59 protein-coding genes and 1 pseudogene (2 of these 60 cut by a window edge) are annotated in these 57,671 nt (G+C 52.7%); 28 read left to right on the forward strand and 32 right to left on the reverse strand.

The window, feature by feature from the left end; genetic code table 11:
• From ubiB to P0D43_RS15275, 5 genes are all read right to left on the reverse strand, one after another.
• On the reverse strand, positions 1–1,251 hold the 5' portion of the coding sequence (gene ubiB / locus P0D43_RS15255) for a ubiquinone biosynthesis regulatory protein kinase UbiB (protein WP_394672881.1). 345 nt of this gene lie to the left of the window's left edge; the window shows 1,251 of its 1,596 coding nt (coding positions 1–1,251); it begins with the start codon at positions 1,249–1,251; the stop codon falls past the left edge of the window.
• Complete coding sequence (locus P0D43_RS15260; RefSeq protein ID WP_394672882.1) at positions 1,248–1,955, reverse strand: SCP2 domain-containing protein; 708 nt, start codon at positions 1,953–1,955, stop codon at positions 1,248–1,250. The genes ubiB and P0D43_RS15260 overlap by 4 nt, the downstream gene beginning before the upstream one ends.
• A gap of 79 nt (positions 1,956–2,034) precedes the next feature.
• Positions 2,035–3,027, reverse strand: coding sequence for a Tim44 domain-containing protein (locus P0D43_RS15265; RefSeq protein WP_394672883.1), 993 nt, complete (start codon positions 3,025–3,027; stop codon positions 2,035–2,037).
• A gap of 50 nt (positions 3,028–3,077) precedes the next feature.
• Entirely contained in the window at positions 3,078–3,818 is a 741-nt protein-coding gene (gene ubiE / locus P0D43_RS15270; protein ID WP_394672884.1) for a bifunctional demethylmenaquinone methyltransferase/2-methoxy-6-polyprenyl-1,4-benzoquinol methylase UbiE, read from the reverse strand.
• Positions 3,819–3,824: 6 nt separating this feature from the next.
• Positions 3,825–4,250, reverse strand: coding sequence for a gamma-butyrobetaine hydroxylase-like domain-containing protein (locus tag P0D43_RS15275; protein ID WP_159572058.1), 426 nt, complete (start codon positions 4,248–4,250; stop codon positions 3,825–3,827).
• A gap of 184 nt (positions 4,251–4,434) precedes the next feature.
• On the opposite strand from P0D43_RS15275, the gene phoB reads away from it, so the two are divergent.
• Both phoB and phoR read left to right on the forward strand, forming a co-directional pair.
• Positions 4,435–5,142 carry a phosphate regulon transcriptional regulator PhoB gene (gene phoB / locus P0D43_RS15280; RefSeq protein ID WP_008250307.1) on the forward strand — a complete coding sequence of 236 codons (708 nt, stop codon included), beginning with the start codon at positions 4,435–4,437 and terminating at the stop codon, positions 5,140–5,142.
• Between the two features lie 40 nt (positions 5,143–5,182).
• A complete protein-coding gene (gene phoR / locus P0D43_RS15285) occupies positions 5,183–6,529 on the forward strand; it encodes a phosphate regulon sensor histidine kinase PhoR (protein ID WP_341236799.1) in 1,347 nt (448 codons plus the stop codon).
• A gap of 116 nt (positions 6,530–6,645) precedes the next feature.
• On the opposite strand, the gene P0D43_RS15290 is transcribed toward phoR, so the two are convergent.
• The 15 genes and pseudogenes from P0D43_RS15290 to P0D43_RS15360 form a co-directional block, all read right to left on the reverse strand.
• Complete coding sequence (locus P0D43_RS15290) at positions 6,646–7,095, reverse strand: HIT family protein (protein ID WP_341236798.1); 450 nt, start codon at positions 7,093–7,095, stop codon at positions 6,646–6,648.
• A complete protein-coding gene (locus P0D43_RS15295; RefSeq protein WP_341236797.1) occupies positions 7,088–11,068 on the reverse strand; it encodes an FAD/FMN-binding oxidoreductase in 3,981 nt (1,326 codons plus the stop codon). Before P0D43_RS15295 ends, P0D43_RS15290 begins: the two co-directional genes overlap by 8 nt.
• 132 nt (positions 11,069–11,200) lie before the next feature.
• Positions 11,201–12,940 (reverse strand): arginine--tRNA ligase, encoded by a 1,740-nt coding sequence (argS, locus tag P0D43_RS15300; RefSeq protein WP_394672885.1) that lies wholly within the window; start codon positions 12,938–12,940, stop codon positions 11,201–11,203.
• Between the two features lie 96 nt (positions 12,941–13,036).
• Entirely contained in the window at positions 13,037–14,830 is a 1,794-nt protein-coding gene (locus P0D43_RS15305; protein WP_341236795.1) for a PAS domain-containing protein, read from the reverse strand.
• Positions 14,831–15,292 (reverse strand): annotated as a pseudogene (locus tag P0D43_RS15310) (GAF domain-containing protein); the annotation flags it as partial.
• A gap of 204 nt (positions 15,293–15,496) precedes the next feature.
• Complete coding sequence (locus tag P0D43_RS15315; protein ID WP_394672886.1) at positions 15,497–16,747, reverse strand: DUF2254 domain-containing protein; 1,251 nt, start codon at positions 16,745–16,747, stop codon at positions 15,497–15,499.
• A 296-nt stretch (positions 16,748–17,043) separates the two neighbouring features.
• Positions 17,044–17,433, reverse strand: coding sequence for a hypothetical protein (locus tag P0D43_RS15320; RefSeq protein WP_394672887.1), 390 nt, complete (start codon positions 17,431–17,433; stop codon positions 17,044–17,046).
• A gap of 43 nt (positions 17,434–17,476) precedes the next feature.
• Positions 17,477–18,217, reverse strand: coding sequence for a sulfite exporter TauE/SafE family protein (locus P0D43_RS15325; RefSeq protein ID WP_394672888.1), 741 nt, complete (start codon positions 18,215–18,217; stop codon positions 17,477–17,479).
• Between the two features lie 16 nt (positions 18,218–18,233).
• Positions 18,234–18,761: a GNAT family N-acetyltransferase gene (locus P0D43_RS15330; RefSeq protein ID WP_159572025.1), complete on the reverse strand. Its 528-nt coding sequence runs from the start codon at positions 18,759–18,761 to the stop codon at positions 18,234–18,236.
• A 5-nt stretch (positions 18,762–18,766) separates the two neighbouring features.
• Positions 18,767–19,333, reverse strand: coding sequence for a TIGR00730 family Rossman fold protein (locus P0D43_RS15335; RefSeq protein ID WP_341236789.1), 567 nt, complete (start codon positions 19,331–19,333; stop codon positions 18,767–18,769).
• 42 nt (positions 19,334–19,375) lie between these two features.
• Complete coding sequence (locus P0D43_RS15340; RefSeq protein ID WP_394672889.1) at positions 19,376–20,548, reverse strand: hypothetical protein; 1,173 nt, start codon at positions 20,546–20,548, stop codon at positions 19,376–19,378.
• A 41-nt stretch (positions 20,549–20,589) separates the two neighbouring features.
• Positions 20,590–21,585, reverse strand: coding sequence for a glutathione S-transferase family protein (locus P0D43_RS15345; RefSeq protein ID WP_394672890.1), 996 nt, complete (start codon positions 21,583–21,585; stop codon positions 20,590–20,592).
• 53 nt (positions 21,586–21,638) lie between these two features.
• A complete protein-coding gene (locus tag P0D43_RS15350) occupies positions 21,639–23,180 on the reverse strand; it encodes a cryptochrome/photolyase family protein (RefSeq protein ID WP_394672891.1) in 1,542 nt (513 codons plus the stop codon).
• An 8-nt stretch (positions 23,181–23,188) separates the two neighbouring features.
• Positions 23,189–23,356, reverse strand: a complete 168-nt coding sequence (locus P0D43_RS15355; protein WP_159572013.1) for a DUF2256 domain-containing protein — start codon at positions 23,354–23,356, stop codon at positions 23,189–23,191.
• A gap of 5 nt (positions 23,357–23,361) precedes the next feature.
• On the reverse strand, positions 23,362–24,303 hold the full coding sequence (locus tag P0D43_RS15360; protein ID WP_159572010.1) for a MerR family transcriptional regulator: 942 nt from the start codon (positions 24,301–24,303) through the stop codon (positions 23,362–23,364).
• Positions 24,304–24,533: 230 nt separating this feature from the next.
• Between P0D43_RS15360 and P0D43_RS15365 the strand changes: the two genes are divergently transcribed.
• From P0D43_RS15365 to rfaE2, 12 genes are all read left to right on the forward strand, one after another.
• Positions 24,534–25,094 carry a glutathione peroxidase gene (locus P0D43_RS15365; protein WP_394672892.1) on the forward strand — a complete coding sequence of 187 codons (561 nt, stop codon included), beginning with the start codon at positions 24,534–24,536 and terminating at the stop codon, positions 25,092–25,094.
• A gap of 21 nt (positions 25,095–25,115) precedes the next feature.
• Positions 25,116–25,919 carry a GTP cyclohydrolase FolE2 gene (folE2, locus tag P0D43_RS15370; protein WP_394672893.1) on the forward strand — a complete coding sequence of 268 codons (804 nt, stop codon included), beginning with the start codon at positions 25,116–25,118 and terminating at the stop codon, positions 25,917–25,919.
• 117 nt (positions 25,920–26,036) lie between these two features.
• Positions 26,037–27,350 (forward strand): NAD(P)/FAD-dependent oxidoreductase, encoded by a 1,314-nt coding sequence (locus P0D43_RS15375; RefSeq protein WP_159572005.1) that lies wholly within the window; start codon positions 26,037–26,039, stop codon positions 27,348–27,350.
• On the forward strand, positions 27,350–28,168 hold the full coding sequence (locus tag P0D43_RS15380) for a DUF1365 domain-containing protein (RefSeq protein WP_394672894.1): 819 nt from the start codon (positions 27,350–27,352) through the stop codon (positions 28,166–28,168). Before P0D43_RS15375 ends, P0D43_RS15380 begins: the two co-directional genes overlap by 1 nt.
• On the forward strand, positions 28,165–29,391 hold the full coding sequence (locus P0D43_RS15385; RefSeq protein WP_394672895.1) for a class I SAM-dependent methyltransferase: 1,227 nt from the start codon (positions 28,165–28,167) through the stop codon (positions 29,389–29,391). The genes P0D43_RS15380 and P0D43_RS15385 overlap by 4 nt, the downstream gene beginning before the upstream one ends.
• Positions 29,388–29,957: a chalcone isomerase family protein gene (locus tag P0D43_RS15390; RefSeq protein WP_394672896.1), complete on the forward strand. Its 570-nt coding sequence runs from the start codon at positions 29,388–29,390 to the stop codon at positions 29,955–29,957. The genes P0D43_RS15385 and P0D43_RS15390 overlap by 4 nt, the downstream gene beginning before the upstream one ends.
• A 16-nt stretch (positions 29,958–29,973) precedes the next feature.
• Entirely contained in the window at positions 29,974–31,359 is a 1,386-nt protein-coding gene (locus tag P0D43_RS15395; RefSeq protein ID WP_159571994.1) for an MFS transporter, read from the forward strand.
• Positions 31,356–31,910: a DUF3833 domain-containing protein gene (locus P0D43_RS15400; RefSeq protein WP_159571991.1), complete on the forward strand. Its 555-nt coding sequence runs from the start codon at positions 31,356–31,358 to the stop codon at positions 31,908–31,910. Before P0D43_RS15395 ends, P0D43_RS15400 begins: the two co-directional genes overlap by 4 nt.
• 36 nt (positions 31,911–31,946) lie before the next feature.
• Positions 31,947–32,756, forward strand: a complete 810-nt coding sequence (locus P0D43_RS15405) for an SDR family NAD(P)-dependent oxidoreductase (RefSeq protein WP_341236780.1) — start codon at positions 31,947–31,949, stop codon at positions 32,754–32,756.
• Positions 32,740–33,228, forward strand: coding sequence for a nuclear transport factor 2 family protein (locus P0D43_RS15410; protein ID WP_394672897.1), 489 nt, complete (start codon positions 32,740–32,742; stop codon positions 33,226–33,228). Before P0D43_RS15405 ends, P0D43_RS15410 begins: the two co-directional genes overlap by 17 nt.
• A 131-nt stretch (positions 33,229–33,359) precedes the next feature.
• Positions 33,360–34,223: a ferritin-like domain-containing protein gene (locus P0D43_RS15415; RefSeq protein WP_394672898.1), complete on the forward strand. Its 864-nt coding sequence runs from the start codon at positions 33,360–33,362 to the stop codon at positions 34,221–34,223.
• A gap of 12 nt (positions 34,224–34,235) precedes the next feature.
• The gene (rfaE2, locus tag P0D43_RS15420) at positions 34,236–34,730 is read left to right on the forward strand and encodes a D-glycero-beta-D-manno-heptose 1-phosphate adenylyltransferase (protein ID WP_159571979.1); all 495 of its coding nucleotides are present in this window, start codon (positions 34,236–34,238) and stop codon (positions 34,728–34,730) included.
• Here rfaE2 and P0D43_RS15425 read toward each other — a convergent pair.
• From P0D43_RS15425 to P0D43_RS15445, 5 genes are all read right to left on the reverse strand, one after another.
• The gene (locus tag P0D43_RS15425) at positions 34,727–35,863 is read right to left on the reverse strand and encodes a mechanosensitive ion channel family protein (RefSeq protein ID WP_159571976.1); all 1,137 of its coding nucleotides are present in this window, start codon (positions 35,861–35,863) and stop codon (positions 34,727–34,729) included. The two genes, rfaE2 and P0D43_RS15425, sit on opposite strands and share 4 nt — an antisense overlap.
• Positions 35,864–35,961: 98 nt before the next feature.
• Positions 35,962–36,360 carry a hypothetical protein gene (locus P0D43_RS15430; RefSeq protein WP_159571973.1) on the reverse strand — a complete coding sequence of 133 codons (399 nt, stop codon included), beginning with the start codon at positions 36,358–36,360 and terminating at the stop codon, positions 35,962–35,964.
• Between the two features lie 44 nt (positions 36,361–36,404).
• Entirely contained in the window at positions 36,405–37,340 is a 936-nt protein-coding gene (locus P0D43_RS15435; protein ID WP_394672899.1) for a PPK2 family polyphosphate kinase, read from the reverse strand.
• Positions 37,315–40,905 (reverse strand): indolepyruvate ferredoxin oxidoreductase family protein, encoded by a 3,591-nt coding sequence (locus P0D43_RS15440; RefSeq protein WP_394672900.1) that lies wholly within the window; start codon positions 40,903–40,905, stop codon positions 37,315–37,317. Before P0D43_RS15440 ends, P0D43_RS15435 begins: the two co-directional genes overlap by 26 nt.
• A gap of 111 nt (positions 40,906–41,016) precedes the next feature.
• A complete protein-coding gene (locus P0D43_RS15445) occupies positions 41,017–41,661 on the reverse strand; it encodes an EcsC family protein (RefSeq protein ID WP_159571964.1) in 645 nt (214 codons plus the stop codon).
• A 322-nt stretch (positions 41,662–41,983) separates the two neighbouring features.
• Between P0D43_RS15445 and P0D43_RS15450 the strand changes: the two genes are divergently transcribed.
• The 12 genes from P0D43_RS15450 (at position 41,984) to P0D43_RS15505 (ending at position 51,602) form a co-directional block, all read left to right on the forward strand.
• Positions 41,984–42,166 carry a Flp family type IVb pilin gene (locus tag P0D43_RS15450; protein ID WP_159571961.1) on the forward strand — a complete coding sequence of 61 codons (183 nt, stop codon included), beginning with the start codon at positions 41,984–41,986 and terminating at the stop codon, positions 42,164–42,166.
• Between the two features lie 21 nt (positions 42,167–42,187).
• Positions 42,188–42,682 carry a TadE family protein gene (locus P0D43_RS15455; RefSeq protein ID WP_341236776.1) on the forward strand — a complete coding sequence of 165 codons (495 nt, stop codon included), beginning with the start codon at positions 42,188–42,190 and terminating at the stop codon, positions 42,680–42,682.
• A gap of 24 nt (positions 42,683–42,706) precedes the next feature.
• Positions 42,707–43,672 carry a Flp pilus assembly protein CpaB gene (gene cpaB / locus P0D43_RS15460; protein WP_341236775.1) on the forward strand — a complete coding sequence of 322 codons (966 nt, stop codon included), beginning with the start codon at positions 42,707–42,709 and terminating at the stop codon, positions 43,670–43,672.
• Positions 43,669–45,027 (forward strand): type II and III secretion system protein family protein, encoded by a 1,359-nt coding sequence (locus P0D43_RS15465; protein ID WP_341236774.1) that lies wholly within the window; start codon positions 43,669–43,671, stop codon positions 45,025–45,027. Before cpaB ends, P0D43_RS15465 begins: the two co-directional genes overlap by 4 nt.
• A gap of 24 nt (positions 45,028–45,051) precedes the next feature.
• Entirely contained in the window at positions 45,052–46,077 is a 1,026-nt protein-coding gene (locus P0D43_RS15470; RefSeq protein ID WP_394672901.1) for a CpaE family protein, read from the forward strand.
• A 26-nt stretch (positions 46,078–46,103) separates the two neighbouring features.
• On the forward strand, positions 46,104–46,238 hold the full coding sequence (locus tag P0D43_RS15475) for a hypothetical protein (protein ID WP_394672902.1): 135 nt from the start codon (positions 46,104–46,106) through the stop codon (positions 46,236–46,238).
• Between the two features lie 128 nt (positions 46,239–46,366).
• A complete protein-coding gene (locus P0D43_RS15480) occupies positions 46,367–47,608 on the forward strand; it encodes a CpaF family protein (protein WP_236550905.1) in 1,242 nt (413 codons plus the stop codon).
• A complete protein-coding gene (locus P0D43_RS15485; protein ID WP_341236772.1) occupies positions 47,605–48,513 on the forward strand; it encodes a type II secretion system F family protein in 909 nt (302 codons plus the stop codon). Before P0D43_RS15480 ends, P0D43_RS15485 begins: the two co-directional genes overlap by 4 nt.
• Before the next feature lie 10 nt (positions 48,514–48,523).
• The gene (locus tag P0D43_RS15490; RefSeq protein WP_341236771.1) at positions 48,524–49,477 is read left to right on the forward strand and encodes a type II secretion system F family protein; all 954 of its coding nucleotides are present in this window, start codon (positions 48,524–48,526) and stop codon (positions 49,475–49,477) included.
• Between the two features lie 6 nt (positions 49,478–49,483).
• Complete coding sequence (locus P0D43_RS15495) at positions 49,484–50,311, forward strand: hypothetical protein (protein WP_394672903.1); 828 nt, start codon at positions 49,484–49,486, stop codon at positions 50,309–50,311.
• Positions 50,308–50,610 (forward strand): hypothetical protein, encoded by a 303-nt coding sequence (locus P0D43_RS15500; RefSeq protein WP_159571936.1) that lies wholly within the window; start codon positions 50,308–50,310, stop codon positions 50,608–50,610. The genes P0D43_RS15495 and P0D43_RS15500 overlap by 4 nt, the downstream gene beginning before the upstream one ends.
• Positions 50,611–50,618: 8 nt before the next feature.
• Complete coding sequence (locus P0D43_RS15505; RefSeq protein ID WP_394672904.1) at positions 50,619–51,602, forward strand: ATP-binding protein; 984 nt, start codon at positions 50,619–50,621, stop codon at positions 51,600–51,602.
• On the opposite strand, the gene P0D43_RS15510 is transcribed toward P0D43_RS15505, so the two are convergent.
• Complete coding sequence (locus P0D43_RS15510; protein WP_159571930.1) at positions 51,599–52,684, reverse strand: HD-GYP domain-containing protein; 1,086 nt, start codon at positions 52,682–52,684, stop codon at positions 51,599–51,601. The genes P0D43_RS15505 and P0D43_RS15510 overlap by 4 nt on opposite strands.
• Positions 52,685–52,863: 179 nt before the next feature.
• On the opposite strand from P0D43_RS15510, the gene P0D43_RS15515 reads away from it, so the two are divergent.
• The gene (locus P0D43_RS15515; RefSeq protein ID WP_394672905.1) at positions 52,864–53,142 is read left to right on the forward strand and encodes a hypothetical protein; all 279 of its coding nucleotides are present in this window, start codon (positions 52,864–52,866) and stop codon (positions 53,140–53,142) included.
• Here the strand turns inward: P0D43_RS15515 and P0D43_RS15520 are convergent.
• Positions 53,126–53,632 (reverse strand): disulfide bond formation protein B, encoded by a 507-nt coding sequence (locus tag P0D43_RS15520; RefSeq protein WP_341236766.1) that lies wholly within the window; start codon positions 53,630–53,632, stop codon positions 53,126–53,128. The genes P0D43_RS15515 and P0D43_RS15520 overlap by 17 nt on opposite strands.
• Before the next feature lie 3 nt (positions 53,633–53,635).
• Positions 53,636–53,986: a hypothetical protein gene (locus P0D43_RS15525; protein WP_341236765.1), complete on the reverse strand. Its 351-nt coding sequence runs from the start codon at positions 53,984–53,986 to the stop codon at positions 53,636–53,638.
• Positions 53,987–54,114: 128 nt separating this feature from the next.
• On the opposite strand from P0D43_RS15525, the gene tal reads away from it, so the two are divergent.
• Positions 54,115–55,065 carry a transaldolase gene (tal, locus tag P0D43_RS15530; protein WP_394672906.1) on the forward strand — a complete coding sequence of 317 codons (951 nt, stop codon included), beginning with the start codon at positions 54,115–54,117 and terminating at the stop codon, positions 55,063–55,065.
• Here the strand turns inward: tal and P0D43_RS15535 are convergent.
• The 4 genes in view from P0D43_RS15535 to dnaX are tightly spaced (at most 22 nt apart) and all read right to left on the reverse strand, a layout consistent with a single transcriptional unit that may run on beyond the window.
• Positions 55,058–56,278, reverse strand: coding sequence for a CaiB/BaiF CoA transferase family protein (locus P0D43_RS15535; protein ID WP_394672907.1), 1,221 nt, complete (start codon positions 56,276–56,278; stop codon positions 55,058–55,060). The genes tal and P0D43_RS15535 overlap by 8 nt on opposite strands.
• A gap of 11 nt (positions 56,279–56,289) precedes the next feature.
• Complete coding sequence (gene recR / locus P0D43_RS15540) at positions 56,290–56,925, reverse strand: recombination mediator RecR (RefSeq protein ID WP_394672908.1); 636 nt, start codon at positions 56,923–56,925, stop codon at positions 56,290–56,292.
• A gap of 9 nt (positions 56,926–56,934) precedes the next feature.
• Entirely contained in the window at positions 56,935–57,261 is a 327-nt protein-coding gene (locus P0D43_RS15545; RefSeq protein WP_040512993.1) for a YbaB/EbfC family nucleoid-associated protein, read from the reverse strand.
• Positions 57,262–57,283: 22 nt separating this feature from the next.
• Positions 57,284–57,671, reverse strand: partial view of a DNA polymerase III subunit gamma/tau gene (gene dnaX / locus P0D43_RS15550; protein ID WP_394672909.1) — the end only. It continues 1,400 nt past the right edge of the window; the window shows 388 of its 1,788 coding nt (coding positions 1,401–1,788); the start codon falls outside the window, past its right edge; its stop codon occupies positions 57,284–57,286.

The following is a 57,671-nucleotide window of genomic DNA, read 5'->3' on the forward strand; positions in this document are numbered from 1 at the left end:
GCCCAAACCTTCGACGTTCAGCAGGGTTTTTTGCAACAAAACCAACTGGGGCTGAATTTCCACATTGAAGCGACGGGATGTTTGAAACAGCCGCATCAAGGCCTGTCCCAGTGAAATTTCTTTCAAGGGCTTCCCAAAAAATGGCTCAATGCACGCACGAATGGCGGATTCCAGTTCATCAATCCGTGTGCCCTTGGGCACCCAGCCCGACTGAACGTGTAGCTCGGCCACTCGCTTGTAGTCTTGTCGGAAAAAAGCCAGAAAGTTTTGCGCCAGGTATTGTTTGTCCACATCGCTGAGCGTGCCGACAATACCAAAATCCAACGCAATGTAACGGCCAAAATCCTCGGGTTGATCACCCACATAAATATTGCCGGGGTGCATGTCTGCATGGAAAAAACCATCACGAAACACCTGGGTGAAAAAGATTTCCACACCTTCACGGGACAATTTTTTCAGGTCAATGTTGTTCTCGCGTAGCCGCTCGATCTGCGAAATTGGAATGCCGTGCATGCGCTCCATGGTGATCACCGTGCTACAGCAATAGTCCCAGTACATTTCTGGAACACGCAACAAATGCCCGCTGCCCGAAGTTGGTGAGAAATTGCGGCGAAGCTGCGAAGCATTGGCTGCTTCTTGCATCAAGTCCAGTTCATCGTGCAGGTACTTGTTGAACTCGGCCACCACCTCGCGAGGCTTTAAGCGTTTGCCGTCTGAGGAAATTTTCTCAATCCACTGGGCCGCAGTTTTCATCAAGGCCAGGTCTTTGTCGATCACCTCGATCATGCCGGGGCGCAACACTTTTACCGCAACTTTTTTGCCCTCATGTTCACCCGAGCGAATTACCGCGAAATGAACCTGCGCAATTGAAGCACTGGCCACAGGCATGTTCTGGAAATCCAGAAACATGTCATCGATTTGACGACCCAAACTGGCCTCAATCAATTCACGGGCTTTTTCAGAGGAAAACGCGGGCACCTGGTCTTGCAACCGGGCCAGTTCATCTGCCACATCTTCTGGCAGCAAATCCCGGCGGGTTGATAACAGCTGCCCGAACTTGACAAACAGGGGACCAAGATCTTCAAGCGCACGGCGCATGCGCTCACCGCGTGGCGCCTGAACGTGGGACCGCGAGGAAATCAACGTCAGGAACCACTTGGCAAAACCGTTGTTGATTGAATCCGCTGCAATCAGGAAGAGGCCATATTTTCTGGCCACCAATGCGATGCGTGCCAGGCGGCGTAACTTCATTTGGGTGCACCCAGCTTGGCCAGGCGTTTTTCAAGACGCGCCAGTTCGTCTCGCATTTGATTGACTTCACCGCGAAACGCATCAAACTCCGAGGCTGTTGGAGTCATGGATTTTTCATGCACCACGTACTCGCGCAAATTACTTTTGAATCGCTGCACCACATCCCGGGCATTCGTTCCCAAAGCGGCAAGCGTATTCATGACCCACACGGCCTGCGCATCGCCTACCACACGCGCCAGATCACGTTCGGGATCCCAGCTTAAATCGTTGATGACAGTGGATACGGTTTGGGCGAAATCCATATCACCCTCGATTGCGGCCTTGCGCGACATGCTGTTGGGGTTACTGACAGAGCCGATCAAATCAGCCCATTGCATCGAAATTTTGGTATCTGCCGATGCGGCAACGCCGTTGCTGGTTGAGCTGGCCTGAAAGTAACCCTGATCGTTCACCCGTAATTTTAGTTGCACCGGCAAAATATTCAGATCAAGGACTTTGCCAGACTCTTTCTGCAATTTTGATTTGCTGCTGCGTTGCTGGTCCAGCAAGTGATTGAGCACAAGGCAAGCCATCTGCGTCACCGTTGCAGACATCAAGGCCAAAGGGGCTGAGAGCAAACCACCTGCCGCAGCCACACCTTTGGCCTGGCCAGATGACAGTAGTTTGGAGGCAAACTGAAAAAACAAAACGGGGGGACTGGCCAAGGCACACTTCCAACAGTCAAAAAATTTGTTTGAGTGTAACCCAGCCGGGCAGGCCAAGCCCGGCGGGTAGGGTCAAAAATTACAGATTGTGAATGCCCGAAAGCACCCAGCCGCCGCCTGAAACAGGGCGGGACATAATCCAAAGCTCATTGATTTCGGCTGCAGGCCCGTCTTGCTCCTCGCGCAGCATGCCGGTGAAGGCCACAGTCGCGATTTGCTCATCCACATCGGTCTCGAATCCAATCAACTGCGCATCGAGTGTGACCACATCGGTGCGGTTCACTGCACCGCCCCGCGCATCAATCTCGTCTTTGAGATGCTCCACCACGTCGTCGCTGCAATATTCACGCAGGCTATCAATGTCGCCCTTGTCGTATACGCCTTGCATCGTGACAAAAAACTTCTTGGCACTGTTCACAAAGTTCGCCTCATCGAAACCGGCAGGCAGGTCTTTCGTGGGTGTGGCGGCTGGCACGGGTGCGTCAAAGGCAGAAGCACCGCCAAACTGACCAAAGCTTTGATCAGCACGTGGGGCGCCCATGCCGGGCACGGGATCGTTTATGGTGTTTGCCGGGCCTTGACGATAACTGTTTGCAGAATCACCCGCGTTCATGCCGGGGGCGCTGTAAGCCGGGCGAGGCTTTGTGGCCTGTTGACCGCGCAACATGCGCACCAGGAACATGACCGCAAACACGGCCAAGCCGATCATCAGGATTGTTCCGAGAAACTCAGCCATGCCCGCGCCAAAGCCCAGGTAGCCAAACAAGGCCGCCAAACCCAAACCTGCCGCCAAACCACCCAAGGGACCCAGAAAACGGTTGCGTGGTGCAGCCGCTGTACCTGCCGTAGTACCGGCAGGATTGGTGGCCTGCTGCTTGCTGGGCGCAGTTGACGTGGTGCCGGAAGGCGAAGTCGGCGCGGTTTTCTGGAACTGCGAAGGCGCCGAACGGCCAAAACTGCCACCGCCACCCATGCGACGCGCTTCCGCGTCAGTTGGCAACACACTCAGACTCAAAAAAGCGGCCACAACCGCCAACACAGACAATCGAACAGACCAAACACGGGTTTTCACAGCAACAGCCTCCAGAATATTAATTTTTCGCGTGTAGCCAATAGACACATTCAGGCGAATTTGGTTCCTTGGTGCAGGGCCACTACGCCTGCGGTAAAGTTGGTGTACTTCACCTGGTCGAAACCACTCTCAAGCATGATGCTTTTCAGGGTTTCCTGATCAGGATGCATGCGAATGCTTTCGGCCAAATATTGGTAGCTAGCGCTATCTTGGGCTACCACTTGACCAATTTTTGGCAGCACCTGGAACGAATAAAGGTCGTAAGCGGGTGCCAACAAGGGATTTACCTTCGAAAACTCGAGCACAAGCACCTTGCCGCCCGGTTTGATCACCCGGCGCATTTCGCTCAAAGCGATGTCTTTGTGGGTCATGTTGCGCAAACCAAACGCCACGGTGACCACATCGAAGTAATTGTCGGGAAACGGCAGCTTTTCCGCATCGCACAGGGCCATTTTTGGCAAATACCCGCGATCAATCATGCGATTGCGTCCCACCCGAAGCATGCTCTCATTGATGTCAGTCAACCACACTTCCCCACTGGGGCCTGCTTTGTCCAGAAAAGCCTTGCTGAGATCGCCTGTACCGCCGGCGATATCAAGCACTTTCATCCCGGGGCGCACACCAGCAGCCCGCACAGTGCTGGCCTTCCACAATCGATGCATGCCGCCCGACATCAAGTCGTTCATGATGTCGTATTTGGCGGCCACGGAATCAAATACCTCGGCTACTTTCTTGGCTTTTTGGTCCTCGGGAACCTTTTCGAAGCCGAAATCGGTAATTTTATCGTTCATGATTTTTCAGTGGCTCGCGCAAGCGCCGCCTTTCTTTTGTTCGAATGGAATGTTTTCTGGTGCGTTGGGTTCACGACTGGCACCCGCAGCTTTCATGCGTTCCAGGTAGTCTTCCCACAAACCCTCTTGGTTTTCGCCCATCCACAGCAGGTATTGCCAGCTGAACAGGCCAGAATCGTGGCCATCTGAGAAAAACGGCTTGATTGCGTACATCCCCACAGGTTCCAGGTTGTTGACCATGACTTCCTTTTTACCAACCTGAAGGGTTTCCTGGCCGGGACCATGGCCACGAACCTCGGCCGAGGGGGAATACACCCGCAATAGCTCGAAAGGCAGGTTAAAACAGGCGCCAGTGTCGAATTCAATTTCGAGCACCTTGGACTTTTGGTGCACCACAATGCGTGTGGGGGTGGGAATATTGGTGGTTTCCATGCTGCTTAGGGTCTTTGGAATGCGTAATCCTCAAGTGTATCTCATCAAGGCCGACAGCGGTTTACACCATGGCCCGGGATTAATTTGATGACGATTCATTCAAGTGTCATATTACTGTCATGGAAATCCACTACTTTAGGTGACGTTGCACCAAACAAATATGCCAGAGAAGAGGAAAAACGAGATGTCCAGCACCATCCTAGTTGTTGAAGATGAACCCGCGATTGCAGAACTGATTGCCGTCAACCTGAGCTTTGCTGGGCACAAAGTGCTGCGGGCCGCCGATGCGGACCAGGCAAAAACCCTGATTACAGCTGAATTGCCTGACTTGGTGTTGCTAGACTGGATGTTGCCAGGCAAAACCGGCATTCAGTTTGCACACGAGTTGCGCGGCCACGAGCGCACACGCCACGTGCCGGTCATTATGCTAACTGCCCGCACAGAAGAACAGGACAAAGTAGACGGCCTGGAAGCAGGTGCAGACGATTACATTACCAAGCCTTTCTCGCCCAAGGAGTTGCTGGCCCGGATTAAGGCAGTATTGCGCCGCCGTGCGCCCCAGCTGACCGACGATATTGTGGAAGTACATGGCCTGAAGCTGGACCCGGTGACGCACCGCATCATGGGCCATGACAAAATTATCGACATGGGCCCCACCGAATTCCGCTTGCTGCACTTTTTCATGACCCACCCCGAGCGCGTACACAGCCGTACCCAACTGCTCGACCAGGTGTGGGGCGACCATGTGTTTGTAGAAGAGCGCACGGTAGATGTACACATTCGACGCTTGCGCCAGGCATTGACTATTTCCGGGCATGACCGCCTGATTGAAACAGTTCGTGGTGCAGGCTACCGCTTTACCGCAACGCAAAATGAAGGTGCACTAAACTAAGGGCTCCCCCCGACGGGATATTCCCCTAGAATACGCACCTATGACGTTCATCTTTTTTCGACTCATACTATTGGCCATGGTGCTGGGTGCAGCTGCCATCGTGGGCCAAATGGTTGCCGGGCCCACGGGCGCGGTGGCTGGTTCTATTTTGGCCTCGCTACTGGTCTATGCGCTCCACGTGCGCTCGGGCCTGCGCATTATTGCCTGGCTGGATGACTTCAAAGTCGAAAACGTGCCCGAGGTTTCCAGTTGGTGGGACGACCTCGCGGCGAAACTGTTCCGCTACCTGCGCTTGCACCAGCGCCAGCAACAGGCACTGACCAATGCCTTGGTCTCTTTCAGAACCGCCGCACAGGCCTTGCCCGATGGCGTTGTTACGCTCGATTCCGAAGGTCACATTTCCTGGTGTAACGACACAGCGCAAGACCACCTGGGATTGAAACTGGGCAGCGACATTGGCCAGCCCCTGATTAACCTGGTTCGAAATCCCAATTTCTCGAAATACATACGCAGCCGCTCTTGGGAACAACCCCTGATCATGACCGCCCCACGCAGCCGCAGCAAAGTATTGTCGGTACAGTTGGTCAGCTATGGTGACCAGCAAATGCTGGTACTTTCCCGCGATGTAACCCAGGTTGAAAAACTGGAACGCATGCGTCGGGACTTCATTGCCAATGTGTCGCATGAACTGAAAACGCCACTGACCGTGCTCAGCGGTTTTCTGGAAACATTTCGTGATTTGCCATTGAGCAAAGAACAACAAACCGAATACCTGAATTTGATGTACACCCAGGCCAACCGCATGCAGAACCTGGTGGAAGACCTGCTGGCTTTGTCGGCGCTTGAATCATCGCCCAATGCGGGTGAAGGTGGCGAACCAGTTGATTTGAGTGGAATTGCCCAGAAAACAGGTGATGAAGCCCAACAACTTTCCGCCGGAAAGCACGATATTTCGGTGGATGTTGACAAGGGTTTAATGGGTTTCGGCAATTCAGCCGAGATTTTCAGCGCCTTCTCGAATATCGTGACCAATGCTGTGCGTTACACACCCGCGCATGGAAAAATTTCCATCAGTTTGCGCAAGACAGAAAACGAGATTGGAAAACCCTGTGCAACGTTTGTTGTGAAAGACACTGGCATTGGTGTATCGGCAGAACACATTCCACGACTGACTGAGCGCTTTTACCGTGTGGACCGCAGCCGTTCACGCGAAAGCGGTGGTACTGGCTTGGGCTTGGCGATTGTGAAGCATGTGGTGCAACGCCACGATGGTGAACTGGACATTCAAAGCCGGCCGAATGCGGGCAGTACATTTACGATTCTGCTGCCACTGGCGAAGGCTGGTGCGGCTTCAAAACCTGCCGTTTCCGAAGCGACGACTGTTTGAGCGAAGCGACGTGTAGCTTTACCGCAAACCACCAATTCGGTTGCTGAGCGCGCAATCAACAGGGCTGGCTAGGTTAGGCTCACGTTGTGCGTGAGCCTAACCTAGCCAGGCCTTAATTACATGTTCGCTACGCCAGGAAACGCCGCCAGCAACTCAGCCCGCAATGCCAGCATCCACTTGGGCTTTGAATCAAGCACCAACTGCTGCCGGGGCGACAAGGAAACACCCTGCTTGGCCACAGCCCACACCGGAGCAGGAAAGTGTTTGTCGTCGGTAAAACGCGGAATGACATGCCAATGCAAATGGGGCACCACATTGCCAAGCGTAGCAATATTGGCTTTGTCGGCCTTGAATACGCGCAACACGAATTGCTCAAGCAATACCACCGCGTCCATACACAGCATCCGATCTTCCCGACTCAGGTCAGAAAACTCGCGAACATGGTCGTTCCAGATCAAGCGCAGAAAGCCGGGGTAATCGGCATCCACGGCCTCGATCACCCGAAATTTGCTGCAATTGAACACCCAATCGCCGCCCGGTGTGGCACACAGGGGGCAATTAGACAAGGATGCGCTCAATGCCGCCGTCGTTGGCGTCTTTCACGTAGTTTTGCAACCAGTCCTGACCCAGCACATGCTTGGCAACTTCAACCACAATGTAATCTGCTTGCAAATTGGCATCGTCGCTGTAGCGGCTCAAACCCTGCAAGCAGGATGGGCAGCTGGTCAGAATTTTCACATCGGCCTGTGGTGCGTTTTCTCGCACCTTTTCCGCACCCTTGCGCATTTCCTCTTCCTTGCGGAAGCGGACCTGCGTGGCCACGTCGGGGCGCGAAACACCAAAGGTGCCCGATTCGCCACAGCAGCGATCATTCTTGGTGATGTTCTGGCCCTGCAACTCGCTGTTCATCAACTGGTTCACAACCTTCAGCGGGTCGTAGGTTTTCATGGGTGTGTGGCAAGGGTCGTGGTACATGTACTTCGTACCCGTCACATTGTCCAGCGTCACGCCTTTTTCCATCAGGAATTCGTGGATGTCGATGATGCGGCAGCCAGGGAAAATTTTCTCGAACTCATAACCCTGCAACTGGTCGTAACAGGTGCCACAGCTCACCACCACGGTTTTAATGTCAAGATAGTTCAAGGTGTTGGCAACGCGGTGAAACAGCACGCGGTTGTCGGTGATCATTTTCTCGGCTTTGTCGTACTGCCCTGCCCCACGCTGCGGGTAACCACAGCACAGGTAACCAGGAGGCAGCACAGTTTGCACGCCCACATTCCACAACATGGCCTGCGTGGCCAAACCCACCTGGCTGTACAAACGTTCAGAACCGCAACCAGGGAAATAGAACACCGCTTCAGTGTCAGCCTGCGTGGTTTTCGGGTTGCGAATCACCGGCACGTAATCGCTGTTCTCAATATCAAGCAAGGCACGTGCGGTTTTCTTGGGCAAACCACCAGGCATGGGCTTGTTGATGAAGTGAATCACCTGCTCACGAAGTGGTGCCTTGCCCACCGTGGCAGGCGGCTTGGCGATTTGCTTGTTCAACATACCCAGCGACTTCGCCACTTTGTAGGCGCCACGCTGCAGCTTGTAACCAATGCCTGTCATGCCCACACGCATGGCTTTGATGGTGGCCGGGTCTTTCGCATTCAGGAAAGTCATGGCCAAGGCAGTGCCGGGGTTGAAGCTTTTCTTGTCCAGCTTGCGCAAAAGGGCGCGCATGTTCATGGACACATCGCCAAAATCGATATCGACCGGGCATGGCGTTAAACACTTGTGGCACACCGTGCAGTGGTCGGCCACGTCTTCGAATTCTTCCCAATGCTTGATGGACACACCACGGCGGGTTTGTTCTTCATACAAGAAGGCTTCGACCAGCAAAGAGGTGGCCAGAATTTTGTTGCGTGGGCTGTACAGCAAATTGGCACGCGGCACGTGGGTAGAACACACGGGCTTGCACTTGCCGCAACGCAGACAATCTTTCACGGAATCTGCAATTGAGCCAATGTCGCTTTGGCTCATGATCAGGCTTTCATGGCCCATCAAGTTGAAGCTGGGCGTGTAGGCATTGGCCAAATCACCGCCGGGCAACAGCTTGCCCTTGTTGAAACGACCTTCCGGGTCGATGCGCTGCTTGTAATCCTGGAACGGCTGCAATTCCTCTTTGGTGAGGTACTGGTACTTGGTAATGCCAATACCGTGCTCACCGGAAATAACACCGTCCAGATTCCGGGCAATTTGCATGATGCGGTCAACGGTGTGTTCCGCTTCACGCAACATTTCGTAGTCGTCAGAATTCACCGGAATGTTCGTGTGCACATTGCCGTCGCCAGCATGCATGTGCAGCGCCACGAACAAACGACCGCGCAGTACCTGCTTGTGAATGGCTTTGCATTCTTCCATCACGGGCACAAACACACCGCCTTCAAAAATGCGGTTCAGGTTGTGGCGCAGTTCGGTTTTCCAGCTAACCCGAATGGTGCGATCTTGCAACACATCGAACACGGTCGCTTCAGGTTGATCTGCCAAACGCTTTTCAAGCGCGGCATCCAGATGACCCAAACCAATTGTTTTCAACACTGCATTGGCTTGTGCCAAAGGCATGTTCATATTGCCCAGCAGCCAGCTCCAGCGCTCATGCACGCCTTCAAGCAACTCAACGGCGCGGCCAACACGGTCGCCCACCAGGTCTTCAGTCGACAACTTGGTGGAATCCACTTCGTCGGTTTTGCCCAGGGTCAAGGGCTTCTCAAAAAAGGCTCGAAGCGCTGCAACCAGTTTCAGTTTGTTGCGAATCGACAATTCAATGTTGATTCGCTCGATTTCATCGGTGTATTCGCCCATGCGCGGCAGGGGAATAACCACGTCTTCGTTGATTTTGAAGGCGTTGGTGTGGCGCGCAATGGCGGCGGTGCGGGCGCGGTCAAGCCAGAACTTCTTGCGGGCTTCGGGGCTAACTGCCACAAAACCTTCACCTGCGCGGCCGTTGGACAGGCGAACCACTTCAGAAGCCGCTTGGGCCACTGCATTTTCATCGTCGCCCACAATGTCGCCAAACAACACCATTTTCGGGAAAGCGCCACGCTTGGACTTGGGGCTGTATTTCACCGCGCGCAAATAGCGCTCGTCGAGGTGCTCAAGGCCCGCCAAAATGGCGCCCATGGCTTTGCCCTCGGTATCGAGGTAGTTCTTGATTTCGACAATTGAAGGCACTGCGTCGCGGGCCTGGCCGTAAAACTCCAGACACACCGTGCGGGTGTGTTTGGGCATGCGGTGCAAAATCCACTTGGCCGATGTGATCAAGCCATCGCAGCCTTCTTTCTGGATACCGGGCAATCCGGCCAGAAACTTGTCGGTCACGTCTTTGCCCAAACCCACTTTGCGGAAGCGTGCGCCCTCAACGGTAAGGCGTTCGGTTTTCAGAATTTTGGCATTCGGTGCCAGGCGGCCATCGGACCACACCAGGTCAAAATCGGCCTGGGGTGCGTCGTGAATTTTGCTCAGGTTGTGGTTGACTCGAGTCACCTCAAGCCAGTCGCCCTGTGGGTCGACCATTCTCCACCACGCCAGGTTATCGAGCGCAGTACCCCACAACACGGCTTTTTTGCCGCCCGCATTCATGGCCACGTTGCCGCCAATACAGCTGGCTTCGGCCGATGTGGGGTCAACTGCAAACACACGACCAGCGGCTTCAGCCGCTTCCGATACGCGCTTGGTGACCACACCCGCACCCGAAAACACGGTTGCGTATTCCTCAGAAAGACCAGGCAACACTTCCATTTTGACTTGGCCAAGTTCTTCCAGCTTTTCGGTGTTGATGATGGCCGACAAGGCCGTGAGTGGCACCGCGCCACCGGTGTAACCCGTGCCGCCTCCACGTGGAATAATGGTGAGGCCCAAGTCGATACAGGCTTTGACCAAACCAGGAATTTCAGATTCGCGGTCGGGGGTGAGCACCACAAACGGGTACTCTACGCGCCAGTCGGTGGCGTCAGTTACGTGGGAAACACGCGACAGACCGTCGTACTTGATGTTGTCTTTCGCTGTGTGTTCACCCAACACCTTGCGGGCACGACCACGCAAAATGGCCATGGCTTCCAGCTCACGCTGAAACTCGAATACTGCTTTTTCGGCCACGGTGAGTAATTCACGAACCTTGGCACTGCGATTGTCTGTATCCGTTTCGACCGCGGCTTCTTTCACTTCCACCCGACGGGCGTCAATTTCGCCCAGGCGGTGAAACAAAGCTTCGATCAGCGCAGTCAGGCGCTTGGGATTGTCGAGCAGGTCGTCTTGCAAATACGGGTTGCGGCGCACCACCCAGATGTCGCCCAATACCTCAAACAGCATGCGTGCTGAACGGCCAGTTTTTCTTTCCTGGCGCAACTCTTGAAGAATGTTCCAGGCCGACTCGCCCAGTAAACGGATCACGATTTCACGGTCCGAAAACGAGGTGTAGTTGTATGGAATTTCCCGCAGGCGAGCGGTTTCGCCGGCAGAGGGTTTCAATGTGTTTAATTCGACGGGTGCGTTCATGCAAAACCTTTAGACTGCTTAGCCTTTTATGGTACCAAAAACCAGGCACCTGCGCCTAGAGTGAGGACTCCTCAAACTCAGCTCAAAACCCTTATTCGACAAGGGTTTTGAGCCAAAATCGCCAGAACCCGGTTACATCCGTTTGGGCGCGGAAACACCCAAAACCGCCAGGCCGTTCGCCAACACGGTCGCCACAGCCACGAGCAAGGCTACACGCGCGGTTTTCAAGGCCAGGTCGTCGATGCGCACTCGCTCGGCATTGTAGAAAGCATGGAATGCGCCAGCCAGCTCACGAAGGTAAAAAGCGATGTGGTGTGGCGCCAACTCATCGGCAGCCTTGGACAAAATGTCCGGGTAAGAAACCAACGTTCTGAGCAAAGCAAGTTCAGATGGCGCACCCAGAAGGGCCAAATTGGCGCTGTGAACCGTTGCCAAATCCACTTCGGCCTGATCGAGAATGGAATGAATCCGGGCATGGGCATACTGCACGTAATACACCGGGTTTTCATCGGATTGGGCCAAGGCCAGATCAACATCGAACACGAACTCGGTGTCGGCTTTGCGGCTGACCAGGAAAAAACGCACGGCGTCGCGGCCTTTGACGAGCGCCTCTGGCTGTTCCAGCATAGGCTGGCTTTCATCCACCCCGCCCGACCAGCAAATCAGGTCGCGCACGGTGACATAACTGCCGGCACGCTTGGAAATTTTCACTTCCTGACCGCCCTTCATGACAGTGACCATTTTGTGCAGTACGTAATCGGGGTAGCCCTGCGGAACACCCACATTGCATGCCTGCAAGCCAGCGCGCACGCGGGCAATGGTGCCGTGGTGGTCGGTGCCCTGCACATTGATTACCTTGCCAAAGCCGCGCTTGAATTTCTGGATGTGATAGGCCACATCGGGCACAAAGTAGGTGTAACCACCTTCGGATTTGCGCATGACCCTGTCTTTGTCATCGCCGTAATCAGTCGAGTGCAACCACAGTGCCCCGCCTTCTTCAAAGGTTTTACCAGAAGCAACCATCAGCGCCACTGCGTCTTCTACCTTGCCCTCGGAGTAAAGCGAGCTTTCAAGGTAAAACTGATCGAATTTCACACCAAAGGCTTGCAAATCCAGGTCTTGCTCGGCGCGCAAGTACGCCACAGCAAAGGCGCGAATTGACTCCAGGTCTTCCACATTGCCATTGCCTTTCACTGGTTCACCGTCAGCGGCCTGCACTTCCCGGCCAGCCAGAAAATCAGTAGCGATATCGGCAATGTAATCGCCGTTGTAGGCACTTTCGGGCCATTCAGCATCGCCGGGTTTAAACCCTTTGGCACGGGCTTGAACTGAAATCGCCAAGGTTTGAATTTGCACCCCGGCATCGTTGTAATAGAACTCTTTGTGAACCTTCCAGCCCTGCGTTTGCATGGCTGCCGCCATGGCGTCGCCCAATGCAGCCTGGCGACCATGGCCTACGTGCAGCGGGCCGGTGGGGTTGGCCGAGACAAACTCGATGAGTACAGTTTCGTCAGCATGGGCCTGTGATTTACCAAATTCCGGACCTTGCTTCAGTACCTCGGCCACCACAGCAACCCGGGCTTGCTGGCTTAACCGAATATTGATAAAGCCTGGGCCTGCCACCTCAACAGCGTCGACCAGCCCCGCACATGACGGATTGGCCTTCACATGGTCGGCCAGCAATTGCGCGAGTTCGCGTGGGTTGCGGCGCGCGGGCTTGGCCAACTGCATGGCCAAATTGCAGGCTGCATCGCCGTGGCTGGCGTCTTTGGGCTTTTCCAGCGCCGCCACGCCCTCGAAGGGCTGATTAAGGGCAGCAGCAGCGGCCGCTTCGAATGCGGCGATCAGTGTGTTTCGTTGTTGGGCAAGCATGTGGAGGCGTCGGGGCAGTGTTGATGAGCTAAGCCCCTGATTGTACCAAGGATTCCACGCAAGGTACTTGAACCAACAACATGCCCAGCCTTTGAATTATTGGTAAGCGCCGGGTTCCCGCAACACCAACAGCACATGGCGCGTCGAACTGCGTACCTCCGTCGAAGGGCGAACCTCAACAACACACGAGCGGCTCACCCCGTTGGGGTCGAGGTACTGGAGTTGAACCGAAGCATTTTGCCACTTCATAATGGCCTGGGTTAACTTGCGCACGCCACTTGATCCAAATGTCGCGACAGCAAACCATTCGGGATCTGCATTCAATATTGAATCCGGATCTCTATTGAACCTGTTCCCGAATGCATCATTGACATACACAACACTACACGTGTCAGTGGATTCTGCATTTAATTCAAGCAAAACAACGGGTGATTCACTAAGCGCAAGTGCCTGCTCGGCAAAGGACAGTTGCTGCTGGTTTCTGTGTTGACTTGTAACGTCATTAATTACGCAGTAAGACGCGTTGTGCCCACGAATAAACTTTGTTTTGATTAGTTTACCGGTGGTGGGCACATACAGTTCATACGACTCGGACGCACCTTGATATCTCATTTCCGAAAGCGCCTTCGACAGCGCTGCCGGGGTCAGCCCGGGAAGCAATGTTTGTATTGATGTGCCAGCAACAAAACCACTTACAGCACCCAAAATACATTTGCGGGCTGCTGAATTGGCAAAAACCACCAAGTTCGAGTTGTCGAATTCAAGCAAGCCATCGCTCATATTCTGGAGAATCAAATCTCGAGTGAAAGAATTGGTTTCAGCGTCCAACCTGGCGGCTCTTGGCTCGGTCACGTCAATCAGAAAAACACTTAGATTAGGCTTCTCGCCAAGTACGGTGTCGACATTTAACAGGATCTGATACCAGTGTGTAAGCCCAAATTGTTCCCGTTTAAATTCAAGTCGCTCTGATGAACAGCTTTCCAGGCATCGCGAAAGAACGGCCTTCAACTCACGCCCAGAGAATATTTCCAGCGCGACAAGCACCTCATCCAGAGGTGGTGCGTGGCCCAAAAGGCCAATCGTTTTACGAAGCTCGGGCGCTATGTATATTTGACCAGTTGCTCCGTGACAAAAGAAACCGGGAGCGCACAAGGCTTTTGACATCGATGCGTTGTAAGCAGCGGCCAGATCCATACTCTGGGACTGCAAGTTAACAGTTAATGCTGCCAGGAACACACCAGCTGTGGATGAATCTGCACCGCCGTCCCAACTTAGTTGAACAGTGTATGTACGAAAGTAACCACCATGATTCTTGAGCTGAAGCGTTAAACTGCGCCGCCCACCATTGTCGCGTACTGCCTTGCAAGCCTGAATAAAGCTGGCGATATTGGCTGGGTGAAGAAAATCCAGCAGCCGGAAGGCCAAACTGTGGGTATCACCAACCACTTTTGCCGTGTAATCGGGGCAGATGTGAAATTCGCAGTGATCAGGAATAATCAACACCGACGATTTTGGTGCATCACGCTGCACGATGTGAATTTGCATCTCGCCACGTTTGTATAACGATGCCCCCTGCCCAGCTATTTTTACCTGTTCGCACACTTTAAGCACTGTGCCATCGGCCAGACCCATTTGATAGCTGAAAGGCTCACCAGAAGCCCTACACCTCTCTTCCAGCACGCGCTCACGATCACAGTCGAATACTTGCCTGGTAAACCAGTCTTTAACAACTGAGGTTTCTTTCGGGAAACCCAGCAAATGCGAAAGGGTCTCATCCATTACCACGCTGTCATTGACAAGAACTCGGGTCCAAACAGCGTTGAACTCCGTTCCAGGGATGGCTCTAGGCGTATTTGAGCGGCTACTTTTCAGGAGCAACAATTCGGCCATGCGACCCATTTTCTCAATGATCTGTACCTCTGAAACAGTCCATTGGCGAGGCGTTACATCGAGAATACAAAAGCTTCCAATTCGCGAGCCCGCGGAACAATACAATGGAACACCGAGATACGATCTGAGCCCCAACGGGCCTGTGACCAAAGGATTCAACTTGTACAAGGGGTCCGTTAATGTGTCTGGGATTTTGTAAGGCTCGCTACTTTGAATGGTGTGCGTACAAAATGAACCGCTTCGATCGGACTCGCAAACATTCAATCCGGTTTTCGCTTTGAACCACAAGCGATCCCGATCAACCAAAGAAATCAGACAATACGCCGCATTGAACACCCGAGATCCGAGTTTGACCAAAGCATCCAGTTCTGGCTCGGAAGGACTGTCCAACAGTTGAGTTCTGTATAAATCAGCCAACCGCTCCGATTCTTTTTGGTTGGGAAAGGCATCAGAAACGATCAAGACAAACTCACCAGAATCAGGGATTTATGTAATAACGAGCTCGGGCAGAAATCCGAGACGCGTGCTTTTTTGCGTTGCAACACTTAGCACACGTTATCGCATGAATCAATTCAATGAACTGTGTGAAATAGTAAAATTATTGCGAATGAAACAATCGTTTTCAAATTGTGGCGTCAAAAAAACAAACTACTTAATAAATTTAAATTACTTACAAAGAGACGCCCTTCTCACCGCTTCAATGTCTTCGGGCAAAGTCATGGTCAACTCATTTCTGGCCAATGCCCTTCGAGAATGCTCCAGGCAAGCCGAGCGAATGGCTGGATTGCCAAAACCGGCCATGGCAACAAATGCCTTTTGCAACCGGATAGACACCTCGACCGTGCCCGCTGCATCCCTGGCCAATCCATTGAAAGCATCATCAAACATGTCAACTTCTCGAATGGAGGGAACGCTGATGCGGTCGTACACCACCGTGTCATCCGGGTTGTTGTCCCCACTGGCCCATTGATGAAAAAGTCGTGTGGCCGTGCCAATCACGTCAATGGCAGTGCCGGGATCATTCACCGCCGGGGACAAGGCCCGGCAGGCAATCTCGCACAAAACAATCAAGCCGAATCTAGGGTCTTGGTCGTAAGTTCGCTGATCGGCCAAGTAAAAGGCAGCCGCCAATTCAGCCAGGCAATCGATTTGCTGCTGGGGTGAGCCCTGTATAAAGGCCACCGGGTTAGCCGGCGTACAAAACTTGCCTGGCAAAACGACCATTTCGATTTCGATATCAAATTTTTCAGCACAGGCTTGCAACGACGGCATGTCGACGCGTTGCAAATACCCCACCTTTGACAAGACCAGCGGAACGCCCTGCAAAGTGGTGGAATTTGAACCTGGCTTACCACCAAGATAGGGTTGCTTTAACCGGCTGACAAATGACGCGGCCACGGCCACTTCAACTTTGTCAATGGTGTTACCCATGCGACCAAGGCGGGCAATGCTGTCCATCCACCGTATGAACGTGAGGATAACCAGGGCAAAAACCAGCACACTGACCACGAACAGTGCAAACCGGCCCGCGTGCTCGTACAGGTCGTTCTGAAGGGCCACCAATGACACAGCCCCATAAATGAACACGCCGATAAAAACAGACAGGGCGTTCTGCGAGGTGTCGTCTGCCAACACCACTGAAAAGGCGCGCGGCGTGGCCGAGTTGCTGGCCGAGCTGTAGGCGGTCACCATGGCCCCAACGGCAAACATGGCAATGACCAACATGCTGGAGGTGACCAAATTCAGCATGGACTCGATGGACTCGATGCTTACATCGGGCACCCAGACAGACGCATTGGTTTGATCAGCCAATGTCGCCAAAAACGCAAAGGCAACTGACAGCAAACTGACCAGCAAGGGTTTCACCCAAAGCTTTTCGCGAATTCGGTTCCAGTGGAACAACAGGTTTTCCCGCATTGCTAAGTCCTTATTTCTTTTTGGCTACCCAGGCAAAATGCCTTTGCAAGGCTTCATCGGCGAGCAGTGTTTCGGCGCTTGAAAATTGCTTGGCCAACCGCATTTCATCATACAAATCATGAATACCATCGTGACAAAGCCTGCAAATATTGACGCCCTTGTTCAAAGTTTCTTTATCAAAGGTTTTTCTTCACCAAATCACGCATTCGGAGGGCATTCTCAGTGCCTTCACCTTCCAGCGCCTCAACAACACCGGAACCGAGGTTTCCTCAAACTGCTTGGGCAAATACATGGGCTTACTTCACGATTTGAATTTGGGCTGGGTCGACTACAAGAATTCGGGTTTGATCCGCAAATTGCTCAACCAAACCTGACACCACAATGGTTGTACCAAAAAAGAATTTTGGCAAGTCGTGAATACCTTGATAGGAATACCAAGTGGCGACACGGCCATCAATGACCACAGTCAGGTTGGCAGAATCGCGAAAATTGGTGTGTGAATTGAGATCGACTTCATCACGATCAGTGCGAAGTTTGCTGGAGCGAACTTTCATTTGAACCTGGACTTCCTGATTCAATCGGGTAAGCGCCTTCTCTGCAGCGATCGGGGCTGCCTGAACCAGGCCGATGCCCGCCAAACCGGTCAAACCCGCCGATACGCACAGGGCAAGAAGCATGCGCCGCATGTTTTACTCCAAGGCATTTGTGTGGCTTTCAGTGTATATCAGCCTACAGCCAAACGACACGCACAATCATGTACCCGCCCAAGGCCAGTAGGCCTACAAAAAATACGGTTTTGAATGTTTCTGCACTTATTAGCGTTCGGCATTTTTGCCCGGCCAATACACCTGCCATGGTGGGAATCAGGCACAAAGTGGATTCCCAGGCCGCCGCCAGTTCGAACCGCCCTTTGAAATACAAACCCACCGCCAAGGCAAAAGTGCCCACGGTGAATACAAGCCCCAAGGCTTGCAGCAATTCATCTTTGCTCATACCCAATGAATTCATGTAGGGCGCAGAGGGCACTGACGACACCCCGGTTGCCCCAGCCAAAAAGCCGGTAAGCCCACCCACCACTGGCGATGCCCAACGTTCATTGCCTGCATTCACATGCATATTGAACTTGAACAAACCCAACATGGCGTACACGAACAACACCAAACCCAATGCCAGCGTGGCATAGGCTGGCGTGCTACCGGTTAATACGCCCACGCCGAAGGCCGCACCAATGCACACCATGATCAACAGCGCACGGAACCGGCGCAAGGCTTGCAGAAAACCGGGGCCAACCAGCATTTGCCACACATTGCTCACCATGGAGGGCACCACGATTAATGCAGCCGCCTGCACGGGTGGCACAACCACGGCCATCAAGCCGATCGCAATGGGCGGCAGGCCCATGCCGGTCACTCCTTTCACAAAACCTGCCACCAAAAAAGCCAGCCCCACAACCAGGGTGTAATCGTTCACTTCCAAAATTTGTCCTTTAGATTGGTACTGGGCTGGAATTGCCGCCATCGCCCAAAGCACGCTGCATGATGAGTGTGCCCACCCAGCGATTGAATTTGTAGCCCACGTTGGGCATGCGCCCTACTTCTTCGAAACCCAGCTTGCTGTGCAATTCAGCCGAACCGGCCGTGCCCCCTTGTGTAATGACGGCCACCATTTGACGCCAAGGGCCTAGTTCACACCGGCGAATGACCTCGCTTAGCAAAGCCGCGCCGATACCCTTGCCTTTGTGGCTTGGCGACAAATACACCGAGTCTTCAACCGTGTATCGATATGCGGGCCTGGGCCTGTAAGTGGCTGCATAGGCATACCCCACAATTTCAGCGTCAATTTCGGCAACCAGGTAGGGCAACTTTGTGTTCAGTATCGCTTGCCAGCGTGCACACATTTCTTCAAGTGTGGGAGGCACCAACTCGAAGGTGGCCAGTTCATGCAATACGTAGTGCGCGTAAAGCGCGTGCACGGCAGTCATGTCAGCCAAGGTGGCATCACGAATCGTAAGCATGGTGCTTATACCCACTTCACCACTGCAGGCGCTTCGTATTCCTTGAACGCTGCCAAAAGCTTGCTGGCATCGGTGTGTGCCATCAGCATGTTGCGGTGCTGCGGGCGAATAAAAGCCTCTGCATGTGCATGGTCCAGAAATGAAAGCAAGCCATCGTAATAACCGTTTACATTCAAGACACCCACAGGTTTGTGGTGGAAACTGAGTTGCGCCCAGGTCAGGATTTCAAACAATTCCTCGAAGGTTCCCAAGCCACCGGGCAAGGCGATAAAGCCATCGGACAATTCCGCCATCATGGCTTTGCGCTCGTGCATGTCACGGGTTACATAGAGCTCGGTGAGCGCGGGGTGAGCCAGTTCTTTGGTGACCAGTGTTTGAGGAATGACACCAACCGCACGCCCGCCAAGCCTTAACACCTCTTCAGCCACAGCCCCCATCAAGCCCAAATTGGATCCGCCATAGACCAGCCCCAGCTGGTTGGCCACCAGCGCTTGGGCCAAAGCCCTTGCGCCTTCGGCATACTCGACCCGGCTGCCCGAGCTTGAACCACAGTACACACAAATGTTTTTCATAGAGGTTCAAGCAAGAAGATGGGGCTACCCCCGATCGAAGAATCAAAAAAATCTGGAATGCAATGCATTAACCCAAGCTTGGCGTGCTTTAACGGCCACTTGCGCCACTGGCTCGCCTGCTTGAGCATTGGCGATTTTATCACCAAGGAAAGCTTTGTAATGCCCCTGTTCCACTTCTGCCACAGCATGATCTACACATTGGCTTAATGGACTGTCTCCGAGCAAGTGTTGAATCAGGCGGTTCACTTGTTGCAAACGTGCTGGCTTGCGAAATACATCCACCCGATTAAAAAACTGGCCTGTCGCGGCGGCATCAAAATGGGCTTGCTGCGCGAAAGCATGACTAATCGACGCAACCACTGCCAAGTCCTCGGTATCGCGGGGCAAACGCCATGCTTTGGCAAGGGACTTGATTTGAGCAGGATTCAGGAAAAACCCCAGTGAATAAACCCAATGGTCCTCGGCATTTTGCAAACCGTTCAAGCGATCGTACTCGGGTTTATCGAAGCCGGAAAACGGCACCTGACAGCTTGGGGCCAGTTCGCCCCAGGCATTTAATTTGCCAATCAACTTCAGCATGCGAGAAGGCTTTTCTTCGCCCATGCCTTTGTGCAGCTCGGCGTAAATGCGCTCAGCCACCAAGTGTTTCAACTCGCCACTGTCGCGCAGTTCGCCGCACAGGGCCATTGTTTCTTCAGCCACTGAGAAATCAAGAAAACGCGCGAGAAAACGTGCCAATCGAAGCACGCGCAGCGGGCCTTCAGTAAAAGCGCTGCTGACATGGCGCATCAATTTGTTCTGAAGATCCTGAACGCCATTGAACGGATCGACCAGCGCACCAGTCGCACTCATGGCCATGGCGTTCACGGTGAAATCGCGCCGCGCCAAGTCTTCTTCCAGGGTGACCGAAGGGTCTGCGTGAAAGGTGAAACCCTTGTAACCATGGCCACTTTTTCGCTCGGTGCGGGCCAAGGCGTATTCTTCTTTGCTCACAGGGTGAAGAAACACGGGAAAATCTGCACCGACTGGCGTGAATCCTGCAACCAGCATATTGTCTACAGTGGCGCCGACAACAACCCAGTCTCGATCGCTGCTGGTACGGCCCATTAAGGCATCACGAACGGCACCGCCGACCACATAAACCTGCACAGTAGGCGGTAGTTGTGCGATCACGGAGTCAGTCTGAAAACCTTTTAGTTTGGGGTGAAAGGCCATGGGCAACACAGAAATCAATGTTGCCCAAGATTACCACCGAATCAAGCCAAGTGGCTTGAGGGCAAACGGGTGCGGTTGTGCTCACGCGTGTAATCAATTGACGGACCGGCAGGCACAACCCGGGTTGGGTTGATCATGTCGTGGCTGTAATAGTAATGCCGCTTGATGTGATAAAAATCGACTGTTTCGGCAACACCGGGCCACTGGTACAACTCGCGCACATAATTGGAAATGTTCGGAAAATCCTCAAGCCGCTGTCGATTGCATTTGAAATGGCCGTGGTATACGGCATCAAAACGAATCAGGGTGGTGAACAAACGCCAATCAGCCTCGGTGATTTGAGCACCCACCAAAAAGCGGTTGTTCTCAAGAATTTTCTCAATTGAATCGAGTGCCATGAACACGCCGTTGTAGGCTTCTTCGTAGGCGCCCTGTGTGGTTGCAAAACCGGCACGGTACACACCGTTGTTGATGTTGTCGTACACCAGGCCGTTGACGCGATCGATCATCGTACGCAAGTGCTCGGGGTAATAATCGTCGCTGTTCCCTGTCATTTCATTGAATGCGGAATTGAACATACGAATGATTTCCGACGATTCATTGCTGACAATTTGATTCGTTTTTTTACACCACAACACAGGCACAGTGACACGCCCCGAATAATCGTTTTTGTGGCGTGTGTAAATTTGATGCATGAACTCGCTGTTGAACAGGGCGTCGCCCGTGCTAGCCTCATCGGCATTGAAGGTCCAGCCGTTGCTGAGCATGTCAGGGCTGACCACCGACACGCCAATGTGACTTTCAAGATTTTTCAGTTTTCGGAAAATGAGTGTGCGGTGCGCCCAAGGGCAGGCCAAAGACACATAAAGATGATATCGACCACTTTCAGCCTTGAAGCCGCCCGCGCCTGTTGGCCCGGCACTGCCATCGGCGGTTACCCAGTTGCGAAGTTGCGCACTTTCGCGCTGAAATTTGCCACCACTGGAACTGGTGTCATACCACTTGTCATGCCACTGACCATCTACAAGCAAACCCATGTGTGTACTCCTTGAATTGCAACAACCAGCCTTAACCTTAGCAAAGCAGGCGCTTACAGTTGTTCAATATTCTTGAAGGTGTCGGCCACTTTTTCCCGAAGTGCAGTGCGTTGGGCATCATCCAGCCGCGCGATGTTCTTGGCCATCAGACCTGTACGCGGGTTGGCCGACAGCATTTTTTCATGCTGATCCAGAAAGCCCCAATACAGCGTTGTGAACGGGCAAGCCTTGTCGCCGATTTTTTCGGTCGGATTGTATTTGCAACCAGTGCAATAGTTGCTCATGCGTTTGATGTATGCACCCGATGCAATGTAAGGCTTGCTGGTAAATCGCCCACCATTGGCAAACAAAGCCATGCCTGCCACGTTGGGTAGTTCAACCCACTCCACGGCATCCACGTACACGGCAAGAAACCAGTCTTCGACCTGTTGGGGAACAATACCGGCCAACAAGGCAAAATTACCAATCACCATCAAGCGTTGAATGTGGTGCGCGTAGCCATAATCAAGCGTTTGACCAATGGAATCTTTCAGGCAATTCATGTGGGTTTGCCCGGTCCAGAACCACTTGGGCAAGTTGTGATTAGCCTGCAGAAAGTTGTCCTCACGCATCTTGGGCATGTCGAGCCAATACACACCGCGCATGAATTCGCGCCAGCCCAGAATTTGACGGATGAATCCTTCCGCACTGGCCACATCCACCTTGCCTGCGCGGTATGCAGCCTCTGCTTTTTGAATCACTTCAAGTGGATGCAGCAAATGCAAGTTGATAGCACTCGACACCAAGGAATGCCAGCCAAATGGCGTGTTGGTCCACATGGCGTCCTGATAAGACCCGAAATTTGAAAATCGATGTTCGATGAATGTATCAAGCGCCTGCAAGGCCTGCGCGCGTGTTACCGGCCAAGCGAAGTTTTTCAGCGTGCCGGGGTGATCCGGAAAGTTTGCTTCAACCTCAGAAAACACGGCGTGGGTTATTTCATCAGGCTCAAAAAACTCAGGGGGCGTAATGTTGCCGGGGCCAGCTTTTGGAAACGCACTGCGATTGTCGGCATCATAGTTCCATTTGCCACCGGCTGGCTCACCGCCATCCATGAGCACACCCGTGCGCTTTCGCATTTCCCGGTAAAAGTATTCCATGCGCATTTGCTTGTAGCCGCTGGCCCATCTCGCAAACTCTGCACGGCTACACAAATAATGCGTGTCTTCCAGCATGCGGAGCTTCAGGTTTTCGGACTTGGCCAGCTTTAAAAATTCCTGCTCCAGTCGCCATTCGCCGGGTTCAGCCATGTCCACACTGGTAAAGCCATGCTGTTTGCACAACGCAGCAATTTCCTGCACCAAGTTGTTTTGACCGGTGTCGCCAAGTTTGCGGTAGTGAACGGTGTAGCCGGCTTTGCGCAATTCTTCAGCAAAGTGGCGCATGGCACTGAGAAACAAGGCGATACGTACCTTGTGAACCCACACCACGGTTGACTCAACCGGTGATTCCATCATAAGGACTTCGGCTGATTCGGGAGGGTTGGCCAGGAGTGCCGGATTTTGAAGGTCGAGCTGATCGCCCAACACCACCACTGCTTTGACTTTGCTGCTCATATTATTGACTACTGCTTTTTTGGGGCTGCCTTGCGGCAGGCGTCTGAACAATACTTCACTTCATCCCAATTCTTGGCCCAGTTTTTTCGCCAAGTCATTTCCTTGCCGCAAGCCACGCAAGGCTTGCTGGGCAAATACGATTTGTTGCCCTTGTACGACTGCTGCTTACTGGCCACAACACTTACTGTTGATTGAATTTATTGCGCAGGCGCCAATCGGCAATCGACTCGCTGATGGACTCCAGGCTGGAGAGCAATACAAAGTCCTCGGAGGGCTTTTTACGCAAGGCTGTCGAAGAACCGCCACACCAGATTTCAACCATTGGTGGCAATTTCTCTCGCAACTCGGCAACGGCCTCGAGCACCGCAGGCGAGCTTTGAATGACAGAGAAAGACAAGGCCACAATGTTGATATTCTGGGCTCGGGCGGCCAACACAATGTCATACGTTGGCGTTTGAGTTCCCAAGGAAACGCACTGTGCGCCTTCCATTGAAAAAATACATTCCGCCATCAACAAACCCAAGCCATGCAGCTCATTGGGCAGGGTGGTTAACAACACCCTGGGGCCTTTGCGCGTGGAGGGAATGGTGTTCAAGGCATTGCGCAACACAACTTGAATGGTTTCGGTGTAAATGTGTTCTTCGAAAATTTCAAAGTAACCACGCGCCCAAGCATCGCCCACCATCGCATTAAGCGGAGCCACCACCTCAACCACAAAACGGCGCAAACCCATGGTGAGTGCAAGGCGCGACATGGTCTGTCGGAACTCCTCGGCGTCGTGTCGCTTGATCAATTCCATGTAGCCGTTCAGTTCATCGAGACTGTCTGGCGCCACATTCATGCGAGTGCCGGCACTGCTGACTTCAGCCAGCTTGACCAACTCATCGATGCTTAAACCTATGATTTTTCCGGGGCGATGACCGCCATCCAGAAGGCGCTTGATGACGCGAAGCTTTTCAACCTGATCGATCGAGTAAATGCGCTCGCCGAAGGAATCGCGCCCAGGTTGGGGAAAGTTGTAGCGTTTCTCCCAAACACGCAAGGTGTCTTTGGGCAAGCCGGTGTCCCGCTCGACTGCTGCAATTGAAAATGAGGGTTGGCTTAAATCTGCACGCTCATTCATACCTGAACCTGACCACGGTGAAACTTCAACATCTTTGTTTTGTCCTAGACAAATTGACTTGCCACACTGAACGAATAATAATGGAACTCAAAGCTTGATTACTAATCAAATTAGCATATTGGCTGAGATTTAACCACACATATAGAGACATTCAAGTGGAATTTATGCATTGTAAAGACAAGCGTCTGTCTAGTCCAGTCCGGGTAAACCTTGTGCACCGGTTTGCGGTCGTGACAATCGCGATGTTTGGCATTTTGCTGTGGAACTCGGCTCAGGCGTTGTCTGGCCAACAATGCCCAGCGTTGTTAAATCACCAATTCCCAAGGCTTCAAGACGAGAAGATGCTTTCCCTTTGCGATTTCAAGGGACAAGTGCTGTTAGTGGTGAATACGGCAAGTTTCTGTGGTTTTACTGGCCAATATGAGGAACTCGAAAAAGTACACCGGCAGTACAAGGAAAAAGGCTTTAGCGTGGTGGGTTTTCCATCGAGCGATTTTGGTAATCAGGAATACAAATCAAACCAAGAAATTGCGGCTTTTTGCAACAACACCTTCGGGGTGAAATTCCCGATGTTTGCAAAAACCGTGGTGAAAGGGGGATCGGCCAACCCGTTTTACAAACAATTGGCCCAAGCCAGCGGACAACAGCCCGGCTGGAATTTCCACAAATACCTGATTAACCGACAAGGACAAGTCGTGGAGACATTTAAAAGCAATGTTTCACCAACCAGCCCTGAGGTTACACAGGCAATACGCCGTGCACTCGATGCACATCCAATCACCAAGCAGTAATTATTATTGGAGCGCTTCATCATGAATGCACCGGATGGATTATTTTTACCTGACGAACAATCACGCGCAGACAAGCGAAACATTGCCATACAGCGTGTCGGCGTACGTGCGATCAAACACCCGATCATCGTTGAAACATTAGAAGGCCCCCAGCCCTCTGTGGCCACGATTGACATGTCGGTATTTTTGCCCGGCGATGTAAAAGGCACCCACATGTCGCGCTTTCTGGAAATTTTGCAATCGCAAGAAAGCGCACTGACCCCGCAAGGCATGAGGCAAATGATGCATGACATGCTTCAACGACTTGATTCGAGCGCGGGCACCATTACCATGAAGTTTCCCTACTTCGTGCGCAAGGTGGCACCCGTCTCGGGTGTTGCAAGTTTGCTGGATTATGAAGTCACGCTTGAAGCGGACAACAACGGCAAGTCCACGGATGTGTTCATGACCATGGTGGTTCCAGTGACCAGCTTATGTCCTTGCTCCAAAAAGATTTCCGAGTACGGTGCTCACAACCAGCGTAGTCACATCACAATTCGGGCTTTGGTGGCAGACGGCATTGCGGTGGAAGAACTGATCCGCATGGCGGAAGAATCGGCCTCTTGCGAACTGTGGGGCTTGCTCAAGCGCCCTGACGAGAAATATGTGACCGAGCGCGCGTACGACAATCCGAAATTTGTTGAAGACTTGGTGCGCGACGTGGCCATTCGTTTGAGAGCCAGCAAAAAGGTTATGGCCTATCGAATTGAAAGTGAAAACTTTGAATCGATCCACAATCATTCTGCGGTGGCCTGGATAGAAGAGGACAAACGTCAAGAAAAGTAAGAAGTAAGAGGTTAGTTGGCCCTGGCTTCAAAAGCCGGGGTCAAATTCATTTACTGCAGTAAATAAAAGGTTAGGATGCTGGTAAAAACCCTTGCCTTTTTTCAACACCGAGTACAAATGACCAAGAATTCAAAAGAACTGCTGCCGAAAGTCGCCATTGTAGGTGGTGGTATTTCCGGTCTTACAGCCGCTTATGCGCTACGAGACCATGCACACACCACCCTGTTTGAGGCCAATGCGTACATTGGCGGCCACACCAACACGGTTGATATTGAAGTGGAAGGCAAGCAGGTTGCCGTGGACACCGGTTTTCTGGTTTACAACGAGCGCACCTACCCCAACCTGATCCGCTTGTTCGATGAGTTGGCGGTTGAAACCGTGGAATCGGACATGTCTTTTTCAGTGTGTTTGCCCGAGCTGAACATTGAATGGGCTGGCACCAACCTGAATACTGTATTTGCGCAGCGCCGCAATTTGTTGCGCCCGCGCTTTCTGCGCATGTTGTTGGACATTGTGCGCTTCAACAAAGAAGCAACCGCCATGGTGGCTGATGCAGGTCGAGCCGCTCTTTTCCAGAGTAAGGCAAAAATGCACCTTGGTGATTATCTGGTTGAAGAAAAATACAGTGCAGAATTCCGCGACTGGTATTTGATACCCATGGCGGCGGCCATATGGTCTTGCCCCAGTGAGCAAATGCTGGCCTTTCCGCTGGCCACGTTCATTCAGTTTTGCCACAACCATGGTTTGCTGCAAGTCAACGACCGGCCCAAATGGTTCACCGTGAAAAACGGGGCACGCAATTACGTGCAAAAAATATTACCTTTCGTCGATTTGGTCCACTCGAACACACCCGTACTTGAAGTTGACACCACGGGCACAAAACCCGCCGTGAAGACAAAGCTGGGCGAGCAAGAGTTTGACTATGTCATCGTGGCCTGCCACAGTGATGAGGCGCTGGGCATGCTGAAAGGCAACGACCTGCAAAAGGCGCAGTTGCAACACATTAAGTACCAGCCGAACGTGGCCTATCTGCACACCGACGTGAAGCTGATGCCCAAAACACGGAGTACCTGGTCATCGTGGAATTACTTGAGCGATGTGCTGAATCCGCAACCGAGCGTGTCGGTGACCTATTGGAGCAACTTGCTACAACCCCTGCCTGTTGAAAAGCCGATTTTTGTGACCTTGAACCCGATTATTCAACCTGACGCGAAGCAGGTATTTCGGGAAATTCATTACTCTCACCCAGTGTTCGACGTGCCGGCGGTTCAAGCACAACAGGTCTTAAGCGAACTTCAAGGCTTGAACAATGTCTACTTGGCAGGTGCGTGGATGAAGTATGGTTTCCACGAAGATGGTCACACTTCGGGCTTGAATGCAGCGCGTGCGTTGATCGACAAACTGGCGAAAATCAAACAGAAGGCAGCTTGATGGCGCAAGAGCGTTTTCAACTCAGCAATGTAAAACTGGCTTGGGGCCTGGTGAAACATCACCGGTCACTTCCCAAGCCCAATGGCTTTACCACGGGCGCGTGCTTTGTGCGCCTGACATTCTCGACCCAGCATGAACCAAAACCAGCGCACGCTTACCCAGTGATCGATGGTCGGGGTTTGGTGTCGGTGTCTGCCAGCAATTATGGATTTGAATCCCACGCACTGAAGTTTCCTGAGTTTGTGACTGAACTGGTGTCCAAAGTTGAGGCAAAAACAGGCAGATCGCTTCAAGGTGAAGTGCATTTGCACACCTTTCCCAAAGTATTTGGCTATGTATTCAACCCAGTCAGCTTTTGGTACTTTCACGATGAAGCACAACAGTGTCGCGCTGTGATGTGCGAGGTGAACAACACCTTTGGCGAACGGCATTTTTACTTGCTCACTGCACCTGAAAGCCAGGCACCACTGAACAAGGGCATGTTGTTGCATGCCAGGAAGGAATTTCACGTTTCGCCTTTCTTCCCGGTTTCAGGGCGTTACGAGTTCAGGTTTGCCAGCAGTGCGAACCGAACCATGGCGCGAATCAACTACTTTGAAGGTCCCATTCAACAGCTCAGCACGAGTGTTAGCGGCGAACTGATGCATCCAAACACCCTGCTCTGGGGTAAAACCTTATTGAAATACGGCTGGTTTACATTGGCTGTAATCGCAAAAATTCATTGGCAAGCGGTGAAACTGCTGTTTAAAGGCGCGAAGTTTCATGGCAAGCCTGCCCCACCCCGTCAAACAATTACGCAGACTGAACTCGAAGCATGACTCAAGCCATTACTTTTTCCCAGTTTCAACTGCCCAGCCATGCACCGTCATCGGCACAGTGGACCCTGAAATTGCTGACCAAACTCAAGAAGGGACGCCTGGAGATTGTGACTCCTGAAGGCGTGCACCTGCTGTTTGGGGGCGAAGAAGACCAACCCAGTGCGAAAATCAAACTGAACTCGTGGGCTGTATGCCAGCGCGCACTGAAAGCGGGTGACATTGGTTTTGCCGAAGCCTACATTGCAGGCGAGTGGGAAACACATGACATTGCTTCGGTATTGGGCGTGTTTCTTGAAAACCGCAAAGCAGTGGAAACAGTGATTTATGGCAGTTTCCTGGGCAGTATTGCTTACAAAATCAAACATTTGTTGAATCGCAACACCAAGGCCCAGGCCAAGAAAAATATCCATGCCCACTACGACTTGGGCAACCCGTTCTACCAATTGTGGCTAGACCCCACAATGACTTATTCCAGCGCCCTTTTTGACGGCAACACCAGCCTGAGCCTGGAACAAGCGCAGCATGCCAAATACGAAGCCATGTTGAATTACCTGACACCCAAGACTGGCGAGCAGGTTCTGGAAATTGGATGTGGCTGGGGCGGATTCGCCGAGAAAGCATGCGCAGCAGGTGCCAGCCTGGTCGGTTTGACCCTGTCGACTGAACAACTGGCTTTTGCCAAAGCGCGTTTGGCAAAACAGGGTTTTGCTGAGCAGGCCGATTTCCGTCTTCAGGATTACAGGGATTGCCGTGGCCAATTCGACCACATTGCATCCATTGAAATGTTTGAAGCAGTGGGCGAAGAATATTGGCCCGCCTACTTCCAGTCGGTAAATCGCTTGCTGAAGAAAGGTGGCAAAGTGGCAATTCAAACCATTGTGATTCAAAACGAGCTGTTTGACCGTTATCGCAAAGGCACGGACTTTATTCAACAGTATATTTTCCCGGGCGGCATGTTGCCTTCACCCGCAAAATTCAGAGCCATGGCAGAAAAGCATGGATTGCGCGTGGTGTCGGAAAAAGCCTTCGGGAAAGACTATGCTGAGACATTGCGTCGCTGGCGCTCTCAGTTCATGAAAACGCTGGAGCAAGTAAAAAATCAGGGCTTTGACGATCCGTTCATTCGAACCTGGGAATTTTATTTGGCCTACTGCGAAGCTGGCTTTGAATATGAAAGCACCGATGTCATCCAGTTTTACCTCGAGAAGGTGGAAAACCAATGAAGTTGTTCCCGGCCCAGTTCATTCAACATGTTTTGCTAGGCCTGACCTTGCTGGGCACAGCGCCCCTGGCCCTGGCCAACAGCAATTTGAATGCGCCGCCCAAACAAGTCATTCAAACCATTGAAAACGCCAAGCTGATGGGCCATGGCACCTTGCGCTGGTTTGGCCTGCGTGTGTACGACGGCCAATTGTGGTCCAACACCGACCCCGAAGGATTCAACTACAAGCGCGACCCCGCATGGCTTGAACTGAAATATGCCAGAGACTTTGACGGCAGCGACATTGCCGAACGCAGCATTGAGGAAATGGAAGAAATTGGCGCGGGCACCGAGGTGCAACGCCAGGGTTGGCTGGTGAAGTTGACTTCAATTTTTCCAAATGTGGAAAAGGGGCACACCTTGAGTGCGCTATTCACGCCCGGCAAAGGCGTACTGTTTTTTCGCAATGGGCTGCCCCTGGCCAAAGTAGATGACCCGGAACTGGCCGAGGCGTTCATGGGCATTTGGTTGGACCCAAAAACCTCTGCGCCCGAAATGCGCCGCGAACTGATTGGCTTGAAGCGTTAATCACGGCCCCGCCGACATGAACCCAATGCCCCGAACCAGCGCCAAAGACCTGCTGAATTATGGCCTTCTGGGCTGGGCCTTGGGCGCCGTGGCAGTGCCAATCTATATTCAGGTACCCTACCTGTACTCCCGAATTTACGAAGTTCCATCGGCATGGGTGGGCATTATTTTGTTGTTGTCACGCCTGCTCGATGCTGTACTCGACCCCGCAATTGGTTTGTGGGTGGATCGCCGCAGCGGCCAAGGCAACCGGTACGCCCTTCCCCTGCTGCTTGCGGTGCCTTTGCTGTTGCTGGGTATGGCGGGTGTATTTTTTCCCTTGGGTAGCAACCCGACTGAATACGCAGCCAGCCTGATGGTGAGTTTGATTGTGGTGCACCTGGGCTACAGCTTTGCCAGCATTGCCTACCAAGCCTGGGGGGCCGAATTGGGCCACACCGACAAGGAACGGTCAACGTACGTGGCCGTGCGTGAAGGCGTGGGCATTCTGGGTGTGGTGTTCGCCGTGTCGTTGGCGCTTGAAACGAACGCAGGCCTGATATTCACGGTGTTCGCGGTGATGCTGGTGATAGGCATGTTCTTGCTCTTGAAGTTTTCACCCCAACCCGATCGTAGCGCGCAACAGCCGGTAAGTGCCCTGGCTCAAACATTCAACCATGTGCAAGCTGGCGCATTGGCGGCCATCCGCAAGGGGTTTGCCGACATTGTGCAACCTTTGCGCAGGCAAAACTTCCGAAAACTGATGGGTGTGTTTTTGTGCAATGGCCTGGCCGCTGCATTGCCCGCCACGCTGGTGCCTTTTTACATGCGTGACCGACTGGGTTTGGGCGATTCCGACCAATGGGTGCTTGCTGTGTACTTTTTGGTGGGTGCAGCATCCACTGTGTTCTGGGTTTGGCTTTCCAGCAAAATCGGCCTGGCTCGGGCATGGCTCTTGGGCATGATTTTGTCCATTCCGGCCTTCATCATTGTGATCGTACTCGGAGAAGGCGACCTGGCGGGTTACCTGCTTGTGTGCATTGTCACTGGCTTTGCATTGGGCGCAGACCTGTCGCTGCCTGCCGCATTGGTGGCACGCTTGATTGAAGAAAACGGCGAGCGCGGCAAAACAGAAGGCACCTATTTCGGACTTTGGAACTGGATCAACAAATTCAATTTGGCGCTGGCACCCAGCTTTGCGCTGGGCACCTTGCAATGGTTCAGTTATTCGGCCGACATGGCAACAACCGAGACCTATCAAAACATGGGGCTGTTACAACAATTGGCCAACGACCCGCTGCTGTGGGTGTACGCCTTGGTGCCTTGTGCACTGAAGCTTCTGGCCATTGTGCTGTTGGGCCGTAGCGGCCTGGCCAGCCTGAATCAAACCACAAGCAACACAGCAATCGGGAGTACTGCATGATTTACGCACAACAATGGGCACGCAAGCTGCAACTGGCTTTCCTCGCTTTGGCCGGCGCACTGGTTTTAACAGCGTGCGCAAGCCCGCAACCCACCGACTACGCACAAGAAAAACCAGTGCTGGACCTGAAAGAATATTTCAATGGCACCATTGACGCTTGGGGTGTGTTTCAGGACCGATCTGGCAAAGTAGTGAAGCGGTTTACAGTGGTGATGAAATGCACTTGGGACGGCAACACCGGCGTGCTGGATGAAGACTTTACTTACTCCGACGGCACCACACAAAAACGGGTGTGGACGCTGAAAAAAGACGGCAACAAATACACCGGCACGGCTGGCGATGTATTGGGGCAAGCCAACGGAGAAACTTCCGGCAATGCATTTCAATGGAAGTACACCATGCTGCTGCCCGTGGACGGCACCACCTACGAGGTGCAGTTCGACGACTGGATGTACCAGATGGACGACAAGGTGATGCTGAACCGTGCCACCATGAGCAAGTTCGGTATAGAGCTGGGTGAAGTATTACTTAGCTTTCGCAAACGCGACTGAGTACAAAACCGAGCGGCAAACTACAAAGGAAATTGCATGAGCTTTAATCCGAAACTGACCCAATGGCAAAACAAACGGGTGTGGCTGGTGGGTGCATCCACTGGCATCGGCGAAGCATTGGCCCGCCAACTCGACCAACTGGGCTGCAAGCAAATGTTGTCGGCCCGCAGCGCAGACAAACTGACCACTTTGGCGGGCGAATTGCAACATGCCACCGCCCTGCCACTGGACATTACCCAGCAAGCTGCTGTAAAAACGGCATTTGACAATGTCATTGCTGCGTGGGGTGGCGTCGATTTGATCGTGCTGATGGCGGGCACTTACTCGGAAATGTCGGTGGCTGAATTCGACATCGAGAAAGTGAAACAACAAATCGACGTGAACCTGAATGGCACCATGTACGTGCTGGCCAACGCGTTGCCCAAATTGCTCGAGCAAAAGTCAGGGCACCTGGCAATCGTGTCCAGTGTAGCCGGCTATCGAGGCCTGCCCAATTCACTGGCCTATGGCCCCACCAAGGCTGCGCTGATCAACCTGGCTGAGGCATTGCATGTCGAGTTAAAACCACTCCACGTGGGCGTGAGCGTGGTGAACCCGGGTTTTGTGGACACCCCACTGACCCGCAAAAATACCTTCCCAATGCCGTTCCTGATTACCGCTGAAAAAGCCGCACAGGAAATTATTACTGGCCTTGAGAAAGGTGAATTCGAAATTCACTTCCCCAAGGCATTCACACGCTCGCTGAGAACCTTGCGCGTGCTGCCGTATTCACTGTACTTTGCCGCGGTGCGCAAGCTGACTGCCAATAAAAACAAAGCGGAACTTGGCCATGAACAAAGCAAATAACGCCGCTGGTAAACCAGGCGGGCTTGCACCACTGGATCGTCAACAGTTGTCTAAACCCTTGCACAGATTGATTGATTTTTTTGAACACATCACCGAGCAAACAGTGGCAGACATGCCCAAATTTTATGCGGCTGATGCTTACTTCAAAGACCCGTTCAACGAAGTCAACCAGGTTGAGGACATCGCACGTATTTTTGGCGAGATGTTCCATCAGGTCAACAACCCACGCTTTGTGGTGCACACCGCATTTGAATCCGGCCAACAAGTATTCATGGCCTGGGACTTTCTGTTCGAAATGAAGCGCTTCAAGGCCGGGCAGGTGCAGTGCATCAGGGGTTCGTCGCACCTGTTGTTGAACCAAAACGGGCTTGTACAGTCCCATAGAGACTACTGGGACACGGCTGAAGAACTCTACGAAAAGATCCCGGTGTTGGGAGGACTGATGCGCTGGCTAAAAAAGCAAGCGGGCTAAAAGCCCGAACCAAGCGGGTTTTGGCGTACACTTGTGCACATAAATGCCTCGTGTCACCAAATCTTCATGCGCTTCATGACATGTCTTGTTAAAATCACAAAGTCAAATCTATTCAGTGAAGGTGGAGCAACATGTTGTATCCAGAGTTATTCAGGTCATTGGAATCCGTTCGTTGGAACATGGAGAAGGACATCAATTGGGATCAATTCGATGCATCCAGGTTGTCTGAAGAACAGGCCCAAACCATCAAAATGAATGCAATTACCGAGTGGTCAGCCTTGCCTGCCACTGAAATGTTTTTGCGAGACAACAAACACGACAGTGACTTTTCCGCCTTCATGTCGATCTGGTTTTTTGAAGAGCAGAAACACTCGCTGGTCCTGATGGAATACCTGCGTCGCTTCCGCCCCGACTTGCTGCCCACCGAAGAAGAGCTGCATGCCGTGCGCTTTGAGTTCGACCCGGCACCACCGCTTGAAACACTGATGCTGCATTTTTGCGGCGAAATTCGCCTGAATCACTGGTATCGCTGCGCCTCGGACTGGCACACCGAACCCGTGATCAAGCAGATTTACAAAATCATTTCTCACGACGAAGCCCGCCATGGCGGTGCTTACCTGCGCTACATGAAAAAAGCGCTGGTGGAAGTGGGCGACGGTGCCCGTGCTGCTTTCAGTAAAATTGGTGTGTTAATGGCCTCGGCTCGCCGCACCCAAAAGCCTTTGCACCCCACCAACCTGCACGTGAACAAAGACTTGTTTCCACACGATACAGTGCAAAGTCGCCTGCCCGACCCCGATTGGCTTGAGAACTGGCTGGATGGTCAAATTCGCTTTGATGCCGACTGGGAAAAGAAAGTGGTTGACCGCATTTTGCACAACATGAGCTTGCTGTTTGAACGCACCTTTGAATCGGTGCAAGACCTGAACCGCTACCGCAAGGAAGTGATGGCGCGCTTGGGCGCAACAGAACCACCTGTTGGCAACGCAGCCTGATTTGATTGCACTATGACAACAACAGGAAAACCGGCACGCTTTGAAAAAAAGGTGTGCCACCCCAGCGAACTTGCAGAACGCGCCAAACAACTCAAAGGCCCCGTGGTATTTACCAACGGGGTTTTTGATTTGCTGCACCGTGGGCATGTCACTTACCTTGACCAGGCTGCGCAAGAAGGCCAAAGCCTGATCGTGGCAGTGAACTCGGATGAATCAGTCAAACGCCTGGGCAAAGGCCCAGACCGCCCCATTAACACGCAAGCTGATCGAATGTATGTGCTGGCGGCGCTGGAATGCGTGGCCCTGGTCACCTACTTCGAAGAAGACACCCCATTGAATGCAATTTTGGCGGCCCGACCCGATGTACTGGTGAAAGGCGGCGATTGGCCTGTTGAAAAAATGGTGGGTGCCAAAGAAGTTCAAAGTTGGGGGGGCACAGCGTTGTCTATCGCGTTTGAACACGAGCGCAGCACCACGGCCACGCTCGAAAAAATCCGTAAACTCTAAACCTTGCCAGGCGCAACGCTGGCCTGCGCAAATTGTTCAGGCAAACTGGCCACATGCAACGTGGTGGTTGGAAACGCTATTTCCGCACCGTGTTGCTCAATGATCTCGGCGATTTTCAGCAACACGTCCTGCTTTACTTCGTGGAACTTCACCCAAATTGTGGTTTTGGTAAAGGTATACACCAACAAATTCACACTTGAACCACCAAACTGGTTCAGGTTCACAATCAAGGTTTGATCGTCGTCAATTTCGTCGTGATCAATTAACATGCGTTTCACACCGTCTGCAATCGCTCTAACCTGGGCAATGTCGTCGTAACGCACACCAATGGTTTCCTGAATTCGACGGTGCGTCATACGCGATGGGTTTTCCAGGGAAATGGTACTGAAAGTGGCATTGGGCACGTACAGTGGGCGTTTGTCGAAAGTACGAATGCGGGTGAGTCGCCAGCCAATGTGCTCTACAGTGCCTTCAATGTTTTTATCCGGTGAACGCACCCAATCACCCACTACAAATGGGCGATCCATGTACACCGTTAAACCCCCAAAAAAATTGGCCAGCAAATCTTTGGCGGCAAAACCCACTGCAATACCGCCCACGCCACCAAAGGCAAGCACGCCTGAAATACTGAACCCCATATTTTGAAGAATCACCAGCACCGCGGTGATGATGATAGAGGCACGCAGCAACTTACCAATTGCGCTCGCGGTGGTGGCATCAAGCGGTTCTTTGATCCGGTCGGGGTTTTGAAGCGCCACTTCAAACCGCTTTGCCAAACCAAACAAGAACCAGGTGATCAACACAATGATGCCAACCCGACGCGTGGGATCGATGAATTCGAAAATTTCGGCGTTGTTTGCCATGTGCGTAATTTTGGCCGCCCATGAAATACCCAACAGCCAAATCAGCAGCTTCAGTGGCTTGCGGGCACTTTCAAGAAATACATCATCCCAGGGATTGTTCGATTTTTCTGCAAGGCGCCCCAAATGATTGAACACCAAGCCAACAGAATAACTGACCAACAGGGTGAGAAAAACCACCGCGAAAACCTGGTACACCCACGTGTTGTAGGCCAAAAATTCAGGGGGCACACCCATGCCGACGAGCCATTCTTGTACGCTGGCAAAATTCATGACAACTCGTTCAATGAAACAAAAGAGACAGTGTAGAGAACCTGAAAAGCAAAAATGCCCCCGAGGGGGCATTTTTGGTGACTACATTTGACAGAAGTTTACTTCTTCTCGGCTTTTGCCTTACCGCTGGCCTTCGCATCGGCTTTCACGTTGGCGTTCACGTCGGCATTGGCCTTGACATCAGCGGCTGACTCCACTTGACCAGTGCGCTTACCAACTTCGCCTTTTGCTTCAGAATGCATGGCGCCAGCTTCATTGCGCATTTCATTGCCCTTGGACTTTGCGCCTTTCACTGCAGCGCTGGATTTGCCTTTCAAATCTGCGTTGGCATTTGCATTGGCATCCGCTTTGGCCTTGGCATCGGCGTTCAAAGAAACACCCGGCACTTCAGCGTTCACGCCAACACCAGTGTTCACACCCAAGCCCACCGCCATGGCGGAGGCCGAAAACATCAGGGTACTGGTGATAACGGCGAGTTTCAATGTAGTTTTTTTCATGGTTAAAGTCCCCTTGAAATTTTGTTTGGGAATCGAAATAACGGTTATGTTCCTTGGGCGGTTGACGACTTTCGCCAGAACTCGCTTTTTGCGACAACAGGATCTGGGTCAGGCCAAGCCAAACCCATGCGCTCCAGCGTGCCCACCAGGATTTCTGCCACCAGCATATTACGGAAACCTTTGTGGTCAGCAGGAATAATCCACCAGGGCGCCTGTTTGGTGCAGGTTTTTTCGAGCACCTGTTCGTAGGCATTGGCGTACATGCTGTAATTCTCGCCACAGTGAAGGTCTTTTTCAGTCAACTTCCAGCGTTTGTCGGGAGTTTCCCAACGCTCGACCATGCGTTGATGCTGTTCTTCGCGGGAAATATTCAGGAAAATTTTGAGCACTGTGGTGTCGGTTTCAACCAGCAAACGCTCAAAATCATTGGTCTGACGAAGGCGCTCTTCAATCCAGGTAGTCGACACATTGTCCTGAATAATCGGCATGATGATGCCATCGTAATGCGAGCGGTTGAAAATCACCGATTGCCCGGCACCGGGCACATGAGGATGAACGCGCCACAAAAAGTCATGCGCGGCTTCTTGCTCGGAAGGTTCTTTGAAGGACACCATGCGCAGGGCCATCGGGTGTACCGAACGCATAATGGCGCGGGCTGCACCATCTTTTCCAGCGGTGTCCATGCCTTGCAAGATAACCAGCAGCTTGTGTTCGCCTTGTGCATAAAGGCAAGTCAACAAATGGTTCAGTCGTTCCGACAACTGGTCGACGCGCTCGTGCATGTCCTCTTTGGAAGGCATGTCGCCGTAACGGGTAGGCCATTGACGCAAGCGAACCGCTTTGCCATTGACCATACAGGCCTGCCCTAAAATTTCCCACTGACTTTCAGGCACCAAGGCATCGGGCAATACTTTTTCAGAGCGCTTGGTTTCTTTGTGTTTGGTGACTTTGGCTTCAGGTTTGTTGTCTGCTTTGGTCATGCTGATCCAGGTTGTGCTTGTTTTCCACGGACTTTTGAATCTCGAACCGCACTTGTTCAAATGATTGGGCACGAACCTGACCAAAACCTTTCACCTGATTGAACAGGTCAAGAAGGTGCTCGGTCTGTTTGCTGTGCTGCAACATTGAAGGATTATTGTGCATCAGTTCCAACCAGGTTTCAAACCAACTCACCAGTAAAGTCTGGTTTTTACGCTCTAAACTTCCTCTAAATGGGTCAAATGCAGTGTTTCGCAAGTGGCGCAAAGTGGCCAAAACCTTGAGCACAGAGAAAAACCAGGGGCCCAATTTAATTTTTCTTGGGCGACTGCTGTGCCCGGCCAGCCAAGTGGGGGCAAAGTGAAAATACAGCTTGGCCCCCGGCTCAAATTGCGCCATGGTGTGCTGTTGCCAATCCGGGTTGGTGTGCAAGCGAGCCACTTCAAACTCGTCTTTGAAAGCCAACAATTTGAAATACGTGCTGCACAAGCGCACCCACTGGTATTGTAAACCCAGCGACTCAAAACCCGAACGCAAAGGCAATACCTTGGCGGTAAAACGGCTAGCGAGTTTCGCGTTTTGATACTGCGTCAACTCGGACTCATAGCGGGCCAGCTTGTCATTGTCGGTCTCTGATTTGGTGGCAGAAGCGGCCTGGTTGTTCAACAAATCCTGCAGAAGGTCAGGCTGGGTCACCGCCAGTCGACCCGCATCAAAAGCCATCAGGTTTTCATTCACTTTCACGCCATTTAATTCAATCGCTTTGCGCAGTGCAGCCAAGTGAAGGGGCAAACACCCCCGCTGCCATGCAGCACCCAAGAGCAAAGCGTTTGCATACACGGTGTCACCAAAAAGGTGCTCGGCCAGCCACTGGGCACGAATGGGCGAATACTGCCGCTGCGGCTCGTGCAAGGCGCGGGCAATGTCTGCATGCATTTGATCTACGGGGGCGCACCAGTCTCGCTGGGCAATAAAATCGGCGGTGGGAGACGTGTCGGTATTCACCACGGCGAACGCAGCGCTATTGAGTAATTCCAGAGTTTTCTCGTGCGCAGACACGACCAGGTCACCGCCTATCATCAAATCGGCTTCACCCACCGGAATTTTGGAGGACGCCAGGGTAATGCCCGCGGGCGCAAACTGCACATGAGAAAACACCGCACCGCCTTTTTGCGCCAAGCCAGCCATGTCCAGTGCCAATGCTTCCATACCCTGCAAATGCGCAGCCATGCCCAACCAGGCGCCAATTGTTACTACGCCCGTGCCACCTACGCCATTAATCAGCACCGAATAACGATGTTCAAGATCATCAGGGTGCAGGTGAAATGGCGGCTCCACGAGACTGGCACACGCTTTGGCAAGCGCATGGTGATGCCCGGAAACATCGGGCTTGCGCAACTCGCCACCTTCGACAGTCACCAGGCTTGGGCAAAGCCCTTCCAGGCAACTGTAGTCTTTGTTGCAAGTGGATTGGTTAATGGTTCGTTTGACGCCCCAGGGCGTTGAAACCGGCTCTATCGACAAACAATTGGAATGCTTCGAACAGTCGCCGCAGCCTTCGCACACGCGTGGATTGATCAATACACGCTTGGCTGGGTTAGGAAACATGGGTTTGCCTGTGGCTGGATCAGTTCGCTTGCGCCTGCGGCGTTTTTCCGAGGCACAGGTTTGCTCGTAAACCAGCACCGTGGTGCCTTTGATGTCGCGCAGCAGTTTTTGCACCGTGTCCATGTCGCGGCGGTCGAACACTTCAATACCTTCGGCTTTGGGGTCTTCGGCCAAATCGCGCAGGTGCACCCCAGGGTTGTCGCTGACAATCACAATTTTGGCAACGTCCTCGGCTGCCAGTTGGCGGGTAAGTTGTGCAACGGTCAGCGTGCCGTCAAGGTGCTGCCCGCCCGTCATGGCCACCGCATCGTTGTAGAGTAATTTGTAGGTGATGTTTACACCGGCGGCGACACTGGCCCGAATGGCCAGAATTCCGGAGTGGAAATAAGTGCCGTCACCCAGGTTGGCAAACACATGCTGTGTTTCGGTGAACGGTGCCTGGCCGATCCACGGCACTCCCTCTCCGCCCATTTGTGTGTAGGTTTGCGTGTTTCTGTCCATCCACACGGCCATGTAATGGCAACCGATACCCGCCATTGCGCGGCTTCCCTCGGGCACTTTGGTTGAAGTATTGTGTGGGCAACCTGAGCAAAAGTAAGGCTTGCGTTCCACTGGCACGTGGGCTGAATGCCCTACTTCATGACTGCGTTCAATGGTTTTGATTCGGCTTTCAATCAGTGCTGTGATGTCGGCAGGCAATTGCATGTGGCGCAAGCGTTTGGCAATTGCCAATGCAATTAATGCTGGGTCCAGTTCATAGTGGCTTGGTAACAGCCAGTTACCCTGGGGCAAAGACCACTCCCCGCCCTCTCGACCATCTTCGGCCAGCCTTTCGTCAAACTTGCCATACACCTTGGGGCGCACATCTTCTCGCCAGGCATACAGCTCTTCCTTGATTTGATACTCCACCAATTGACGCTTTTCTTCAATGACGAGAATCTCTTGCAAACCCTTCGCAAAGTCCCGTATACCCACTGCATCAAGTGGCCAAACCATGCCCACTTTGTAAACACGCAAACCAATTTCCGCGCATCGCTGGGGGCTTAAACCCAAATCATTCAAACTCTGCAAGGTGTCCTGAAAAGCCTTGCCCGTGGCCACAATGCCGAATCTTGCACACGGTGAATCAATCACCGTTCGATTAATTTTGTTTGCACGGCAAAAGGCCAGCGCTGCATACAGCTTGTGATCAATCAACCGGGCTTCTTGAGCCAGGGCAGTGTCGGGCCAGCGAATATTCAACCCACCGTCCGGCATGTCGAAATCGGTGGGAATCACCGTAGTGTGGCGCAGCAGATCAATGTCGACTGTCGCCGAACATTCAACCACGTCAGCCACTGTCTTCATGCCAACCCAAACTCCCGCATAGCGGCTCATGGCATAACCCAACACACCGAAGTCCAGAATTTCCTGCACATTGCTTGGAAACAAGACCGGAATCATGGCCGCTTTCAGTACATGGTCAGACTGATGCGGCAAGGTGGAGCTTTTTGCGGCGTGGTCATCGCCAGCCACCAGCAATACGCCTGCGTGTTTTGATGTGCCTGCTGCATTGGCATGCTTGAACACGTCGAGACTGCGATCTACACCGGGCCCCTTGCCGTACCAAAGACCAAATACGCCATCCACTTTTGCGCCCTGAAACAGATTGAGCTGCTGACTTCCCCACACCGATGTGGCGGCCAAGTCTTCATTGAGACCTGCCTGAAAATGAATGTTTGAAGGATCAAGAAATTGTTTTGCCGCCCAAAAAGCCTGATCAACCGCACCCAAAGGGGAGCCGCGGTAACCCGAGACAAAACCGCCCGTGTTCAGCCCGTTCTTCCGATCCAGTTCGGATTGAAGCAACATGAGGCGCACCAAAGCCTGGGTGCCGGTGATGTAAATTTTTCCCTGGGAAAGCGTGTACTTGTCACTGAGCGTGACTGCGCGATACTGCGGTTGGTGTGGGGCATTCATGAGCACTTTCCTCCACGAAACAGATAAGTTTCAGCGAGTGCGAGTTGCCTTGCGTATGCCTTGTGAGCGACACGAGGCCCTATCCCAGTGTTACACAGAGCTCACAGGGCTTCAAGCCCCTTGGTCGGGTTGAATGTCTTTCACGTTGTCGACGTTGAACATTTCTTCTGGTCTTGGATAGCTTTTTTTGGATTTGCGTGCGGGCAATTTCTCCCCAGAGAACAACTCGACCGCAGTGCGCGCAACTTCTTTCGTATCCAAGGCGGCGTAAGCAGACACCACCGCGGCACCCGCCAGCGGAATGATTCGCGATGCAGTGCGCTTGGCCACCCGCTCGAATACCGCCTGTCCAATTTGTTTTGTTACACGGACTGCGATATCCCGGCTTCCGCTGCGGGTAAATCGATCAATCAGATCAAGCACCGATTTGGCTGATTTCTCCTCATGTTCCAGCGGAATCGATCTTTCATACTCGCGCACGGCTGTGTCCGTGACATGACTGAAAAGACAAGTCATGAGTTCTTGTTCGGTCAGTGGCTTCTTGTGACCAAAAGTTACGGCAATGTCAGCAACCATTTGCGCCTGAATCCGCCACACAATGATCAGATCGGGCAATACGGTGAGCATTCCCAGTGGGCCCACGGGCAAAGCCAATCCGCCCGACACGGCAGCCGCCTTTGCACAGGCTTTTTGCGTAATTTCCTTGGCGCGTTCATAAGGCCGCTTGGCTTTACCCGGCTCTTTGGAAACGGGCATACCGCCTGTGAGAAAACCAAAGAAGGCATGGAGGGGCCCCATTAGGGCTCTGGGTAAATTGGTCTTTTGCATGAATAGTTAATCAAAGGCAAATTGTTTCTGACAGTAACAATCAACAAGTCACAGACTTGGTTTACTATCGTAACTCACAAGGCGTAATCAGTTTGGGTGAAATTCCCTAAGATTGCTGTGGTCCTTGGGGTCAAAATTGTGAATAGACGGTGCAATTCACGGTCTGATCTTGGCTTTGATCCATTTGGAGTACCCCTAACATGGGGGAATTCGACCTAGAGTTCGATATTTTCACACAGGAGTGAATGTCATGAGCAATGCAGCAAACAAACAGTTGGTTTTGAAACGCAAGGAAGAAGGCGCTTCCTTGATCGAGTACGCAGTAATCGCGGCTTTGGTTGTAGCGCTGGCAGTGGCTGGTTTTGCTACGTTGGGTGGTGGTCTTGAAACGGCATTCGGCAACATCGTTAACGCCCTGACCGGTGGTGAGTAAGATCCTCGCCATTAATGCACAGTGAACTTCAATATTCGGGCCAGATCTTCTCTTTGCCGCCGCACTGTTAAACAGCGCGGTGCCCAACTTGTTGAGCTGGCCCTGATGTTACCAATTGTACTCACAGTGATTTTTGCAATTGTGGGTTACAGCCTGTTGTTCATGGTGCAACACACGCTTAGTTCAGCAGTTTCACAGGCTGCACGAAGCGTTGCTGTTGCCGGTAGCACGGCCGACCCGGAAGCTGCGGCCAGGCAATTGTTGTTGAATTCCCTGCCCAGTGCAATGTACCCGGCGGGCTTTAGCTTTTCCACCGACCAATTGGCCGGTGCTGCTGATTGCGGCAACGCTTTGGGCGCGGGTACTAACCCAGCCTTGAGTTGCCTGGAATTTCGGGGGTTTTTTAACACTTCAGAAAATCCGTTTTTGTCCAATATTCCATTTGCAGATACTTTTTTTCCAGAACAACTCAGCGCCAGCGCTGTAGTTCTGTACCAGAACACCGACGCACTGTAAATTCTTCCGGGAGCCCTTCGCGACATGTCAGGAAAAACAAAAATACTCGCACTGCTGCTATTGGGAATCGGACTGATTTTCATGGTCATGGCCTTTTTGTCGGGTCAGAACGTGAAAAAAGGTGGTCAAGCCATCAAAACCGAGCTTGAGCGTTTCCCGGTGGTGGTCAGCACAGTTGAAATTCAATTTGGCAAGCCAGTGACGTCCGACATGTTGAAGGTCGAGAAATTTGCGATTGCCCCCAGTGGCTCGTTCACCGACATCGGCGATGTAATTGGCAAGAAGCCGCTGTTCAACATTGGCAAGGGCTTGCCAGTGACCAATCAATATTTTGAGTCAGGCGCGGTGGCTGCTGAAGTGCGTGAAGGTTATCGTGCTTTTGCCTTGCGTCTGGATGAAAACAACGTGGCCACCGCCAAGATCAAGGCCGGTGATTATGTCGATGTGTTCTCGATATTCAAATCTAACAGTCGCGACATTGAAGAAACAATTTCGCGATTGATCATGCCCAAACTGCGTGTGCTGTCTGTCGGCTCCCAGTTGGTGAATGCGCCAGAAACAACCAATGCCGCCAATGACAAGGATGTAAACAACCGCCAGGTCAGATTGAAAGCAATGATGGTTGAGGTGCCCACCGCAGACGTCAACACGTTGGCCATTGCGCAAACCCAGGGTGAATTGTTTGTGGTGTTGCGCAGCCCCGAGGAAGAAGAACTTCCTGACATGAGCAAGTACCCTCAACCTGACACCGTGCTAAAGCCTATTCCAGTCAAAGGCCCTGACGGTAAAGTACTGAAGGTCCAACCTCCCATTGAACTGAGCCCAAGTGACAAAGCCTTTGCAGGAACATCGCTGGGTAATACAGTGCTACCGGGCAGCAGCAACACAAAAGACAACAAGAAACCCGCGCAAACCACACGACGAGCAGCCGAACCGGCAACAGTTGAAGTGATTCGTGGCGGCGAAACAACCCGGGAAACAGCGCGATGAAGAACAACAACATCACCTTGAAAAGCGTGGTCGCAGCAATATCACTGATTGCCTGTGCAGGGCTGGTCAGCCCGCAAATTGCAGTTGGGCAAACACCTGCCGCGCCAAGTAGCGCAACGCCTTTTGTGCTCACTCTAAGCACAGGATTCCAAAAAGTCATCAGCCTGCCCGGCATACCGGCACGGGTGTCCATTGGCGACCCCAGCATTGCTTCGGTTACCGTACTTAAACCCACCGACCGTGGCGGCAAAAATGCGGGTGTATTGGTAACCGGTTTGAAAACCGGCTCTACATCGCTTTTGATTTGGGACCGTGGTGCCAGCATGGCCCGGGTAATCACTGTGGCTGTCACTGGCAAAGCGGCTGAAACCATATCAAACTTGAAAGACCTGAACCTTGAAACTGAAGGGCAGGTATTGAAATTGTCAGGCTCAACGCCCAATGTCAGTACCTATCAGCAAGCACGTGAAAGTTTGATCAAGCCAGGCAGTGATGGAAAACAAGCCGAGCTGATTGACCAAGCCACGATTCAAACGTCGGGCACCGTGCAAGTGGATGTGAAAGTGGTTGAATTCACCCGCAGTGAGTTGCAGCGCTTGGGCATTAACTTGACCGGACAATTTAATGGTGGCGAGTTCACCTATCAAATTGCCAATCCTGGCGCCAATGCCGGATCGGTAGCAAATGCGTTCGGATTGACTCTAAGTAATTTGGCAGGCGATCTGACAGCCAATTTGAATATTCTCCAAGCCGACGGTTACGCCAAAGTGCTCGCGGAGCCTTCTCTGATTGCCCAATCCGGTCAGGACGCATCGTTTCTCGCGGGTGGCGAAATTCCAATTCCCGTGCCTTCTGGCAACGGCACAATTGGTATTGAGTACAAAAAGTTTGGTGTCGGTTTAAGTTTCACACCCACCATTTTGTCGAACAAAACCATTGCCTTGAAAGTATCGCCTGAAGTCAGCGATCTCGACTTTTCTCGTGGCACGTCCATTCAAGGTGTGCTGGTTCCCGCCATCTTGACTCGCCGTGCAAGTACCACCGTTGAACTGGGTGAAAACCAAAGCTTTGTGATCGGTGGCTTGATCAGCCGAAACATTATTGCCAATGCCAACCGGGTACCCTGGTTGTCTGAAATTCCGATTTTGGGCGCCTTCTTCAAAGGCAACACCTACAGCCGGGAAGACAAAGAACTACTTATCATCGTTACGCCACGATTTGTAAAACCCCGTGCAGCAGACGCGCCCGCCTTGGCCCTTCCGGGTCAAAACGTTGGCATGCGCCCACGCAGCGTGTGGAGCCAACTCTTCCTGCCCGCCGCAACAGAGCCAGTTCCTGGCTTCACCAACAATTAAAGGGAATCTGCGATGCAACAAAGCATGCCCCGAATATTGTTCATCAGTGGGTCTGACTCCAATTGGCTTTGGTTGTCAGACGCAGTGGGCGATCGTTTTATGCTGGTGCGCGAATCTGGCACTTTCAGCGAAATTACCAAACGCGTAGGCCTGGTATCACCCAGCATGGCGGTGGTGGATTACTCGCCACAGGTCGGCCTGGACGCCAGCCTGATCGTCAAGGAACTTCGAGAACTTGCACCCGACCTGCCTGTTGTGGCCATGGGCTCGAAAGACTCGACTGAAGACGTGGTCAATGCCCTGCGTTCTGGCGTAAAAGACTTTCTCAGCCTGGATTCCAGTGCAGGAGAAGTCACAAAAATTCTGACCGGCGTTGTTGAAAAAGCACCCAAACAAAGCAATGAGCGAAAAGGCTATGCCTTGGTTGTATTGGGTGGTCGCCAGGGTGTGGGTTCCACCACATTGGCAGTCAACCTGGCTGTGCAGCTGGCCAAACAAAACAAAGACAGCACTTTGCTGCTGGACTTTGGTTTGCCCTTGGGCGATGGCTTGGTGCATTTGCCAGCCGAAGACAAACAGGGCGCGATGGACTTTGTGGAATGTGTGCGCAACTTGAAACGCTTCGATGCCACCTTGGCAAAAACCGCGTTTCGCCGCAACAATGCCACCGGCGTGGCCATACTTTCACTGCCCAGAAACCTGGCCGACTTGCGTGACATTTCCGCGTCTGATGCATTGAAATTCCTGAACCTGATCAAATCCTTTTTCGAGAATATCGTGATTGATTTGTGCGGCTTCTCGAACATTGAATTTGTGGCCAGCCTGCTGCGAAGCGCTGATTCCACCATGGTGCTGACACCTCAGTCTGTACCCGGTATTGTGACCGCCGCTGAGCTGATCAAAGGTCTGAACGACAAAGGCATTGCAACCCAGACATTTGACCTGGTAGTCACGCCTTATCACAAAGACGTTGCGCTGGACGCAGAATCGATCGCCAAGAAACTGAACATTGAAACGGTACACACCCTGCCAGACCGGCGCGCACCCTGATCAATGCCGTCAACGGCGGCCAGGTATTGTCCGCAGCCGATTCGAAAGACCCGTATGCCAAAGCAGTCGCACAACTGCTCGACAGAGTGAATGCCAACCGCAAACACCTTGACGGACAGGGCGGCCTTGCAGGCACATTCAAGAAATGGTTCAACAAATGAGTGACATCATTTTCGGCCAGGAAGCGCCGCCCCCCAAGCCCTCGGAGCCTGAACACATTGAAGGCGCTGCATCCAATGCAGCCAATTCAGCCGAGGACTTGCAGTTTGCCACCGCCAAAGTCAGCGACATGGACTCTGCGGTGTTGGCCGATGTGAAAGAAATGGCCCATGAACACATTCTGGCCATCATCGAGAAGAAAGGCGCTACTTTCGCCAAAATGGACAACAGCGCCCTTGAAAAATTCATTCAAGGTGAAGTGCAAAGTCTGATTTATGGCAAGCAGATTCCACTGAACGACTCCGAAGTCACCTTCGTGGCCGACTCGCTGTACAAGGAAATTGCAGGCTTTGGCCCACTTGAAGACCTGCTGGCCGATCCCAACGTTGAAGACGTCATGATCAATGGCTTTAAAGACGTGTATGTGTCCAAAATGGGTCGCATGGAACGCGTACAGGCCCGCTTTGTCGACAATGCCCACCTACTTCGCATTGTTCGCCGCATTCTGGCACCACTGGGCCGCCGGCTTGATGAATCCAGCCCCATGGTCGATGCCCGCCTGCCCGATGGCAGCCGGATCAACGTGATTATTTCTCCACTGGCCCGCGATGGCGTGGTGGTTTCCATTCGTAAATTCAGAAGCATCCCGCTGCGTGCAGACGACCTGATGGGTTTGGGCACCTTTGATGCCCGTGTGTACGAGCTTATGCAAGAGGCCGTTCGCAAACGTTGCAACCTGGTGGTCAGTGGTGCGACATCCACCGGCAAAACCTCCATGCTGAACGTGCTGGCCGAGTTTATTCCACCCGGCGAGCGCCTGATCACCATTGAAGACACCGCAGAATTGCAATTGAACCACCACCATGTGGTTCGCCTTGAAAGCCGCCCCGGTGGCCATGAGGGCGCGGGTGCAATTTCGATTCGCGACCTGGTAAAAAACAGCTTGCGCATGCGCCCGGACCGGGTTGTGGTGGGCGAGGTACGCGGTGCCGAGGTTCTCGACATGCTGCAAGCCATGAGTACTGGTCACGATGGTTCCATGGGCACCATTCACGCCTCGACGCCACGCGATTGCCTGCACCGCCTTGAAATGCTGTCTGGCTTTGCGGGCTTCACCGGCAATGAAATGAGTTTGCGCCGACAAATTGCATCGGCACTGGACCTGATTGTACAAATCGTGCGGCTGCCGTCTGGCAAACGCCGCATTTACAGCATCACGGAAGTGGCTGGCATTGTGGACGACAATATTTTGCTGCAAGACCTGTATCGCCATGAAAGCCGACTGGGCCCGGACGGTCAGGAACTGGACAACTGGGTCCCTGTGGTGCCTTATCCCAAAAACCCGAAAATCTCGCATATTCGCCTGACATGACATTCGGACTGATCGCCGCTGCCTTGGTATTCATCTCTCTGGCCCTGCTGTTGCTGGGCCGGGGTGCTGAAGAACAAAACCGCAAACTGGCGGAAAGTCGACTTGATGTCGCGTTGAGCAAATCCAGAGACCCATTGGCGCTGGAAAAAGATCCGCTTCGCAAAAAATACATTCCACAATGGATCACCGACAGCCTGATTTCAGCGGGCCTGTCGATCGACCGCGCATTGGGCATTCGTGTGGCCATGATCACACTGATACCGGCGCTGGCTGCTTTCGTTTTCCGGGGCGCCGCAAGTGCCGTCGGTGCACTCATTCTCGCCATTCTGGGCATTGCCGCTTATGTGTTGTATCGTCAGCGCAAACGCAGGCTGCAAATGCTGAGTCAATTGCCCAACTTTCTGGATGGCGTGGTGCGTGTGAGCGCGGTGGGTTACAGCCTGACTGTGTCATTCAACACCGCACTGGAAAACGCCGAACAACCCCTGAAGGAAGCGTTGGGGCTGGCTGTTCAAATGCAATATGCCGGCCTGGAACTGGACCAAGCCATGCACCGACTGTCGCGCGTGTATGGCCTGACGGAATTCAAGCTGATTGCATCCGTTGTTGCGCTGGCACTGAACTACGGTGGCAAAAGCGATATTTTGCTGGGCCGTTTGGCGCAGTACCTGCGCGACCGTGAACAACATCATCAGGAAATGTTGGCCATGTCCTCCGAGGCTCGCATGTCGGCAGTATTCATGTGCTGCCTGACACCCGCACTGGCCGGTATTATTCTGACGCTGAACCCTGCTTACCTGGGCACCATGTGGAACGACGATACAGGCCGCATGTTGCTGTTCGTCGCGGGACTGCTGCAAATTGCAGGCGCAGCGATTATTTATCGCATGGTCAAAAGCATTTAAGGGCGCCACCATGGACATGAACACATTTTTGGCGATTGGCATTTTCCTGTTGGGGCTGGGGTTTATCGGCCTGGCCTGGAGCCTGTTGAGCCAAAGCAACCGCAAAGAAAAAGCGCTGGCCCGAATTGATGAGTACACCGAACTTCGTCGCAGGGTTCAAAGCTCCGCTGCAGTGCGCAACCAGGTGCCCACCAGTGTGCTGACCGGAAGAATCGAAAGAATTGGCCAGCAATTCAGCAAAACCAAGGCATTTACCTACTTTGTAGAAGATGAAGACAAAAAACTTCTGGGACGGGCTGGCTTTGGACGTGAAGAGGACCTTAGCCGGTTTGTATTGATCCGAATCGCACTTGGACTCCTTGGTTTGGCCATCGGGCTTTTCCTGAACTGGGATGCAGGTTTCGGGCCCATTGCGATGATTCAGGTGGTGGCGGTCACGGGCATTGGTTTCATGGCCCCCAAGTGGTACCTGAAAACCGTGGGCGAGGGTCGGGAAGCCGCTTTTGAACGTGAATTGGTGGCCGTGGTCGATGTGATGCGTTTGTTGCAGGGTGTCGGCCTGAGCGTGGACCAGTCCATCGAAGTCATGACCTCGCAACTGTATGACCTGGTACCCATTACCGGCCGCATGTTGCGTAGATCCCGGGCTCAAGTCAAGTCGGGGGTGCCATGGATTGTCATGCTCAAGCGAATGAGCAACATGTACTCCAGCGACGAATTCAAATCATTTGTGCAGGTCTTGGAGCAAATCGAGAAGTTTGGCGGCGCTGTTCAGGAACCTCTGAAACAGTTCTCAGACCGACTCGTGGAAAAAGAAAGAGCCAATGCCAAAGAAACAATGGGCAAGCTGACTGTTAAACTGACGGGTGTCATGGTGATTACCATGCTGCCAGCACTTCTGATCATGACTGGCGGCCCGGGTATCATCTCCATTATTCGTGCATTTGAACGGGTCGGGGGTTAAAGCGTGTTGAGCAGTCGTCTAATTTTGGGGCATTTAAACCGGCAACTGGCCATGTTGGCACTGCCATTCATTCTGGCCGCCTGTGCAACTCCGCAACAGGCACCCAATGCACCTGCATCGGAACCGGCAATAACACCCAGTTCGCCCAACATTGGCGCTACCAGCCCTACTCAAGACGCGCTAATTGAAGCCGAGCGCAAAGAACTTGACCGTGAAGACGAGCAAACCAGAAAAGCCCGTGCCGAACGCGAGAAAAACCTGCACCTGAAACTCGTTCAAACCATGATTGAGCAAGACAATGCCTACGCAGCCTTGGCTCATCTGGATGCTTACGACCAGAAATGGGGATCAGACAGGCAGAGCAAACAATTGCGCGCCGATTCGCTGCGCAAGACCAGTCAGTTGGACCAGGCAGAGCTGGTGTACACATCGCTGCTCAGCGGACAAGGCCAGCAAAAAAGCGGACCAGTCTGGTACGGATTGGGCAAAGTGGCCATTGAACGCGGCGACCTGAAAACAGCCGTGATTCGCCTGGAAAAATCGATTCAGGTGGATCCATTGAACATCAATGCTTACTCGGACCTTGGTTTGGTGTACCTGTTGGAAGGGCAAAAAGAACCCGCCTACAACACGCTGATGAAAGCCAACCAACTGGCCAGCGGTGATGCAAAGATCATGGCCAACCTTGCCCTTTGGGGTTTGGTGTTTGACGATTTCAACATGGCCATGGACATCGCCGACCGGCTGCAGTGGTCAGACAACACACGCAACCAAGTGATGTCACAAGCCAATTCCATCAAAAGGCGTTTGGACGCCAAAGGAAACCCACAATGAACTCGACCACGCCCTGGATATTGGCTGCACTCTTAGGTGCAGCCCCCCTGCTCGTTAGTGCGCAAGACACAGCCAGCAACTCTCAAGGTACCTTATCCATTTCAGGCACCACCGATGCGGAAACCGGCTTGAGCACGCGCACTTGGCTAAAAGAACAAGCCGAAGGCATCAATCGGGGCGAAGTCGAAGCTTACAGCGCTGAATCAGCAGGTAAAGCGTATCGTGCTTACACCGACTCCATTGGCGCGAAAGATCAGAAAGCACCCGTGTCGCAAGTTTCAACCATCAAAACCAATTAAATTTTCAAGTGCTGCGCCTGCTGCTCAAACTGCTGTCTTTCGTCACTGGCCAACGGCTGTTGACGCCCGAGCAGGCAAAAAGCCAACAGCTTGAGCTTGACGATTTGCGAACCAAGCAAGTTGCACTGGAAACCTTGTCGAGCAAGCTACGTAGCGAACTGAAGCGCCAACAGGCTTTGGCACTTCAGCAGATCGAGAAAAACCAAGACTCACACAAACAAACAATGACTGCCCAACTGTCGGAAATAGACAGTCTGAAGGAGGCGCTCAGCCAGCTGAATCAAAGTGTCGACATCGAAACCCAGCGACAAATCAAAGAGAACAATGACTTGCTCAGCCAACTCAACTGGTTGTCTGGCACCATTGCGCACGACTTCCGGGCACCACTGCGCGCCATAGACGCCTATTCCTTTTTTCTGGCCGATGACCTGGGTGAAAATGCCCCCCCCGAAGCCAGCAAATCACTGGAGGAAATTCGCCGCAATGGCAAACGCATGGGCGTGCTGCTCGATGCCCTGATTGAATACCTGCGCTTGGGTGTTTGCCCATTGGATATCCAACTGCACGATTTGAACGACACCCTGATGCAGGTGGTGAATGAGCACTTTGACTTCTCGCCTGTGCCGATTGAAATTCAGGTTCACGGCAAGTGGCGTTTTGACAAACCCATGATGATGAAAGCCTTCAAAGAGCTGATCGACAATGCAGTGAAATTCTCCAGACCTGTGGAGTCGCCAAAAATCATCATCCGACAAAGCAGCGCCAATAATCTTGAAATTATCGACAACGGTGTGGGCTTCTCAGACACACACGGTGCCCAGAAATTTCAGCTATTTCACCGCATGCACGGCAACGATGAATTCGACGGCGAAGGCATTGGCCTGGCCACCGCTGAACGCATTGCTTCTCGCCATCACATCACCCTGAATTTGAACCGCGTGGGCAATCAAACTGTGGCCAGCCTGCAATTGCCCGAACACGGATCGAACTAAACCACCTTCGACAACAACTCCAGCAAACCCGGCAGCTTGCCCAAGTCACGCCTGGGCAGAGCATTGCGCACTTTGTTTCCGTCCGCAGAAGTGTCGACCAAAGCGGCACTGGGACCTGGCGAAGGTAAATTTCGAAACACCAAAACCACAGGGCTAATTGCGGTTTCACCCCTAATCAGGCTGCAACCAATTTGGCTACCGGTCAATTGCACCAAACTACCCGCCGGGTAAATACCCAACTCCTCGAGAATGATGGCTGTAAAGCAGCTGTACAAATGGTCCGCATGAGCAAACAAGTCTTTCACAGCCTGTTCAGCCGTGAAATTGTTGCGGTAGTCGCGCTGGGCCATTCTGGCATTAAATGAATCGCAAACACTCAACAACACCGACCCCACATTGTTGTTGGGTATCTGGTTTGGATAACCCGAACCATCCGGCAGTTCATGGTGCATGCGCACCGACTCAATCCAGATTTCATCCTTCACACCCAGCAATTTCAGCTTGTTCGCACTTTGCTCCGGGTGTTTGCGAATGGTCTCGCGCTGATCGCGCGACAAGGGCTCGGTTTGCGCCCGCAAGCGAGCTTGCAAGGTCAACATGCTGATGTTCATGGTCAACGCGGCTTTCAAATGCGAGGTAAGCTCACCGCCTGAAAACCGGTTACTGCACAAACCCACCCGAAACAGAGTCAAGGCCACCAGCATGTGGTGCATCACCGGGTAATCGTCGGCTGTGTGCCAAGCCAGGTAAGCATAGGCCAGGTCGAAATGATGAATGGCAATGTGCTTGAACCGCTCGGCAAGTTCGTCCATCACGACCACAAAGGTTTCAGGCTCTTCGTCCACCAGGGCCTTGGACAGCACCTTGTAGCAACAATCCAGCTCCTCAAACAAATCCTGTGCCTGAAGATACAGCAAGGTGGATTGGGTCAGTTCAGTTTCCAGCGCCACCAGGCTTTCACCCGCCACGCGTGTGGCAGGGTTGTAGCGTTTGCCGGAATACAAATACAAATGCTCGGGCGACAAAGACTTTCGTTGCAACAAAGGTTGCACCACCTGGGCATCTGAAATATTGATCAACATGGGGCAGACTCCTATTTGTCTTATTCATAACGTGTGAGCTGCCAAAAAAATGATCGCCCAATCGGTGGAGTCCACTTCGGGGATCTGCTGAACTGGGTCAAAAAAAGTGGTTTATTCGGAAAGTGGGGCGAAACACAAAAGTGAGATTCTTGGATCAAGTCAGATCCAGGTTCATCATCATGCAAACCATACAACTGCAAGCCACACCCAAACACGATTTTCGCTTTCCGGCAACCGTTGAGCTTCAAATGGCTGGCCCCTTACAGGGCAGTGATACCCACTTGGATGACGCACTGGCCGTAATTTTGCATGCCATCAGGCAAAGCAAAAACCCGAATGCCATGGACGCTTTGGGCACTTTGCTAGGCTATATGGAAACCCTTGAGAGAAAACAACAGGCCTGCCAAGGTACGGACACTTGGGTCACCTTGGCCAACCCGGTCACCATGAGCCTTTAACGTATTGACGATTCCGGACTGTAACCAGCAACACAAGTCCCTGCGCCAGAAAACCGAGACCGCTCCACATGGGCAGCGACAAGCCCCACAGGGGCGGATATGCCTCGGTGCACAACCCATCTGCAATAAACATATCGGGCCAGTACTGCACCCAAGGCAAGGCATTCAAAGTGTTTTGAAGTGGATCCACCCCGCAGGTTTGAGCCGGATTGGACAACACCCACACATGGTAAAAAGCCACACCTGCACCTGCTAAAAAGCCGAGCAACGTCAACACCACAAATACCTTGGACCACACGCTTTGACGACTGCTCAAGCCGATACCCAAGAAGCCCAATGCGGTTGCAAGATAGGCATAACGCTGAATAATGCACAGCGGACAGGGAAACCATTCCTTGCTGATTTGAAAGAACAGTGCGGCAGCCAACGCGCCCAAGCTGATAAACAGACCAAGGCTGGCCCAAGGCCGTGCGGAAGAATATTGCATCATTTATTACTTGCTTTGAACCCAATCTTGGGTTGATTGAAAAATGGTACTCATGGCTGACAAATAGCGCTGGGTTTCTTCGCCCAGCGGGTTGTGTTCCATGCAGAGAAATACAAATCTGAGTTTTTTAAATCCAATGGTGCCGGCAGCACCAGCACTTCGATGTGCCATGGACTTGAAAGCTTTTTCTTCCATCGCAAAGGGATCAAAACCTGGTACGAACCAGATCTCACGGGTTTCTTCAAAAAACTCTTGAGAAAATTCCTGCAGCATTTCAAGCCCCAGTTCATTTTCAAGACGTCCCCATTGATCAGAATCAATCAAGGGCTGTTGTTCAAGTTCTTGTTCAGAATACATGGCGGGTACTCATTGTTTGTTGTGTTTTTTTTAATTCCTACCCAAAGGATACTATTTCATTCATCAAACAAACGCCTTAAACGCCTATACTGAATCGTACTTCGTTGAATTTTCACTACCATCAAGACATGAGCAACGCATTAGAACAACTGAAACAAGTCACCACCGTAGTGGCTGACACAGGCGATTTTCAGGCCATTGCAGCCTTTTTGCCCCAAGACGCCACCACCAACCCCTCATTGATTTTAAAGGCAGTACAAAAACCGCAGTACATGCCTTTGCTGGAACAAATCAAGATCAAATATGGCCATGAGCCTTTGGAACTACAAACCGACCGGCTGTTGGTGGCTTTCGGCACTGAAATCCTGAAAATCATTCCAGGCCGGGTTTCCACTGAAGTGGATGCGCGGCTCAGCTTCGACACCGAGGCCACCATTTCCCGCGCCAAGCGAATTGTGTCGCTTTACAAAACGGAAGGCATTGACACCGAAAAACGGGTGTTGATCAAGATTGCATCCACGTGGGAAGGCATTCAGGCAGCAAAAGCACTGGAAGCCGAAGGCATTCACTGCAACCTGACTTTGCTGTTTTCACCCATTCAAGCTCACGCCTGTGCGCAAGCCGGTGTCCAACTGATTTCACCGTTTGTGGGCCGAATTTACGACTGGTACAAAAAGTCCGCAGGCAACACCTGGGACGAAGCGGCCAATGCGGGGGTGAACGACCCGGGTGTGCAATCGGTGCGCCGCATATACGCCTATTACAAGCAAAATGGAATTCGCACCGAAGTGATGGGCGCAAGCTTTCGCAACGCGGGGCAAATCAAGGCACTGGCGGGTTGCGACCTGCTGACCATCAGCCCCGAACTGCTGGCCGAGTTGAAAGCCGATGAAGTGGCATTGAAAGTGGACTTGAACACCGAATGGGCACTTGCCCAAGCACGGGAAACCTTCCCGAACGGTGAAACCGCATTTCGCTTTGAACTGAATGCCGACGCCATGGGTACAGAAAAACTGGCCGAAGGCATTCGTGCATTTGTGAAAGATTCAATGACGCTGGATGAGTTGCTACTTAAATAACGCCGTCATCCACCATCCGCTGAATGTCTTCAGCTGAATACCCAAGGTCAGCCAACACCTGCGCATTGTGCTCCCCAAGCTTGGGCCCAAGCCAACGGGTTTGCCCCGGCGTGGCGCTGAGCTTGGGCACAATGCCGGGCACCTTCAGGGTACGGTCCTCGCCAAAGGCATGTTCTTCGATCATGCCGCGTGCCGCAAATTGCGGATCATGCACAATGTCTTCGATGCTGTAAATTTTGCTGGCAGGCTCATCGGCTTTTTCGAGTACATCCAGTGCCTCGTCAATGCTGCGTTCCTTGCACCATTGTGCAATTGTGTCGTCGATTAACTCGGTGTGGCGCACCCGGCCATCGTTGCTGGCCATGTCTGGGTTTTCAGCAAAATCGCTTCGGCCCATGGCCAGCATCAAGCGCTTGAAAATGGCATCGCCATTGCCGCCAATCACAATAAAACCACCGCAACCACAGGTGTACGTGTTCGAAGGCACAATGCCCGGCAAGCTGGCACCCGAACGTTTGCGCACCACGCCCGCGAAATCGTATTCCGGCAACAGGCTTTCCATCATGTTGAACACTGACTCATACAAAGCCACATCCACCACTTGGCCCTTGCCTGTTTTGTGGCGGTGCTGCAAAGCCATCAAGGCACCAATGACCGCATGCAAACCTGCCAGGGAATCGCCAATTGAAATACCCACACGCACAGGCGGGCGATCGGTGTCTCCACTCAAAAAACGCATGCCCCCAATCGATTCCGCAATGGCACCAAAACCCGGGCGATCTTTGTAGGGGCCTGTTTGCCCATAGCCACTTAGGCGCACCACAATCAGGGCAGGATTCATGGCCTGAAGTTGCTCAGGGCTTAAGCCCCATTTTTCAAGTTGACCGGGGCGAAAATTCTCCACCAGCATGTCGGCACTTTCAATCAACTTGCGCAACACAGCAAGCCCTTCTTCGGCTTTTAAATTCAGCGTAATTGATTTTTTGTTGCGGGCCTGAACAGCCCACCACAATGAATTGCCCTCGTGGAGAACACGCCATTTGCGTATGGGGTCCCCACTTCCGGGCGTTTCAACCTTGATGACTTCCGCGCCAAACTCGCCGAGCATTCTGCTGGCAAAAGGGCCTGCAATCAAGGACCCCAATTCAAGCACACGAATACCAGTCAACGGGCCGTTTTGTGCAGTTTCAGAATTGCTGTGTTGGTCGGTCATGGAGATCAGCGTCAGTCGGAGTCAGTGCCCAACTGGCGGCGGTCCAACAGGGCCCGTGCCACAGTGCTGGGGTCGGTGTATTCAAGTTCGCCCCCAATGGGCACGCCACGGGCAAGGCGGCTCACCTTCAATGCCATGCGGCGAATGCGATCGGTGAGAAATACAGCCGTGGCCTCGCCTTCGTTGGTGAAGTTGGTGGCCAAAATCACTTCTTTCACTTCGCTGTCGTCCAGGCGCTGGCTCAGCTTGGGCCAATCCAGCGACTCAGGGCGCACACCATCGAGCGGCGAAGCGCGCCCCATGAGCACGTAGTAGTAACCACGGTAAGTTTGAGTGGCCTCAATGGCGGCCAAATCGGCAGGTGTTTCAACCACGCACAGCAAGCCGGGGTTGCGGCGCGTGTCGCTGCAAATACTGCACACATCAGCATGGCAAAAGTTGTTGCACATGCTGCAGTGGCGAATTTCCGCCACCGCCTTCAACAACGATTCACCCAAAGCCGTGGCGGCCTGGCGATCGTTTTGCAACAAATGAAAAGCCAGGCGTTGCGCCGACTTTGGCCCCACACCGGGCAAGCGCTTAAGCGCCTGCACCAGATCAACCAAGGGGTCGAGGCCCTCGAAGGCGTCAAACGCGGAACGGCTCATGGGTGATAATTAAAATGGCATTTTGAAGCCAGGAGGCATGGGGAAGCCCGCCGTGACTGAAGACATTTTCTCAGTCATGGTTGCTTCGGCTTTGCGCACGGCGTCGTTAAACGCGGCGGCCACCAGGTCTTCCAGCATGTCTTTGTCTTCGCCCAACAGCGAGGGGTCAATGGTAATGCGCTTGCAATCGTGCTTGCAGGTCATCACCACTTTCACCATGCCACCACCGGATTGGCCTTCCACTTCCAAAGCACCAATCTCGGCCTGCATCTTGGCCATTTTTTCCTGCATTTGCTGGGCTTGTTTCATCAAGCCGGCCAGTTGGCCTTTCATCATGTTCATATTGAATTCTCTCCTGTCAAATATCGGCTGGGCCTGTGTTGCTCAGCGTGCGTTCTGAACCTGAGACCACCGTTGCGCCCATCAAGTTCTGTATGTCTTTCAAAAACGGATCTTCCTGCAAAGCCTGTTTCGCGCCTTCCAGGGCCTGCCTGCGGGTTTCACTTTGCACCGCATGCGCAGTTTGCTGCGCTTCGCCGAACTGCATTTGTAAACGCACGGTGCTGCCATAGTACTGACCAAGCGCAGCTTCAAGCCGGGTCACCATGCTTGGTTCAGTGTATGCCTTGATGGCGGTGCGCAACACAATTTGCAGCACATCGCCGTCGCGATTGGCTTCGACCAGCTCGGCCTGCACCAGCGCTTGGCGGGTCAAGCCCTTAGCTGGCACTTCCTGAGAAACTTGT

Source organism: Limnobacter sp. (assembly GCF_043511195.1).
Taxonomy (GTDB): Bacteria; Pseudomonadota; Gammaproteobacteria; order Burkholderiales; family Burkholderiaceae_B; genus Limnobacter.

Coding starts and splice junctions, on each gene's coding strand:
- P0D43_RS15295 (WP_341236797.1), bottom strand. CDS start 11,068: ATGAACGCACCCGTCGAATTAAACACATTGAAACCCTCTGCCGGCGAA.
- P0D43_RS15415 (WP_394672898.1), top strand. CDS start 33,360: ATGTTGTATCCAGAGTTATTCAGGTCATTGGAATCCGTTCGTTGGAAC.
- P0D43_RS15485 (WP_341236772.1), top strand. CDS start 47,605: ATGACATTCGGACTGATCGCCGCTGCCTTGGTATTCATCTCTCTGGCC.
- P0D43_RS15400 (WP_159571991.1), top strand. CDS start 31,356: ATGATTTACGCACAACAATGGGCACGCAAGCTGCAACTGGCTTTCCTC.
- P0D43_RS15425 (WP_159571976.1), bottom strand. CDS start 35,863: ATGAATTTTGCCAGCGTACAAGAATGGCTCGTCGGCATGGGTGTGCCC.
- P0D43_RS15525 (WP_341236765.1), bottom strand. CDS start 53,986: ATGTATTCTGAACAAGAACTTGAACAACAGCCCTTGATTGATTCTGAT.
- P0D43_RS15380 (WP_394672894.1), top strand. CDS start 27,350: ATGGCGCAAGAGCGTTTTCAACTCAGCAATGTAAAACTGGCTTGGGGC.
- P0D43_RS15335 (WP_341236789.1), bottom strand. CDS start 19,333: ATGAAAAACATTTGTGTGTACTGTGGTTCAAGCTCGGGCAGCCGGGTC.
- P0D43_RS15440 (WP_394672900.1), bottom strand. CDS start 40,905: ATGAATGCCCCACACCAACCGCAGTATCGCGCAGTCACGCTCAGTGAC.
- P0D43_RS15510 (WP_159571930.1), bottom strand. CDS start 52,684: ATGTTGATCAATATTTCAGATGCCCAGGTGGTGCAACCTTTGTTGCAA.
- P0D43_RS15315 (WP_394672886.1), bottom strand. CDS start 16,747: ATGCGGGAAAACCTGTTGTTCCACTGGAACCGAATTCGCGAAAAGCTT.
- P0D43_RS15545 (WP_040512993.1), bottom strand. CDS start 57,261: ATGATGAAAGGCCAACTGGCCGGCTTGATGAAACAAGCCCAGCAAATG.
- rfaE2 (WP_159571979.1), top strand. CDS start 34,236: ATGACAACAACAGGAAAACCGGCACGCTTTGAAAAAAAGGTGTGCCAC.
- P0D43_RS15340 (WP_394672889.1), bottom strand. CDS start 20,548: ATGGCCTTTCACCCCAAACTAAAAGGTTTTCAGACTGACTCCGTGATC.
- P0D43_RS15410 (WP_394672897.1), top strand. CDS start 32,740: ATGAACAAAGCAAATAACGCCGCTGGTAAACCAGGCGGGCTTGCACCA.
- P0D43_RS15385 (WP_394672895.1), top strand. CDS start 28,165: ATGACTCAAGCCATTACTTTTTCCCAGTTTCAACTGCCCAGCCATGCA.
- phoB (WP_008250307.1), top strand. CDS start 4,435: ATGTCCAGCACCATCCTAGTTGTTGAAGATGAACCCGCGATTGCAGAA.
- P0D43_RS15520 (WP_341236766.1), bottom strand. CDS start 53,632: ATGATGCAATATTCTTCCGCACGGCCTTGGGCCAGCCTTGGTCTGTTT.
- P0D43_RS15330 (WP_159572025.1), bottom strand. CDS start 18,761: ATGCTTACGATTCGTGATGCCACCTTGGCTGACATGACTGCCGTGCAC.
- P0D43_RS15345 (WP_394672890.1), bottom strand. CDS start 21,585: ATGGGTTTGCTTGTAGATGGTCAGTGGCATGACAAGTGGTATGACACC.
- P0D43_RS15500 (WP_159571936.1), top strand. CDS start 50,308: ATGAACTCGACCACGCCCTGGATATTGGCTGCACTCTTAGGTGCAGCC.
- P0D43_RS15470 (WP_394672901.1), top strand. CDS start 45,052: ATGCCCCGAATATTGTTCATCAGTGGGTCTGACTCCAATTGGCTTTGG.
- P0D43_RS15405 (WP_341236780.1), top strand. CDS start 31,947: ATGAGCTTTAATCCGAAACTGACCCAATGGCAAAACAAACGGGTGTGG.
- P0D43_RS15305 (WP_341236795.1), bottom strand. CDS start 14,830: ATGGCCGAATTGTTGCTCCTGAAAAGTAGCCGCTCAAATACGCCTAGA.
- folE2 (WP_394672893.1), top strand. CDS start 25,116: ATGAATGCACCGGATGGATTATTTTTACCTGACGAACAATCACGCGCA.
- P0D43_RS15350 (WP_394672891.1), bottom strand. CDS start 23,180: ATGAGCAGCAAAGTCAAAGCAGTGGTGGTGTTGGGCGATCAGCTCGAC.
- P0D43_RS15390 (WP_394672896.1), top strand. CDS start 29,388: ATGAAGTTGTTCCCGGCCCAGTTCATTCAACATGTTTTGCTAGGCCTG.
- ubiE (WP_394672884.1), bottom strand. CDS start 3,818: ATGAACGATAAAATTACCGATTTCGGCTTCGAAAAGGTTCCCGAGGAC.
- P0D43_RS15275 (WP_159572058.1), bottom strand. CDS start 4,250: ATGGAAACCACCAATATTCCCACCCCCACACGCATTGTGGTGCACCAA.
- P0D43_RS15490 (WP_341236771.1), top strand. CDS start 48,524: ATGGACATGAACACATTTTTGGCGATTGGCATTTTCCTGTTGGGGCTG.
- P0D43_RS15450 (WP_159571961.1), top strand. CDS start 41,984: ATGAGCAATGCAGCAAACAAACAGTTGGTTTTGAAACGCAAGGAAGAA.
- P0D43_RS15480 (WP_236550905.1), top strand. CDS start 46,367: ATGGACTCTGCGGTGTTGGCCGATGTGAAAGAAATGGCCCATGAACAC.
- recR (WP_394672908.1), bottom strand. CDS start 56,925: ATGAGCCGTTCCGCGTTTGACGCCTTCGAGGGCCTCGACCCCTTGGTT.
- P0D43_RS15375 (WP_159572005.1), top strand. CDS start 26,037: ATGACCAAGAATTCAAAAGAACTGCTGCCGAAAGTCGCCATTGTAGGT.
- P0D43_RS15320 (WP_394672887.1), bottom strand. CDS start 17,433: ATGCGGCGCATGCTTCTTGCCCTGTGCGTATCGGCGGGTTTGACCGGT.
- P0D43_RS15465 (WP_341236774.1), top strand. CDS start 43,669: ATGAAGAACAACAACATCACCTTGAAAAGCGTGGTCGCAGCAATATCA.
- P0D43_RS15430 (WP_159571973.1), bottom strand. CDS start 36,360: ATGAAAAAAACTACATTGAAACTCGCCGTTATCACCAGTACCCTGATG.
- P0D43_RS15445 (WP_159571964.1), bottom strand. CDS start 41,661: ATGCCCGTTTCCAAAGAGCCGGGTAAAGCCAAGCGGCCTTATGAACGC.
- cpaB (WP_341236775.1), top strand. CDS start 42,707: ATGTCAGGAAAAACAAAAATACTCGCACTGCTGCTATTGGGAATCGGA.
- phoR (WP_341236799.1), top strand. CDS start 5,183: ATGACGTTCATCTTTTTTCGACTCATACTATTGGCCATGGTGCTGGGT.
- P0D43_RS15360 (WP_159572010.1), bottom strand. CDS start 24,303: ATGAATGAGCGTGCAGATTTAAGCCAACCCTCATTTTCAATTGCAGCA.
- P0D43_RS15395 (WP_159571994.1), top strand. CDS start 29,974: ATGAACCCAATGCCCCGAACCAGCGCCAAAGACCTGCTGAATTATGGC.
- P0D43_RS15515 (WP_394672905.1), top strand. CDS start 52,864: ATGCAAACCATACAACTGCAAGCCACACCCAAACACGATTTTCGCTTT.
- tal (WP_394672906.1), top strand. CDS start 54,115: ATGAGCAACGCATTAGAACAACTGAAACAAGTCACCACCGTAGTGGCT.
- P0D43_RS15435 (WP_394672899.1), bottom strand. CDS start 37,340: ATGACCAAAGCAGACAACAAACCTGAAGCCAAAGTCACCAAACACAAA.
- P0D43_RS15535 (WP_394672907.1), bottom strand. CDS start 56,278: ATGACCGACCAACACAGCAATTCTGAAACTGCACAAAACGGCCCGTTG.
- argS (WP_394672885.1), bottom strand. CDS start 12,940: ATGCTTGCCCAACAACGAAACACACTGATCGCCGCATTCGAAGCGGCC.